The sequence below is a fragment of the Paenibacillus typhae genome, from assembly GCF_900099765.1.
Lineage (GTDB): Bacteria > Bacillota > Bacilli > Paenibacillales > Paenibacillaceae > Paenibacillus_AQ > Paenibacillus_AQ typhae.
Window position 1 is genome coordinate 1 of record NZ_FNDX01000006.1, and the last position, 57,671, is coordinate 57,671.

Consider the following 57,671-nt stretch of genomic DNA (forward strand, 5'->3'; position numbering starts at 1 on the left):
CCCGTAAAGAGACGTTCTATAAGTCCAGAAGACGAAGTGAATCGTCTGTGGGAAGGGAGTCCGAGGGGCTCATAGTACCAAGGAACCTAAGGACAACATAACCTTAGGGAGGGAAGGAGCCCTGCTTTGTTCATGTTTCACCAAGAGGTACGAGTCCGTGAATGCCCAAAGCGGCTAACGACACGCAAGAAAACACTCAAGAACTCGACAGGGGAAACTAGGTCATGGGCCAAGGCCAGAATGCTGCATGCCCATGAATGACGAACATCGGAAAGCCGTATGAGGGAAAACCTCACGTACGGTTTGATGAGGAGGGGCTGAATTTATTCAGCCCTTTACTCTAGCGGGTAGTAAGGGGGCTAAGGGAGTCCTGGATTATTTTATAAGCAGAAAGATGGATGACCCCGGAAGTCCTCTTGTGATAAGCTGGCAAATAGAGAAGGGCCTTAAGAATAGATATGGCGGTGGAAAATTGATGAGCAGTATAGATATGCTGAGTTTTGAAAAAGCGGGCTGGGAACAGTCATACCGCAGGATTGCCGGAGTGGACGAAGTGGGCAGAGGCTGTCTGTTTGGGGATGTGGTGGCAGCGGCGGTGATTTTGCCGGAGGGCCTGATTATAGACGGGGTTGACGATTCGAAGAAGCTGACAGCGAAGAAACGGGAAGCGCTGTATGAGATCATAATGGAGCAGGCGCTGGCTGTCTGTGTCGGTCATGTAGAGTCTGCAGTAATTGACGAGATTAATATTAAGCAAGCCTCACGTCTGGCGATGAAAAAAGCGGTTGAGGGACTTGGTGAAGCTGCCGATTATCTGCTGGTAGATGCGGAAAAGGTGGATTTGCCGCTGCCGCAGCAGGCGATCATTAAAGGGGATGCCAACAGCCAGTCCATTGCTGCAGCCTCGATCGTAGCCAAAGTGACCCGGGACCGGCTGTGTGAAGGCCTGTGGGAGGAATTATATCCGGACTACGGCATTAAAATACATAAAGGCTATGCGACTAAGCTGCACCGGGAGCAGATTCTGTCACTGGGGCCCACCCCGATGCACAGACGCAGCTTTATCGGAAAAATTCTGGCTGAGCAGCAGACCTTATTTTGAGTCGTTAATTTTTTATAAAATGGACGGTAAATACCGATAAAAATAAATATCAGAATATGAAGAGAGGAGGAATGCGGCATGAATATCGGGTCATTATTTCGCGGCCTGCTGGGTGACAGCAGACCCGGGGAGGCCAAGTCACTGGAGCTGAAGGAAGGTCAGGTTGTCCGGGGTGTAGTGCTGAGTGTTTCGGAATCCGGCAAGGAAGCGGTAGTGCAGATTCAGGGAACCCCTGTCCGTGCTGAGCTGGAAACACCGCTTGCACCGGGGCAGTCGATGACTCTTCAGGTCGAACCTCCGGGGGAAGGCGGGCTGCCGGTGCTGAAGCCGCTGACGCCGGGTGAAGCTGCGCTGGTATCTCCGCAAAGCATGGGGGAAGCGCTGGAATCACTGGGACTTAAAGACGCGAAGGCCGGTAAAGAGATTGTAATAGCAATGCAGTCCGGAGGACTGCCGCTGACCAAAGAAACCGCACTCAAGCTGGATGCGATTATGAACGCCAAGCCTCAGGGAGTACCGGCTTCAGAATGGCTGGAGGCGGCTGTGCTCTCGGTGAAGCGCGGACTGCCGGTAACCGCTGAGAGTGTGAAGGGTCTTCAGCAGGCGGTCTTTGGACCGAAGCTGCATGAGCTGTTGTCCAAGCTTGAGACGGAGCTTGGTGTATGGGCACAGCAGGCAGGAGAAGCGGAGAGCGGAAAAGCTGGCGGTACGGCTATGACTAAGGGGGCGGGTGTTCCGCCAGCGGATCATACTGCCGCAACTGTGGCGGCTGGCAACGCGGCTGCAGAGCCGGAAGAAGCTGCCGGCACTGCCAAGACCACAGCCTCGCCTGCCGGTGCTGAAAGCGGCTCCCGCACGGTACTAGCGGGCACGCAGGCGACGGCCGCCGGAGCAGCAGATCACGCTGTGCGTGCAGCGGCGGGTACGGCCGGGCAAATGGCAGCGGAGAACAATGCAGGAGAAATGGCAGCAGAGAACAATGCCGGGGGAACGACAGTGGAGAACGAAGCCGGAGTGCCGGCTGCTGCTAAAGGAGCGGCCGGCAAGGAAATGCCGGTTTCGGGAACTACAGCGGCTGGGACTTCAGCTGCAGGAGCACAGGGGAATCCGGCAGTCCGGGCCGGAGCAGATGCTGCTGGCGCAGCCGTTAATCCGCAGTCTGCGGATGCCGGAGAAGCCGCCGGGGCAACTGGCGTGCCTGTCAAATCCGGGGCGGGGGATACCGCAGGAGTGCCGGGCTCAGCTGCCAAAGCCGGGAACACAGCGGCTGGCGGTACTGCCGGGAATGCAGGCATAGCGCAGCCGCAGCCGGCCGCCGGTGAGGAACCGGCGGATGCTGCTGGTAAGGGAGGCACTGCTATGAAGAGTGCCGACGGCCAGCCGGCACCCTCCGGTGCGGCTGTAACCGGAGGCGCCCTGCTCGCGAAGCTGCAGGGCGTGCTTACCGAGCTGCGCGGCACGCTGCCGCAGCTCACAGACCAGGCTGGCGCTGCCGCCCAGCCTGAGGAGGGCGCCCCGCCTGCTGCGCCGGCGGGGCGAGAGCCAGCCCGCGCGGCCGGCACGCCGCGCGGGGACAGCCCGGCTGCTGCGCAGCAGCCGGGCCAGGCACCCGCCCCTGCCCAAGACACGGAGTCTTGGGTGGGGCGGGTGCTGAAGCTGCTCGGTGCGGAGCACGAGCAGCAGGCTGTGCGCGGCGGCGCAGCGGCCGCGCAGGCGGCGTCCGGCGGCGGGGCGGAGGCCGCCGCCGATACGCTGAAGGGCGTGCTGCTGCAGGTCATGGGCAGCAGCGACGCCCCGCCCGCGGTCAAGGATGCCGCGGGCCAGATCGTGGCGCAGCTGACCGGACAGCAGCTGCTGCTGAACACGGACCGCACGGCGCCGTTCGCGCAGGTCACATTGTTCCTGCCGCTGCGCGGACCTGACGGCGAAGAGACAGCATCGGTGCATATTCAATCGCGGCGCGGCCGCAAGGGTGAACTGGATGCGGCGAACTGCCGCCTCTGGTTTGATCTGGACATGAAGCAGCTGGGCCAGACCCTGGTGGATGTCCAGGTGGTCGACCGGATCGTCAGCCTGAAGCTGCACAATAACGATCCATGGGTGCTTGAGCTGCTGGAGGGCCGCCGGGAGGAAATGGCGGCTGCCGCAGAGTCGATCGGGTACCAGCTGTCGAGCCTGCGGACCGAGCCGCTTCCGGAAATGAAGACGGCGTCCGGATCAGCCGCAGTGGCAGCCAAACTGGCCGAATATACACCGGATTCCTATAAAGGAGTCGATTACCGGATATGAGTGAGCAGGAGAAGCAGGAAGTATCGCAGCGGATGAAAAAGGCGGTAGCCCTGAAGTATACCCCCGGACAGAGCGAGGCTCCGGTAGTAGTGGCCAAAGGTCAGGGGGCGGTTGCCGATATGATTCTGCAGAAGGCCAAAGAGAACGGGGTGGCTGTACAGGAGGATGCTGCCCTGGTTGAGGTTCTCTCCAAACTGGATCTGGATCAGCAGATCCCGCCGGAGCTCTACAATCTGGTGGCGGAAATTCTTAGCTTTGTCTATCAGAGCGACAGATTAGCTGGAAAGCGGAAGATGCAATGAGGGAACTTCATGCTGGCGGCGCCTATAACCGGAAGGCCAAGGGGGCAGCAGCAGAAGCGGCAGCAGCACTATATCTGGCTTCGAGGGGTTACACTGTAGTGGAAGCCAACTGGCGCTGCCGCAGCGGGGAATTGGATCTGGTTGCGGAATATCAGGGCGCTCTGGTAATCATCGAGGTGCGCAGCCGCAGCGGAAGCCCATTGCCGGGAACGCCGGAGGAGTCCGTCGATGCCCGCAAAATCCGTCAGGTGCGCAGCACGGCAGAGGTATATCTGCATATGAAGGGCGAACAGGAGCGTACCGTTTCCTTTGATGTCATCAGTGTTCAGCTGAATCCGGATTTAAGCGTCGCCGCACTCCGTCATATCCGTGAAGCTTTTTGAAGAATGGCCCGTTCAGCCTGTCTTTGGTGGTAGTTATAGCCCTCATCCTTGGCAGCTCTGCACGCTTTGGGTCATTTCTCCCGGGAAATGGGTAAACATTATTGTGACTTTTAATGCTACCATGAGGAGGCGGTTCCCGTGAATAACCAACCGGTTAATATACAGGTAAGCTTTGCTTGCCAATATTGTGATCACAAGATTGAAGTGGATATGGGAGCCCGGCCTTCAGCCGTAATCTGCTGCAGCAATTGCAGTAAAAGCTTCACGATTATGCGCCCGGCCATCGCTGAGGAAATATTAATAGACTGGGAGAATGAGGCGCTGATTCAAAAGATCAGGGCTGAGAAAAGTCAGAGCAGCCACAGCAGCCTGATGAATCTGGTCATCCGGGTCATTGAGCTGCTAACCTGGCGCGACAGGGGCAATGGTCAGGTCGAAGCCATCAAGGAAATGCGCAAATGGCTGGTAGAGCATGAAGAAATCCCATCATTGGCAGAACTGATTCATCTGGATGCCACTCAGCGCTCGGGTAAACGGGAATGGCCGAAATGACGGCTGCTCAAGCCAAGGTTAATGCCGATTGAACTTAAGGATTAACGGGAGCCTGGCGGTACCTTTGCAGAAGGGTTGCCGCACAGCCGGCCGGATTCTTAAGTTTTATTTTTATATTACATAACGGGGGGAAATCCACATGCCGGATGTCTTTTTTACATCGGATCATCATTTTGGGCATAAGCTGATTATTGATTTTGAGTCCCGGCCTTTCGCAAATGTGCAGGAGATGGATGAGGCCTTGATTGCAAACTGGAATGCCGCGGTCGGACCTGAGGATACCGTTTTTCATCTGGGTGACTTTTCCTTTCTTGGCCTTGAGGCGACCAGTGCCATTATCAGCCGTCTGAACGGGTACAAAATACTCATTCTCGGCAACCATGACCGCGGGCGCGGGCGGAGCTGGTGGCTGGAAGCGGGTTTTGATGAGGTCAGTGAATACCCGCTGGTGTATAAGGACTTTTTCTTTCTTTCCCATGAGCCCATGTATATGAACAAGCATATGCCTTACGTAAATGTGCATGGTCATATTCACGGCCAGAAATATGAAGGGAACAATCATTTCAATATTTGCGTTGAGCATTCCGGCTATAAGCCTTTATCGTTCGCTGCAATCAGGGATGCGGTTGTGGTCAGTGAGGAAGGATAATGGATTGCAAAAAGCTTGATAATAGCGCGGCTGTCTTTGTATACTAGGGATAGTCAGACTACGGAAAATGAGGAAGCACCTTTTTTCTTTAATGGATGACGCCCGGTGGGGGCGTATTTCAGGAGAAGAGGTGTTTTTTATTATGTACGGAAAAATGCATAGTGCCTGCCTGTACGGGATTGAAGGCGTGATGATCGGAGTGGAAATAGATCTGGCCAACGGCTTGCCCCAGACCAGCATTATCGGGCTGCCGGATTCAGCGATCCGTGAAGCGGTGGAAAGAGTGCGCGCAGCGGTCAAAAATTGCGGCTACCGCTATCCCCAGCAGCGGGTTACAGTCAATCTGGCTCCGGCAGATCTGCGTAAGGAAGGCTCAGCCTTCGATCTGGCCATTGCGCTGGGTATTCTGACGACCAGCGGCCAGCTGATGATGCCGGCGGCCGAAGAGATGCTGCTGATCGGCGAGCTGGCCCTCGACGGGAGCCTCAGGCCAGTGACCGGTGTGCTGCCGATGGTGGAGGCAGCCCGGCGGTCGGGCTTCAGCAAGGTGCTGGTGCCGCGCGGGAATGAGGCAGAGGCAGCGCTGATCAGCGGCATGGCTGTCTATGCAGCCGGTCATCTGCGTGAGCTGCCGCATCCTGCCGATGCCGGAACGGGAGCTGCTGACCAACCAGATGTGGTGTCAGATAAGCAGCGGCACATTCCGCAAGCTTCTGCAGATCATCCAGACAATGAACCGCCGCTCCCGTTTCCGGTTACTGTAATGGACAGCCAGGGCGATTCCGGCCGTATTCACCAGCCTGTCATGGCGCTTAATCTTGAACATTTGCGGTATCACCCGCAGCATAGTGTCAGCAGCTTATCAGGTACGGCTGATGAGATGCTGAGGGAGGACTTTGGAGATGTGCTCGGGCAGAGCCATGTGAAGCGGGCATTGACGATAGCTGCTGCCGGGATGCACAATATTATCCTGGCGGGGCCACCCGGTACGGGCAAGACTATGATGATCAAGCGGCTGCCTGGCATTCTGCCGGAGCTGAATGACAGCGAATCGCTGGAGGTCACCAAAATATTCAGTGCAGCCGGCAAGCTGACGGATACCCGCAGCGGGCTTTTGCGCAGCAGGCCCTTCCGTGCCCCGCATCATACCATTTCAGCGGCAGGGCTGATTGGCGGGGGAAGCATACCGAAGCCGGGGGAGGTGAGCCTGGCCCACCGGGGAGTGCTTTTTCTGGATGAGCTGCCTGAGTTCTCGCGGAATGTACTGGAGGTGCTGCGGCAGCCGCTGGAGGATAGCGTGGTTACGATAAGCCGCGCCCGTGCTGCCTTTACCTTTCCGGCCCGTTTTTTACTCGCCTGTTCCATGAATCCGTGCAGCTGCGGATACTTGGGGAACACGGGCACGCAGCAGCGGTGTACCTGCAGTCCGGCCAAGATTGCCCAGTACCGGGCTAAAATCTCCGGACCGCTGCTCGACCGGATTGACATGCAGGTGGATGTTCCCCGCCCGTCAGACTGGAAGGGGCAGGGCCCGGCCTTATCCTCAGCAGAAATGCGCAGGGATGTGCTGAGAGCCCAGCAGATTCAGGCAGAGCGTTACAGCAAACTGCCGATTTCCTGGAACAGCGAGCTGTCCGGGGCAGCGCTGCGCCGCTATGCGGCTCTGAATAAAGAGAGCAGTCTGCTGCTGCACGGGATTCTGGAAAGTCTCGGCCTCAGCATGCGGGCGCATGACCGGATTATTAAGCTCGCGAGAACCATCGCCGATCTGGAAGGGGCAGCCGCGATAAGCTCTGCCCATCTGGCGGAAGCTGTACAGTACCGCAATCTGGACAGGCAGGTAGTGGCTGAGGAGTAAGGGGGGGCAGCCTTTTTCCGAATCTTTTCCTTCATTATATATATCCCTATTTAACCTTGTTAACAGTTATGAAAAATCATTGCAAAGAACAAATAAGCCGTCCGGGTATACCCGGCGGCTTATTTGTTGCAACGCTGGCTCAGCTGCAAGAATGAAGATTACAGTACATTTAGCTCGACTGCAATGTTGCCGCGTGTAGCGCGGGAATAAGGGCAGGCGCCATGGGCGGCTTCTACCAGCTTCTCGGCTGTTTCGCGATCAACACCCTTTACCAGCACATCCAGCTTAACGGCAATCCCGAAGCCGCCGTCTTCGACTTTACCGAAGCTCACGGTGGCGGTAACTTCACTGCCCTCAATCTTCACTTTGCCAAGCCGCGCCACCATGTTCAGTGCGCTATCAAAGCAGGCGGAATATCCTGCTGCGAACAGCTGTTCAGGGTTGGTGCCTTCGCCGCCTGCTCCGCCCATTTCGCGGGGAGTGCTGATGGTCAGGTTCAGCTTTGGACTTTCCGATTCAATATACCCGTTTCTTCCGCCGACTGCTTTTACAGTAGTTTCATACATTTTTTGTTGGATAGTCATCATTACAAATCGCTCCCGTTCATTTTGTTTTATATATTGTACACAATTTAATTTAACACAATAAAAATAATAGTCAATATATTTTTTGCTATTAACATGATATTGCAGATGAATTGTGATAAAATAACGACATAAAGGCAGGTGAAGAAGAAATGCAAGAACCAACAACTACCCCTGAACTGATGCTTGATAATCAGCTGTGCTTTACGATCTACGCATGTTCGCGTGAATTTACGAAGCTGTACCAGCCTCATCTGGACAAAATCGGACTAACATATTCGCAGTACCTGGTTATGATTGTGCTGTGGGAGAAGCAGCAGTGCACAGTCAAGGAGCTTGGCGAAGCCCTGTTCCTGGATTCCGGTACGCTGACTCCGCTGCTGAAGAGGCTGCAGGCCGCGGGCCTGATTCTTCGCGAACGCTCCCTGCAGGATGAACGCAAGGTGCTCATCTCGCTGACCGAGAAGGGCTGGGATCTGAAAAACGAAGCCGTCTGCATACCCGCGAAGATGGCGGAAGGCACAATGCTCTCGGCAGAGGAATTTGTCCATCTGCTGGGCCAGTTCAAGGACCTGCTCGGCCGGATTCACGAAGCCAATAATAATGCAACTAAATAGAAGTACAAGCCTGTGTCAATGCAATCGTTCGCATTCCGGCATGAAATCAAGCGAAAATATATGTATAAATAGTGAAAGTTTTTGAGGAAAGCGGAATTGAATCATGTTACAATATTCTGGGTTTCACTTTATATACTATAGGTAGGTGCAAATCTGTACCCCGCTGATCAAAACGGAATGCGGCATGGCTGCAGGCTGCCTGCAAAAGCCGCCGCAACACTTTAGGAGGCTTCCGGTATGAATATCCACGAGTATCAGGGAAAAGAAGTACTTAAGAAGTACGGCGTTGCCGTACCGAACGGAAAAGTTGCTTATACAGTGGAGGAAGCAGTAGAGGCTGCAGCATCACTCGGTACGCCGGTGGTGGTAGTGAAGGCTCAGATTCATGCAGGCGGAAGAGGGAAAGCCGGAGGGGTCAAGGTCGCCAAGTCTCTCGATGAGGTCCGCACCTATGCGGGAGAAATCCTCGGAAAGACGCTGGTCACCCATCAGACCGGACCGGAAGGCAAGGAAGTGAAACGGCTGCTCATTGAAGAGGGCTGCCAGATTGCCAAAGAATACTATATTGGAATTGTTGTAGACCGCAGTTCCGGCCGGGTGGTCATGATGGCCTCTGAAGAAGGCGGAACGGAAATTGAAGAGGTGGCGGCAACCCATCCGGAGAAGATTTTCAAAGAAATCATTGATCCGGCTGTAGGACTGCAGACCTTCCAGGCACGCAAACTGGCGTACAGCATCGCTATTCCGAATGAACTGGTCAATAAAGCGGTCAAGTTCATGCAAGCGCTCTATTTGGCTTTTGTGGATAAAGATTGCTCGATCGCAGAGATTAATCCGCTGGTCGTGACCGCTGACGGAAATGTAATGGCGCTTGATGCCAAGCTGAACTTTGACTCGAATGCTTTGTTCCGCCATAAGGATATTCAAGAGCTCCGCGACCTCGATGAAGAGGATGAGAAGGAGATTGAGGCCTCCAAATTTGATCTCAGCTACATTGCCCTCGACGGCAATATCGGCTGTATGGTTAATGGTGCGGGACTGGCAATGGCTACAATGGATATTATTAAATATTACGGCGGCGAGCCGGCCAACTTCCTGGATGTAGGGGGCGGCGCGACAACCGAGAAGGTTACCGAAGCGTTCAAAATTATTTTGTCTGACGACAAGGTAAACGGCATCTTTGTCAATATTTTCGGCGGTATTATGCGCTGTGATGTCATTGCTGAAGGCGTGGTGGAAGCCGCGCGGCAGCTTGGACTGACCAAACCGCTTGTCGTCCGGCTGGAAGGAACCAATGTGGCACTGGGCAAGCAGATTCTCGCCGGTTCAGGACTCAATATCGTGGCAGCAGATTCCATGGCGGACGGTGCCCGTAAAATTGTTTCTCTTGTGTAACCCAAGTCTCGTATTCGACAAACTAAGTAGGGATGTGACCAAACGATGAGCATTCTTGTAGATAAAAATACGAAAGTCATCACACAGGGAATTACGGGCTCGACCGGATTGTTCCATACCAAAGGCGCACTGGATTACGGGACCCAGATGGTAGGCGGCGTAACTCCGGGCAAAGGGGGGACCTCCGTCAACATTACGCTCGAAAATGGAAGTGAGGTCAGCCTGCCGGTATTTGATACGGTCGTTCAGGCTAAAGCGGCCACCGGTGCAACGGCCAGTGTCATTTACGTTCCGCCTGCCTTTGCCGCTGACTCCATCATGGAAGCTGTGGATGCGGAGCTTGACCTCGTCATCTGTATCACAGAAGGCATTCCCGTGCTGGATATGGTCAAAGTATCGCGCTATATGGAAGGGAAGTCCACTGTCCTTATCGGCCCTAACTGTCCTGGCGTTATTACGCCTGGAGAGTGTAAGATCGGCATCATGCCGGGCTACATTCATACCCCCGGATATGTGGGTGTGGTCTCCCGCAGCGGAACCCTTACCTATGAAGCGGTGCATCAGCTGACCGAACGCGGAATCGGGCAGTCATCGGCTGTCGGGATCGGCGGAGATCCGGTAAAAGGCTCAGAGTTTATTGATATTTTGAAGCTTTTTAATGAAGATCCGGGAACAAAAGCAGTCATTATGATCGGCGAGATCGGAGGGACAGCGGAGGAAGAGGCTGCACTTTGGATCAAAGAGAACATGACGAAGCCTGTAGTCGGATTTATCGGCGGTGTTACGGCACCTCCGGGTAAACGGATGGGCCATGCCGGGGCAATCATTTCCGGAGGTAAAGGCACTGCCAGCGAAAAAATCGCCGTGCTGGAATCCTGTGGAATCAAAGTAGCGCCAACACCGGCTGAAATGGGCTCTACCCTTGTAAGTGTTCTTGAGGAGCGCGGTATTCTGAATGCTTTTACCACCCATTAATTTGGAGGCAGTCAGGTTCGCTCAAAAAATCATTGTGCTCTAATCTGTCAAGTAGTATGATTTGTTAAAGGTAAGCAACCTTTTATTCCTGCGTGCAGGGTAAAGGGTTGCTTTTTTTTTGTGTTTATGTCCTCTGATTTCAGCTCTTCGCAGCGGCAGCTTGCTTTTTTTACAGCATTATCACAAAATAGGGAAGGTTGACCCTTCCATCCAAAGGGAGTGTTCACATGGATACACGTGATTTGTTATTCGGACTGAATGAAGTGGAGGGGATTGGCTGGAAAAGCATCGACAAAATCCGCAGAGCGGGACTTTTGTCGGATCAGGCCTTTCATTGCCGGGCTGAGGATTGGCAGGAGGTCGGATTATCCGCGAAAATGTCACAGCGGCTGGCGGAGACGTTCGATGCCGGATGGGTGCAAAGGCGCCGCCTTTTAATGGAAGAAAGCGGTGCAGCGATGATCACTATTCTGGATGAGGAATATCCTGCAATGCTCAAAGAAACGGCCGAGCCACCCTGGGTGCTCTATTACCGCGGTGCCCTGAAGCTTGCTTCGCAGCCTGCAATCGCCATGGTGGGGACTCGGGTACCAACTGCCTACGGTCGGAGGATTGGAGAAATACTGGCTGGGCAGCTCAGCCGGTCCGGTCTTGCTGTAGTGAGCGGTCTGGCCCGCGGAATCGACAGCATCTGCCATGAAGCTGCACTGGCTTGCGGCGGAAATACCGTAGCAGTAGTTGCTACAGGACTCGACAATGTTTACCCGCCCGAGAACAGGGAGCTGGAAAGGGAAATTTCACGTAAAGGGCTTGTGCTCAGCGAATATCCGCTGGGAACCAAAAGCCATCCGGGACTTTTTCCGCAGCGCAACCGGATTATCGCCGGCCTGACGCTGGGAACGGTGGTTGTGGAAGCGGACAGCCGCAGCGGATCACTGATAACCGCTGATGCCGCCCTGGAAGCAGGAAGGGATGTGTTCGCCGTTCCCGGACCTGTAACCTCTCCCAAAAGCAGGGGGGCGCTTGAGCTGATTAAGCAGGGGGCTAAACTAGTAACCGGCGCCGAAGATATTTTGGAAGAATACATATCAATTTTGCCTGTAAAAGCAGGAGAATCGGGCGGAAATCCGTCTTTTGACCCCGGGCGCGGAGACGGGCTCACCGAAAAGAAATTGACAAGTGAGGAGTCTCACCTATACCATATACTGCATCAAGGCCCGTTTACACTGGATGAGCTGCTTTCCAGAACAAGCTGGGATTTTGGACATTTGCATTCAGTTCTGTTATCTTTAATCATAAAAAAAGCGGTAACACAATTGCCGGGTGCAATTTATAAGGTAATTTAATATAGAAGGAACAGAGTTGAGCATATTCCCTCCATCCCTTTTACCGGAATGAGGTCCAGGCTCACATCACTTTTAGGAGGATTAACCTATGGCGGATACACTGGTCATTGTCGAATCGCCGGCCAAAGCGAAGACAATCGGCAAATATTTAGGCAGTAAATATATAGTAAAGGCATCTATGGGACATATCAGAGATTTGCCTAAGAGTCAGATTGGCGTCGAGGTAGAGAATGATTTCAGTCCCAAGTACATCACCATCCGCGGCAAGGGCTCTATTCTGAAGGAACTTAAGGATGCCAGCAAAAAAGTGAAAAAAGTCTATCTGGCGGCTGACCCGGACCGTGAAGGGGAAGCCATTGCCTGGCATCTGGCGCATGCGCTGGATCTGGATAATACCGAGGAGTGCCGGGTTGTTTTTAACGAGATTACGAAGCAGGCGGTCAAGGATGCCTTCAAGACACCGCGCAAAATCAATATGGACCTGGTGAATGCCCAGCAGGCCCGTAGAATTCTTGACCGGCTTGTAGGCTACAAGATCAGCCCACTATTATGGAAGAAAGTCAAAAAAGGCCTGTCGGCCGGCCGGGTGCAATCGGTAGCGGTTAAGATTATCATGGACCGTGAGAATGAAATTTCGGCATTTGTACCGACGGAATACTGGAGTATCACTGCAAAGCTGGGCATCAAGGGTACTGACTTTGAAGCAAAGTTTCATAAGCTGAACGGTGAGAAAAAAGAGCTCGGCAAGGAAAGCGACGTCCAGGAGGTCCTGGAAGCGATTAAGAACGCTGATTTCCGGGTAGCCGAAGTTAAGGAAAAGGAAAGACAGCGCCATCCTTCGGCGCCGTTTACAACAAGCTCTCTGCAGCAGGAGGCTGCCCGCAAGCTTGGGTTCCGCGCAGCCAAAACGATGTCTGTGGCTCAGCAGCTGTATGAAGGAGTGGAGCTCGGCAAGGAAGGCACAGTCGGTCTGATTACCTATATGCGTACCGACTCCACGCGTATCTCCACAACAGCCCAGGATGAGGCCAAGGAGCTGATTCTGGCCAAATACGGTGAGAAATTTGTTCCTGAAGCTCCGCGCCAGTATTCCAAAAAAGCTGCGGGGGCCCAGGATGCGCACGAAGCGATCCGTCCAACCTCGGCACTGCGTGAGCCGGAACTCGTCAAGGAGTTCATGAGCCGCGATCAATTCCGCCTGTATAAGCTGATCTGGGAGAGATTCCTGTCCAGCCAGATGTCCTCGGCGCTTCTTGATACCCTCTCGGTGGATATTTCTGCAGGAACAGCGGTTTTCCGGGCTGTAGGCTCCAAGGTGTCCTTCCCCGGATTTATGAAGGTCTATGTAGAAGGCAATGACGACGGAACGACTGACGAAGAGAAATTCCTGCCGCCGCTTAAGGCGGGCGACGAGCTCGACAAGCAGGGAATTGAGCCCAAGCAGCACTTTACCCAGCCGCCGCCGCGTTACACGGAAGCACGTCTGGTCAAAACGCTGGAAGAGCTGGGCATAGGCCGCCCGAGTACGTATGCCCCTACGCTGGAGACTATTCAGAAGCGCGGCTACGTTGCAATTGAAGAGAAAAAGTTTATGCCAACCGAGCTTGGCGAGCTGATCATAGAGCAGATGGAACAGTTCTTCCCGGAAATTCTCGATGTAGAATTTACAGCCCACATGGAAGGTGATCTTGACCATGTGGAGGAAGGTGCGGAGGATTGGGTCAAAGTACTGGCTGGATTTTACGAATCCTTCGAGAAGCGCCTGGAATTTGCTGAAGAAGAAATGAAAGAGATTGAGATTGAGGATGAGGTTTCGGATGAGCTCTGCGAGAAATGCGGCAAACCGATGGTTTATAAGCTCGGCCGGTTCGGTAAATTTCTGGCTTGCTCCGGGTTTCCGGACTGCCGGAATACAAAGCCAATTGTGAAGGATATCGGGGTCACCTGTCCTAAATGTAACGAAGGCAAGGTTGTAGAGCGCCGCAGCAAGAAGGGACGTGTGTTCTACGGCTGTGACCAGTATCCGGGCTGTGACTTTGTATCCTGGGACCGCCCGTCGCTTAAACCATGTCCCGCTTGCGGCTCCTGGATGATAGAAAAGCGCAATAAACAAGGCACCAAGCTTCAATGCACCTCCTGTGATCATACAGAAGCTGTGATTGAGGGCGAAGAATTAGCAGAATAATAGATTTTTAGCAGGAGGAAATGAATTTGAAAGACACAGCAAAAGTAACAGTAATTGGCGCGGGGCTTGCCGGCAGTGAAGCTGCCTGGCAGATTGCTTCAAGCGGGGTTCCCGTTAAACTATATGAAATGAGACCGGCGGTTAAAACGCCGGCCCACCATACCGACCAATTTGCCGAGCTGGTGTGCAGCAATTCCCTGCGGGCAAACGGACTGGGCAATGCAGTAGGAGTGCTGAAGGAGGAAATGCGCCGCCTGAACTCGCTTGTGCTTGGAGCCGCCGACCGTCATGCAGTGCCTGCCGGCGGTGCACTGGCGGTAGACCGTGACGGATTCTCGGGAGAGATCACCCGCACCCTGCACGATCATCCGCTCGTAGAAGTTGTTAATGAAGAGTTGACCCGGATTCCTGAGGAAGGTATTGTCGTTATTGCGACCGGCCCGCTAACCTCCCCGGCATTGTCCGCCGAGATCAAGGCACTGCTTGGTGAAGAATATTTCTACTTCTACGATGCGGCAGCCCCGATTGTCGAGAAGGACAGCATCGATATGAGCAAGGTCTATCTGGCATCCCGGTATGACAAGGGTGAAGCGGCCTATCTGAACTGTCCGATGAATGAGGAAGAATTCGACCGTTTCTATGATGCTCTGATTACTGCCGAGACTGCAGCGCTCAAGGAATTTGAGAAGGAAATCTATTTTGAAGGCTGTATGCCGATTGAAATTATGATGAAGCGCGGCAAGCAGACAGCGCTATTCGGACCAATGAAGCCGGTAGGACTATTGAATCCCCACACCGGGAAGCTGCCTTACGCAGTTGTTCAGCTGCGCCAGGACAATGCTGCCGGTACGCTCTACAATCTGGTGGGCTTCCAGACACATTTGAAATGGGGCGAGCAAAAGCGTGTATTCTCCATGATTCCAGGCCTGGAGAATGCCGAATATGTCCGTTACGGGGTAATGCACCGTAATACGTTTATCAATTCGCCTAAGCTGCTTCACCCGACTTATCAGATGAAGGGACATGAAAGACTGTTTTTTGCCGGCCAGATGACAGGCGTTGAGGGTTATGTCGAGTCTGCCGCATCCGGTATGATTGCCGGAATCAACGCAGCCAGAGCGGCGCAAGGCGAGGAAGGGCTGATATTCCCCGGAGACAGCGTGCTTGGCAGTATGCCGGCCTACATTACTTCCGCTGATCCGGAGCATTTCCAGCCAATGAACGCCAACTTTGGGCTGCTGCCGAAGCTGGAAAAGAAGATCCGCAACAAAAAAGAAAAGAATGAGCTGCTTGCCCACCGTGCGCTGGATAGCTTGGCTGTATTTGCCAGCCGGACAGGCCTTACCTATAAAGAACCGGAGACTGTGGAGCCTGGGCAGTCATAATTTGAAGTTTGCAATGCATAAGCTTATGATTTATAGAGGATGAACTTAGGAATGCTATGACCTTCATTCTTAAGTTCATTTATTTTAAAATATCAGAAAATATAAACCTGCGGTCTTATACAGATCTGATATTTCTCGCAGAAACGGTTACTGCCTTCCCTGAAGGACAGCTATGTCGTTTCTACTTGGGAGTAAGTTTATTCTAGGAGGTTGCCAAATTATGTTACCTAGCTTTCATGCAACTACTATTTGCGCCGTAAGACATAACGGTCATGCTGCAATCGCAGGCGACGGACAGGTTACCTTTGGCGAGAGCGTCATTATGAAGACTACTGCCAAAAAAGTGCGCCGGCTGTACAGAGGACAAGTCATCGCCGGCTTTGCGGGTTCGGTAGCCGATGCAATCACCCTGTTTGAAAAGTTTGAAGGCAAGCTTGAAGAGCATCACGGCAACTTGCAGCGTTCAGCGGTCGAGCTGGCCAAGGATTGGCGTCAGGACCGCATTCTGCGCAAGCTGGAGGCGCTGATGATCGTGATGGATAAGGAAGGCATGCTGCTTATTTCCGGCAATGGGGAAATCATTGAGCCTGATGACGATGTGCTTGCCATCGGCTCCGGCGGCAACTTTGCGTTAGCCTCGGGCAGGGCACTGAAACGTCATGCGTCGAATTTGAGTGCGGCCGAGATTGCCAGGGAGGCACTGCGGATTGCATCCGAGATTTGCGTGTATACCAATTCCAATATTATCGTTGAACAATTGTAGGCACGGTGCCACAGAAAGAGGGAGGAAGTCGTAATGGTGAATCAATCGCTCACACCCCGCCAGATCGTCGCTGAACTTGATAAATATATCGTCGGCCAGAAGCAGGCAAAAAAGTCGGTGGCAGTTGCCCTCCGCAACCGTTACCGCCGCAGCCAGCTAAGCGAAGAGCTGCGTGATGAGATTGTACCCAAGAATATACTGATGATCGGTCCTACCGGCGTCGGAAAAACCGAAATTGCCCGACGGCTTGCCAAGCTGGTCAATGCCCCCTTTATTAAAGTTGAAGCTACAAAGTTCACTGAAGTAGGTTATGTGGGCCGTGACGTTGAATCGATGGTCCGGGATCTTGTGGAGACCTCTATCCGCATGGTTAAGCTGGAGCGGACGGATAAGGTGAAGGACCGGGCAGAGGAGCTTGCCAATGAACGGATCGTCGCGATTCTCGCACCGTCCTCCTCCAAGAATAAATCCCAGCGTAACCCGTTTGAGATGATTTTCGGCGGGAACAGCGGCAATGCCGAAGACAGCAAGGAAGAGCCTGAGGACGGCAGTCTGAGTGAACGCCGCCGCGGAATCAAGTTCAAGCTGCTGGCAGGACAGCTCGAAGAAGACATCATCGAAATTGACGTGGAAGATACGGCTCCGACGATGCTGGATATGTTCGCCGGCCAGGGCAATGATCAAATGGGAATGAATATGCAGGAGATGTTCGGAAGCCTGCTGCCCAAGCGAACCAAAAAACGCAAGCTGCCTATCAAGGAAGCGCGTAAGGTGCTGATTCAGGACGAGGCTGCCAAGCTGATTGACATGGACGATGTCATCCAGGAATCGGTGGCCCGTGCGGAGCAATCCGGCATTATTTTTGTAGATGAGATTGACAAGGTGGCCAGCCAGGGGAAAGGCTCCGGGCCTGATGTTTCAAGGGAAGGCGTACAGCGCGATATTCTACCTATTGTCGAGGGCTCTACGGTTATGACCAAATACGGCCCTGTGAAGACCGACTACGTGCTGTTTATCGCAGCCGGGGCGTTTCATATCGCCAAGCCTTCAGATCTGATTCCCGAGCTTCAGGGACGCTTCCCGATCCGGGTAGAGCTGAGCAGCCTGACGCTGGAGGATTTTGTGTCCATTCTGACCGAGCCCCAGAATGCGCTGACCAAGCAATATGTAAATCTGCTCAAAACAGAGAACATCGAGATCCAGTTCAAGGATGAGGCTATTCAGGAGATCGCCAGAATTGCTGCTTCTGTCAACCAGAACATGGAGAATATCGGAGCCCGGCGCCTGCACACTATTCTGGAGAAGCTGCTCGAAGACCTTTCTTTTGAAGCGCCTGAGCTGACGCTTGAGACTATGGTCATTACGCCGGAGTATGTTCGCGAAAAACTGTCAGGAATCGCTCAAGACCGCGATTTAAGTCAATACATCCTGTAAAACAGGGAAGAATTGGAATTCCTTAAAATTTAGGTATATGGAATTAGTGGTTTGCATAAAAGCCCGGAAAAACGGTCAAATCGTGCAATATAATGCCAAATAAAAGAATATTATGGTGGAAAAATGTCAAAAAATTGAAAAAACATGCTTTAAGCCCCCTCTTTTCTGAAAAGATAGGGCTTATTTCTTATTGTAATAATATACAAATTCTACGAGAATCAATGTATGTGAGATTGCTAATAGAATCATCCATCGACACCTTTCGACTGCTTGTTTAAAAAATGGTAAAAAAATAGCTTTTTTTGTCGAAACAAGCAGGAATCCGTAAGAAGTTGTGGAATTCTTTTCATTATGATAGCTTTGGAAGGGGGATTTCCATGGGTTTGCTGAACAGTGTCAGTTTTCAGAGACTGCAGGGCGGTCTTGAGGCTGCCACGACACGACAAAGTGTCCTGGCTAATAACATAGCCAATGCTGATACGCCGGGATTTAAACGCTCTGATGTTTCTTTTGAAAGTGTACTAGCCGCACAGGAAAACGGAGCGAAACCGACGCTGGGTGCGAAGGTAACGGATTCCCGCCACTTCCAATTCGGTTATGTTTCCGGTATGCCATCTGCTGTCGTTAGCAAAGATGTATCTACTTCGATGAACAATAACGACAATAATGTGGATATGGACCGGGAGATGGCGCTCAGTGCAGAGAATCAGCTCAGATATAATTCGTATATCGAGCAGCTGAACAGCCAGATTACTATGATGCGTACAGTTGTGCAGGGAGGGTAATATATAGTGAACTTTGGTAGCAGTTTTGGAATCAGCGCTTCAGCCTTGACCGCCCAGCGGCTCAGAATGGATGTCATTTCCTCCAATATTGCCAATGCCGAGACAACCAGGGCCTCCGTAGTAGACGGTAAGGCTGTACCCTACAAGCGTAAGCTTGTCGTTCTTGGAACAGAGCAAAATAATAGCTTTTCGAATATTCTAAATTCAAAAATGAATAGCAGTAACGGGACTGAGGGCGTAAAGGTACAGTCAATCATAGAGGATTCCTCACCTTTGAAGCCGGTCTACAATCCGTCCCATCCGGATGCGGACGCCGAGGGCTATGTGTACATGCCTAACGTCGATTTGACCAAAGAGATGGTGGATATGCTATCTGCTTCCCGTTCTTATGAAGCCAACGTAACGATGCTGAATGCATCCAAGGCAATGGTGAGCAAGGCGCTTGAAATCGGAAAATAAGCTTAACTGACATTTTAGGAGGGTAATCATTGATACAGAACTTTATGATTGGAACACAAGCCGTTCAGCCGCTTGCCATGAAGTCCGCAGCTGCACAGGCGGGAACAGTGACCGGTTCCGGTCAGAGCTTTGGCTCTTATCTGGAGGATGCATTGAATCAGGTGGCTGCCCAGGAGCAGCAGGCCAAGGATATGAGCAACAAATTCGTTTTGGGGGAAGTCAATATCGATGAGGCGATGATTTCTTCACAACAGGCATTGCTGAGTTTGCAGCTGACTACACAAGTCCGGAACAAAGTGATTGAAGCCTATCAGGAAATTATGAGAACTCAGATCTAAATAATCCTAGCTTAGTTTCGGATGGGGTGACACTGTGAATGAAAGATTTGCCCAATACAGGGAGAAGGCAGTCCAGTATTGGAACAGATTCAGCGGTAAACAAAAAATACTATTTTTCTCTACTCTTTTTATCATCATCATCATAGCCGTAGTTTTGACGATGCAGCTATCGAAAACGGAATACGAAGTGGCTTTTCAGGATTTGGACAATACGGACTCTGCAGGAGTCATGACCTACCTGGATTCCGCAGGAATTCCTTACCGGCTGAGTCCGGATGGCAGAAGTATTTCAGTGCCAAGCACCCAGGCAAACCGCATTAAGGTGGATATTGGTTCTCAGGGAATTGTGCAGGAGGGCTCGATCGGATACAAAATCTTTGATGAGTCTTCATCCATGATCGGAACGACAGACTCCGAGTTTAATGTTAAATACAACAATGCGCTGAACGGGGAAGTTGAGCAGCTGATGAGGCGTATGCAGGGGATCAAGGATGTTAAAGTGCTGGTTACCCTTCCCAAAGAGACTGTTTTCGCCGCACAGGAGGGCCAGGAGCAGGCTTATGCATCTATCGTGCTTACATTTGATCCGGGATTCAGGCCGTCACAGGATAATATCGACGGATATTTTAATCTTGTGAAGACTGCTGTTCCGAATTTGCCGGTGGACAATATCACGATTACCAGTAATGAGACTGAGCTAATGCCGACTGCCAAGGGCGGCCAAGCTGGTGTATCCAGTCAGGTTGAAGAAAACTTTGCCCTTCAGAAAAAATTTGAAGAGGAAGTCAAAAAGAATGTCAAGCAATTTCTCAGTACATTAACGGGTCCCGACAAAGTGGATGTTCTGGTCTTTTCCAAGTTGAATTTTGATAAGGAGAGCCGGAAGGAAGACCTCGTTACACCTGTGGATACGGAGAATATGCGAGGGATTGAGATAAGCTCACAGATCATCAGCAATACCTATTCGGGTCAGGGTAACACTACCGGGGGAGTTGCAGGTACAGGATCTGAAGATGTCTCGGGTTATCCTTCGGGGACGGACACAGGCACCTCTACTTCTGAAGAATCTTCGGAGACCAGAAACTATGAGGTCAACCGGATTACAAAGGATATCATCGCAAGCCCATATACTGTTAAAGATTTAACCATTAACGTCGCAGTTGAACCACCTGCCGGACAAACAACTTTGGATGAGGCGACTTCAGGTGCAATCCAGAACATTCTGGTCAACATTGTGCGCGCTTCACTGGCAGATTCAGGAGTCACTTATACAGACGCTGATTTGACCAAAAAAGTTTCGGTGTACTCGCAACAGTTCGGTGGCACCACGACTGAAACTGCGACTGGCGGGCTGGCGACGTGGATGATCTGGGCAATTGCAGCAGCTGCGCTGCTTGTTGGTGCAGGAGGCGGGTTCCTGATTTACCGGAGCCGCAAGAACAAGCAAGAGGAAGAAGTGGAAGAAGACATTCCGCTGCAGGTTCCTACCGAATTCCCGTCCATTAACTTGGAGAGCGTGACTAACGAAAGTCAGGTTCGCAAGCAACTGGAAAGCCTCGCCAAGAAGAAGCCGGATGAATTCGTAAACCTGCTGCGTACATGGCTTGCAGACGAACAGAGGTGAACTAATGGCAAAAGCTAGCCAGCAGGGTCTCAGCGGCCGTCAAAAGGCTGCAATCCTGCTTATCACACTAGGGCCCGAGGTATCGGCGCAAATATTCAAACATCTACGAGACGAAGAAATTGAACAGCTCACTCTGGAGATAGCCAATGTCCGCAAGGTGGACAGTGTGGAAAAAGAGTCGATCATGTCCGAGTTTCATCAGATCTGTCTCGCACAGGAATATATTTCACAAGGCGGTATCAACTACGCCAAAGAAATTCTGGAGAAAGCACTGGGCTCAACCAAGGCGCTTGAAGTCATTAACCGTTTGACGGCAACGCTGCAGGTCAGACCTTTCGATTTTGCCCGCAAGGCTGACCCTAACCAGATTCTGAATTTCATTCAGAATGAGAATGTCCAGACAATCGCCCTGGTTCTGTCCTATCTGCAGTTTGAACAGGCTGCCAGCATTCTATCCTCCCTCCCGCAGGAGAAGCAGGCAGAGGTAGCGAGAAGAATTGCGATCATGGACAGCACTTCGCCTGAGGTTGTTACACAGATTGAACGGGTGCTGGAACAGAAGCTTTCGGCTACTGTGACTCAGGATTATACAAATGCCGGCGGCATCGAGTCTATCGTTCAGATTCTGAACGGGGTTGACCGCGGAACGGAACGTACCATTCTGGATTCGCTTGAAATCCAGGATCCGGAGCTGGCTGAAGAAATCAAAAAGCGTATGTTTGTGTTCGAAGATATTGTCAATGTGGACAATCGTTCCATCCAGCGCATCATCAAGGATATCGAAAATGCCGACCTTCAGCTGGCGCTCAAGGTTGCAAGCGAAGAGGTGCGGGACGTTATTTTCCGCAATATGTCCAAACGGATGGCCGAAACCTTCCGCGAGGAAATGGAATACATGGGACCTGTGCGGCTGCGTGATGTCGAGGAAGCTCAGACCCGTATTGTAGGAACGATCCGCAGACTTGAAGAATCTGGTGAAATTATCATCGCCCGTGGCGGAGGAGATGACATAATTGTCTAAGCTGATTAAACACTCCCAATATGTTCCGGTAGATGTGCTAAAGCGGCTGGAACAAGCGAGACAGAATGCCGGAATTGCCGAGGAATCCTCTTCGGAGGAACCGGCAGGTGAGGTGCATTATCATGACCCGGCCCGTGAAGAGGCAGAGCAGAGCCGCAGGCAGATGCTGAAGGATGCTCAGCAATTTGCTGAAGAACAGGTGCGCAGTGCATCTCTGGAAGCTGAAAATATTGTGGAATCGGCACGGACGGAAGCAGAAGAATGGTGGCGGCAGCGCCGGGAACAGGACGAGCATCTTATAGAGGCTGTCAAATCCGAAGCTTTTCAGCAAGGATATCAGGAAGGCCTCACACAGGCCGGGCATGAAATGGCTAAACGTATGGCTGAAATGATGGAAGAGGCACAAGCGGTATTGCAGGAAGCCTACAGGTCCCGTGACGTGATTATTCAGGAAGCCGAGCCCTTCCTGGTAGAGCTGAGCTGCTCCATCGCCGAGAAAATTGTAGACAAGCAGCTGACCGTTGAACCGCAGTTTGCCATGGATCTGATCCGCAAAAATCTGGCGCGCAAACGTGAGCAGGGGCTCATCTCCCTATGTGTCTCCCCTTCGCAGTTTGCCTTTGTCAATGCTGCTCGGGAAGAACTGGCACTTGCTGTTGATTCTCAGGCCGAGCTTCAGATTTTGCCGGATTCGACTGTGAAGGATATGGGGTGCGTCATCCGGTCCTCCTTCGGCAGCATTGATGCCCGGATTGATACGCAGCTCGCCGAAATCAAAAAATCGCTGGTAAGAATCGCGCTGGACTCCGACGAGCAGAGAAATGGGGAAGCCGATGCTTGACACTGGACGATATAAAGAATATTTAAGGAATTTTGATCCGGTAAGAATTAACGGAAAAGTTACCCAGGTTATCGGGCTGATGGTAGAGTCTGAGGGGCCGGATGCCAGCATCGGGGATGTATGCTATATATACCCGGCGAAAGGCAGCAAACCCCTGCAGGCTGAGGTAGTGGGATTCAGGGACAACAAGGTGCTGCTGATGCCGCTCGGTGAACTGCAGGCTATTGGTCCAGGCTGTGACGTGGTTGGCACCGGCAAACCGCTGAGCGTGCAGGTAGGATCGGAGCTGCTGGGCAAAGTGCTTGACGGGCTTGGACAGCCGCTTGACGGCTCACTGATTCCGGCACGGATGCCGCACAGCTCGACCTTCAATATTCCTTCCAATCCGTTAACCCGGCCAAGGGTGCATGAGCCGATCAGCATAGGAGTCAGAGCCATTGACGGCCTGCTTACGATTGGTAAAGGACAGCGCGTCGGCATCTTTGCCGGTTCAGGGGTCGGCAAAAGTACACTTATGGGGATGATTGCCCGTAATACCTCGGCTGATGTCAACGTGATCGCACTGATCGGTGAACGGGGAAGAGAAGTGCTGGACTTTATTGAACGGGATTTGGGGCCTGAGGGCCTGCAGCGTTCAGTTGTCATTGTAGCCACATCGGACCAGCCGGCGCTGATCCGGATCAAGGGGGCGCTGATCGCCACTACCATTGCCGAGTATTTCCGTGACCGCGGGCTTAACGTTATGCTGATGATGGACTCGGTTACACGCTACGCAATGGCCCAGCGCGAGGTAGGGCTTGCCGTTGGTGAGCCGCCGGCAATGAGAGGCTATACGCCTTCTGTCTTTGCCAGTCTTCCCAAGCTGCTCGAACGGGCAGGGACAGGTCCTACGGGGTCTATAACTGCTTTCTACACGGTCCTCGTTGACGGTGATGATATGAATGAGCCGATTGCCGATGCAGTACGCGGAATTCTCGACGGCCATATTGTCCTTAACAGAAACATTGCAAATAAAGGCCATTTTCCGGCTATCGATGTGCTGGCCAGCATCAGCCGTGTTATGAAGGACATTGCTCCCGAGGAGCAGATTGCAGCAGCCGAGAATGTGAAGCGGCTAATGGCAGTATATAAGGATTCCGAAGACCTGATCAATATCGGAGCTTACCAGCGCGGTTCTAACGCGCAGATTGACGAGTCGATGCACTACATTGATAGTATATGGGAATTCACCAGACAAAAAGTGAACGAGAAGGTTACTCTGTCAGAGGTTCAGCAATCTTTAATTTCACAGTTCTCAAGGAGTTGATAGGCAATGAAGTTCCATTATACTTTTCAGAAAGTTGTGGACTTGAAGGGCAACGAGAAAACACAGGCGGAGTGGATGCTCTCGACTGCACTTGGGGAACTGCAGGCGCAGGAAAAAAGCCTCGATGAACTGCTGATTCAGCGCAGTTCGCTGCTGCTATCGCTTCAGAGCGCAGCCGAGCAAAAAACACCTATGGCCAAAATTATTGAAATGCAGAATTACGTGCAGTATCTGGACACCTGTATTGCCCGCAAGCATACGGACATTAACAGGGCGCATCAGGAGGTTCAGCATAAGCAGGACCACCTTAGCACGAAAGTGCTGGATGAGAAGGTCTGGCTGAAAGCCAGAGACAAGGCGAAGACGATTTTTCAGCAGAATATGATTTTACGGGAACAAAACGAACTGGATGAGATGGCTACCGTCCGCTTCGCGATGAAATCCCTCTAACCCGGGAGGTTTCCGCTAGTGGCAAATAATGATTTGGAGCTTGAAAACGAAGAGTCAGCAAGCAAATTTGAGCGGTTTTTATTTTTGATGATCCCTATTATTTTTACCCTCGTGCTGCTTGGTGTGCTGTTGACTCTTTTTAATATGGATATCCGTAACAAAGCGCTGGAAGTGGCCAACAAGATTCCCGTAGTGAATCAGTGGATTCCTGATCCGGCAGTCCAGCCCGGAAGTGAAGCGGCAGAGGAAGAAGCGGCTTCGCCGAATCAGGAACAGGCAAAAAGCTCGGAATCGACGATCAAGGAGCTGAAGGCCCAGCTTGCCGAAAAGGATGCGCAGCTGAAGCAAATTAACGAAGAAAAGACGGCGCAGACTACCCAGGTTGAAGCATTGCAAAAGCAGATTGATACCATGACGGCAGAGGCCGCCGCCGCAGAGGCAGCCACGGAGGAAGAGGATCCTTACCAGGATAAAGTAACTGAACTGGCCAAGCTGTATTCGGGGATGAAGGCTTCCAAGGCAGCGCCGATTATGGAGAATTTGACCCCTGAGGAGCAGGTTCAGATTCTGAGCGCAATGAACACGGCAAGCAAAACGGCCATTCTGGAAAAAATGGATCCGCAAAAAGCCGCAGAAGTTTCAATTAAGCTAAAAGAAACAACAAATTCAACCGATATGGCTATTGCAGCCCTTCAATCAAGACTCAAACAGGACCAGGCAGCAACGGCTGCAACGCCTGCGGCTAGCGCTAATCTGGATCAGGAAAAGCTTAGCCAGACGTTCACCTCAATGCCTGCTGCGGAAGCAGCAACGCTGCTGAGCTCGATGTACAGTGTCAGTCCCGACAAGGTTATCACGGTGCTGAATACTGTGGGCGACTCTGTACGATCCTCGATCCTGGGTGAGATGACCAAAAAGGACAGCGCACTTACAGCAAAAATTCTGAACCGACTAATGGGCGGTAAATAATATTCCTGAGAGGAGGTGAAAAACAAAGATGAGTTTAGTTATACCATCATTTTCAGGCGGCAATATGCTGCCGGCTAACGGAACTGCCGGAGCAGGCGGAACAGCCGTGACTAACGGAACAACAGCTTCTGCCGGGGGCGCTTCAACCGCTCAGCCGTTTGCACAGACCCTCATTCAGACTATGACCGGGGCAACCGGCAAAGCTGAAACGGCTGCTCAGGCCGGAGCCATGGCTTCGCTGCTTCAAGGTCTGCTGGCTGCAGTGCAGTCCGGTGATGAAGAGACAAGCGGTAAGATTGAAGTCAAGCATATAGAATTGTTGAAGAGACTTACGGAGGATATGGACAAGCTTGATGAGAGTCTGAGCGCTGATCCCGCGCTGCTGGCGGCTCTCCAGGGCTGGCTGACGCAGGTTGCCCAGTTGTTGTCTGGAACTGCTCCACAAGGCAAAGGAGAAGCCGGTGAAGATACAGCGACGGCTGCATTGCCGGCGCTTGACCCAATGCTTACGGTTTCTGGCACATCAGAACAGGGAGAAAAAGCCGCTGAAGGCACTGTGACGCCTGCATTATCGCCGCTGGCCCGGAACGCAGAGACTATCCGTTTTGTTGTGCAGGATGAGCTTAACAGCCTGGTCACTATGCTGCAGCAGGCGGCGGTGAATGGAGACGAAGCATTGGCTACCCAAGGCGCCGAGCTTCTCAAGCAGTTTTCGGCAATCCTGGATGAAGCGATTATTCCTGACAATAAAACCAAAGGCAAAGGCGTGAATAATGCTGAGGCTGCTGTACAAGGCAAGCATACAGAGATTGGGGCTAAGACGCAGGGGGCTGATAAAGCGGTCCCGGTACTGGTTGATCCTTCCGTAACCGCCAAGATAGTTAAAGAGACACCTGACTCACCGGTGACCAAAGCCGCCATAGCCGGTAGCAGCCAGCAATCTGCTACAGCAGAGGAAACCCTGACTGAGGCGGGGACGGCCGAAGACAACAATGACGTATTAACTGCCGGACAATTGTCAATCAGAGAAGGCCTTACAGCACCGCTTAAGGCTGAAACGGCCCGCGTACCGGTCACTCAATTTGCTCAGCAGATGGATACATTCATTAGCGGCAAGCTGGAAATCGTCCGCAAGGGCGGAGTTGCTGAGGCCGTTATAACCTTGTTCCCCGAAAATCTGGGACAGGTCGATGTTAAGCTCACTATGCAGAACGGCAATCTGATTGCCCAGTTCGCGACTACACATTCCGGCGCAAAGGAAATGCTGGAGCAGCAAATGAGCCAGCTGCGGGCAGCTCTCCAGTCGCAGGGAATCCAAGTGGAAAAGCTTGAGGTGACACAGAATAATACGCCGCTTTTCTCACAATTCAATGGACAGCAGGGACGCCAGCCGAATTCAGGAGGGCAACAAAACGGTCACTCCAGAGATCGCCGTGAGGATATAGCTGATGCAGTGCTTGCAGCTGAGCTGAACGGTGAATTTAAGGAATGGGCCGCTAACAGCGGACAGGACATCCGGAACCCGGATGGAAGATTCTCGGCTGAAGCATAGTTTAATGAATAGCGAGGTGAAGAAAGATGGCATCAACCAATCCGGTCTCAAACAATGACCAGTGGAATTATGTGGCGAATACTTCCGGAACCGCCAAAACAACCGGTAGCTCTACGCTCGGTAAAGACCAGTTCCTGAAGATTCTGATCACCCAGCTGCAGAACCAGGACCCGATGCAGCCGATGGAGGACAAGGAGTTCATAGCCCAGATGGCGCAGTTCTCATCTGTAGAACAGCTCATGAATATTTCAACCCAGATTACAGCAATGAATCAGTCGCTGGGGTCGGTCTCCGGGCTGATCGGCAAGGATATTACCTGGAATGATGCTTCTACAGAACTGCCCAAGTCAGGCAACGTTGAGTCAATCGTAGTCAGCAGCGGAATACAATATGCGGTTGTCGGCAGTGAGCGCATTGCTCTGACCGACATTATCCAAATTCAGAACGCAGCCCCAAAAGCTGATCTTGTTAACAGCACAGAGTCATCAGGAAGCAGTGAGGAGAGCGGGGCGAGCGTATGAGTGAACGGCTGACTATAGGCCAGCTGTATCCTGGTTCAGTCCACCCCCAGGTGCTTCAGAGATCACAAACGGTTAAAAACGCCGCAGGCACGGAAGCCAGCTTTGAGAGCGTATTGCAAAAGAATATGCTTAAGTTCAGCAATCATGCCGCCAAACGGCTTGAGCAGCGGGGAATTGAGCTTGGCAGCCGCCAGCTGGATCAAATATCGAATGCAGTAGAGAAGGCAGCCGCCAAAGGCAGTAAGGAATCTTTGATCCTGATGAAGGACATGGCACTGATTGTCAGTGTTCCGAACCGTACAGTGGTTACAGCGATGGATGGCAGTTCTATGAAAGACAATGTCTTTACGCAAATTGACAGTGCAGTGATTATATCCTGACCGGCCGGTCCTAACCGGAGAGCCGGAATGGCCGCCGACCGACTGACGCGGCCATAACTGAATGAATCCGTTTCATTACTAAACGAAGAGTCAGCTGACTCTTAATCCAGGAGGACAATAACAATGTTAAGATCTATGTATTCAGGCGTTTCGGGTATGCGCGGTTTCCAGACAAAGCTGGATGTTATCGGTAACAACATTGCCAACGTCAATACAATCGGCTTCAAATCGAGCCGCGTAATGTTCAAGGATATTATGAGCCAGACGACCTCCGGCGCTTCTGCACCAGTAGACGGCGGACAAGGCGGGGTGAATGCCAAGCAAATCGGTCTTGGTGTGAGCATTGGTTCAGTGGATACCCTTCATCTGGCAGGGAGTGCGATGACTACCAATAACCCAACCGATCTGCGGATTGACGGTGACGGATTCTTCCTGGTAAGGCTGTCTGACGATCAGGAAACCCCTTTTCTGACACGTGCCGGAGATTTCCATGTGGATGCTAACCGCAATCTGATCACATCGGACGGGCTGCATGTCCTGGATTCAGATGGTGAAGCCATTCAGCTGGGCGAGGATGTAACAGCATTCTCCATTTCCAGTGACGGTACTATTGTGCAGACCATGGCTGACGGAACTACTGAGGCAGGTGTGCAAATTGGCGTAGCGAAGGTAAGCAACCCGCAGGGTCTGGAAAAGATCGGCGGCAACCTGTTCCGGATGACGCTGAATGCCAATGCTGAAGGTGAGCTTGCTCCGACGACAGCGAACAACGCCGAGGTGGGCACAGGCTCAATCGTAGCCGGCCAGCTGGAGATGTCCAATGTCGATCTGACCGGCGAGTTTACGGAAATGATCGTAACACAGCGCGGATTCCAGGCGAATTCCCGGATCATCACCACCTCCGATGAAGTTCTTCAGGAAGTAGTAAACCTGAAACGCTAATATTTAGACCAGCATTTTAAACTTGCTGTATAACAATAACGTTTCGTCTAGCGGCGTTACCGTTATTGCACAGTCTGTGGGGGAGAACTCCTCCCCCTATTTTTTGTTAGGAGGCCTGTTATGATTTCGGTAACAAGATTGAACGGGGCGCCTATGTGGCTTAACGCGCTGCTCGTAGAAATGGTAGAAGAAAGTCCGGATACGTATATCACCCTTGTAACAGGCAAAAGATTAATCGTGCTTGAGAAGGCCGAAGAGGTAATAACAAAGATTAGGGATTATAACAGGGACATAGGCACATATGCTGCCACCATTAAAGTCCAGTCAATGGAGGAGCTTTCATGAAAAAAATGCTGCCGTGGCTCATAACGATTTTACTGGCGATTACGCTTATTGTGGTTGCCGCCTTTTTACTGATGGATAAAATTTTTCCGAGTGATGCAAGTGATGTAAATGCGGCTGTCCAGAATGTGGAGGCCAAAAAACTGAGCGCAGATGAAATCGTTGAGCTGAGTTCAGAAATCACGGACATCAAAACTAATCTTGCCGACCCCGATTATATCGTTTTAATAAATTTTGCATTCCAGCTGGATAGTGTCAGTGCCAAGGAAGATTTCGAAAAGATCAAAGACCTCAAGATCAAGCCGCTGCTGATCAAGACGCTTGCCGATACGAAGCCCGAAGAGCTTAACGGGGCGAACGGCAAGGATCAGCTGAGCAGCAAGCTGGTAAATCTGATAAACAAGACCTTAACTGAAGGCAAGCTGACCCAGGTTGAAGTAACGAACTTCATCATGACTTCAATTTAGCTGCTGACAGGATAATTCCTTGATGGGGGGGTGAATAAATTGGTTGATGTACTATCACAAAATGAAATTGATGCTCTGCTTGCCGCACTCTCTTCCGGAGAAATGGATGCCGATGAGCTGAAAAAAGAAGAAACCCAGAAAAGAATCCGCTCCTATGATTTCAAACGGGCTGTGCGCTTTTCTAAGGATCATATCCGAAGCCTGACGCGCATCCATGATAACTTTGCCCGCTACCTTACAACGTACTTTTCGGCCCAATTACGCACCTTCGTACAGATCAATGTCGTTCAAGTAGAGCAGCTCCCTTATGATGAGTTTATCCGCTCCATTCCCAAAATGACGATTTTGAATATTTTTGAGGCAGAACCGCTTGAAGGACGCATGGTCATGGAGGTACATCCGAATATAGCTTTTGCGATGCTGGACAGGATGCTCGGAGGATTTGGTACTGCCCCTACTAAGATCACTGCATTGACCGAAATCGAAACAACCATTATGGAAAGGATCTTCAGCAGATGCTTTGAGAGTCTGCAGGAGGCCTGGAAAACCGTGCTTGATATCAGTCCGCGGATGGAGGGGCTGGAGACGAATCCGCAGTTTATGCAGATTGTGTCGCCGAACGAAACGATCGCCCTGATCTCCTTGAGCACCAAAATCGGCGATACCACAGGAATGATCAATCTTTGTATCCCTCACGTTGTTCTGGAGCCGATCATGTCAAGGCTCTCCGTCCATCAATGGTTTGTATCAGAGAAGAAGGTCAGGGATGAGGTTGAGTTAGAAGCGATAAGATCCAGAGTTAACAGGGCGCAGCTGCCTATAGTGGCAGAGCTAGGCGAATCGAGGTTATCCATTGCTGAATTTCTCGGGCTTAGTGTCGGCGACGTTATCTCTCTCAATAAGACCGTGGATGCAGGCTTGTCTATCAAAGTAGGGGATAAGCTCAAATTCATCGGAAGTCCCGGGATGATAAAGGATCGTGTGGCGGTACAAATAGACGAGATTGTCAGTGAAGGAGTTGAAGAGTTTGACGAGTAAAGATTATTTATCCCAGGAAGAAATCGATGCTCTTCTCAGACAATCTGCGGAAGGCTCTCTGGCGCCCCAGACCAAATCGGTAGATGATTTCCTAACGCCGTTTGAGCAGGATGCGCTGGGCGAAATCGGAAATATTACATTCGGCAGTGCAGCGACAGCACTTTCCACCTTGCTGGGTAAAAAGGTTGACATTACTACCCCCAAGGTATCCATTATTACACGAAGTGAATTTGAAGAAGCATTTCCAAAACCGCATGTTGCTGTACATGTTCAGTATGTGGACGGCTTCCAGGGAATCAATTCGCTGGTCATCAAGATCAGGGATGCCCAGGTTATCGCCGACCTTATGCTCGGCGGTGAAGGTGAGCCCAAGGACGAAGAGCTGAATGAAATCCATATCAGCGCTGTACAGGAAGCGATGAACCAGATGATGGGCTCCTCTGCGACATCCATGTCTACGATCTTCAACAGGTTTGTTAACATTTCTCCTCCGGGGATCGATATTCTTAATATGTCGAGCGGTGAAGGTGTCGGCAGTCTGCCGGATGATGAAACGCTGATTCAAATCTCGTTCCGCCTGAAAATCGGGGATTTAATCGATTCGACGATTATGCAGCTCCTGCCGGTACAGTTTGCGAAGGATATGGTGACTATGCTGCTGGGTGATGTGAGCCAGCCTGAGCAGGAAACAGCTGCTGCACGCACAGAGGCGCCGCCAGCTCCTGCAGCATCTGCTCCGCCGGCTAATGAGCCTGCACCGTCAGTGCCGCCAATGCAGCAAATTCCGCCTCAGCAGGGAGGCGTTCCTCCGCAGTATCCGCCGCAGGGGATGCCGCCTATGCCCCCATATCCGGGAATGGAGGGTGGCTACTATTATCCTCCAGCTGGAATGCCGGCCTACGGAATGCCGGGAATGCCGCCTTACGGTATGCCTCAATACGGAATGCCGCCGCAGGGCATGCAGTATGACCAGGCTCCGCCGCAGACACCGCCGCCTAACCGCAATGTAAATGTGCAGCCGGTACAGTTTGCTAACCTGAGCGCAGGAGCATTTGGGAATGTCGATGAAAATAATTTAAATTTATTGATGGACATACCACTGAAAGTAACCGTAGAATTAGGAAGGACCCAAAAGCAGATCAAAGATATTCTAGATATGTCACAGGGCTCGATTATCGAGCTGGACAAGCTGGCTGGTGAGCCGGTTGACATTCTGGTTAACAACAAGCTTATCGCCAAAGGGGAAGTCGTGGTCATTGACGAAAACTTTGGAGTTCGCGTTACGGATATCGTCAGCCAGTGGGACCGCATTCAAAAACTACAATAAACATACTTAGGGAGGATTTTTTTAAAATGGCTAACCGAATTCTAATCGTGGACGATGCAGCATTTATGAGAATGATGATCCGTGACATTTTGTCGAAAAACGGATTTGAGGTAGTGGGGGAAGCCCAGGACGGTGCACAGGCAATTGAAAAGTTTAAGGAGCTGCGCCCGGATCTGATTACAATGGATATCACGATGCCTGAAATGGACGGTATTGCCGCCCTGAAAGAAATCAAAAAAGTGGACGCCAACGCCAAGGTCATCATGTGCTCAGCCATGGGTCAGCAGGCTATGGTTATTGATGCTATCCAGGCAGGTGCTAAAGATTTCATCGTGAAGCCGTTTCAGGCAGACCGTGTTATCGAAGCTATCAACAAGACGCTGGGCGTATAGGAAGCATAAGGCATGTTAGCCACTTCCGAAACGTTCGGAGACAGCAATCCCCTGCTGAGTTTACTGAAAGTAATATTTGTTCTTGTCATTATTGTAGTTCTTATAGTGCTGCTGATCCGATTTCTCGGTCGCCGCAATCAGACTTTTATGAGCGGACAGTCCATCCGGACGCTTGGAGCGGTCGGTATGGGTCCTAACAAGTCGGTGCAGATTCTGGAAATCGGCGGCAGCCTCTACCTGATCGGGGTCGGTGAGAATATCTCCATTTTGGACAAAATCACTGATCCCGCTGAGGTAGCGCTTATCATCTCCAGATTTGAGGATCAGGCGGCAGGGCAAAGTAATTTGCTGGAGCCGCTTTTATCCAAGATCAAAACCAGGGTGCGCGGAGAGGTGCCTTCCCAGGAAATTGAACTTAATGAAACATCCTCTTTTTATGAGACCTTGCAATCCAAGCTTGCGCAGTCGCCTGAGCGTAAAGAGAAACTGGAAGAGCTTCTCCGGGATAACAGTCTTAAGGATGAGTCGAGGAAATTATGAACAAAAAGCTGATTCTTTCTATTCTTTTGCTCGGTATGTTCAGTGTGTTGCTTGTACATCCGATTCACGCAGATCCTATTCCGAATATTAATATTCAGGTCGGAGACAGTGACGGCACAGCCGGCGGGGGAACCAGCTCCATCTCAATTCTGCTCCTTGTGACAGTTTTGAGTGTGGCCCCGGCTTTTTTAGTCCTTATGACCAGCTTTACGCGGATCGTTATCGTGCTGGGTTTCGTCAGAACCTCTCTGGGCACGCAGCAAATGCCTCCTAACCAGGTTCTGGTGGGACTTGCCTTGTTTCTGACGCTATTTATAATGTCACCCACGCTTTCACAGGTGAATGAACAGGCACTGCAGCCTTACATGAAGGGGACGCTTACCCAGTCCGAGGCGCTCGCCAAAGCAGCCGACCCGATGAAGGAATTTATGTTCAAGCAGACCAACACCAAAGACCTGCTGCTGTTTATGAATTACACCGGCGGTAATGCTACGGTCAAGCCTGCCACCTACAGCGATATTCCGCTTACTGTAATGGTGCCTGCTTTTGCCATAGGTGAGATGAAAAAGGCCTTTATGATGGGGTTTATGATATTTATCCCTTTTTTGATCATCGATATTGTTGTGTCCAGTACACTGATGGCCATGGGGATGATGATGCTGCCCCCGGTTATGATTTCATTACCATTCAAAATAATGCTTTTTGTACTGGTGGATGGCTGGTACCTGGTCGTACAATCACTGCTGTTAAGTTTTAACACCTGACATTAAGAGGAGGCGTATGGGGTGAATGCGGAATTTATCATCGGTCTAGCCGGCCAAGCCGTATATTTGGTGCTGCAAACCAGTGCCCCCATGCTGGTTCTTGGTCTGGTGGTGGGACTGATTGTCAGTATCTTTCAAGCTACAACACAAATTCAGGAGCAGACCCTAGCCTTTGTTCCGAAAATTGTCGCTGTGTTGCTCGCTTTGCTGCTGTTCGGACCATGGATTATTACGAAATTAGTGGACTTTACCAGCCAAATTTTGGGCAATCTCTATATGTATATCGGTTAAGCTTATGAACATAGAGACATTGCTGCAAAGTTTTCCTGTATTTCTGCTGATTTTTTGTCGAATTACCTCCTTTTTTGTTGTTGTTCCTGTCTTTTCTTCGCAAAGCGTGCCTTTGCAGATTAAGATCGGACTGTCTTTTTTTGTTGCAATGATTGTTTTTAGTGCAGAGGGAACGGGATTATCCGTTGCGATGGATGTCAGCTATGTATTAATGGTTCTTAGAGAAGTGCTGATTGGCCTTATGCTGGGCTTTATCGCTTACCTGATGTTCATGACTATTCAGACAGCCGGTTCCTTTATCGACATCCAGATCGGTTTTGGGATTGCGAATGTAATTGATCCGATGACCGGAGCATCTGCACCTATTATCGGCAATTTTAAATATATGATCGCCCTGCTGCTGCTTTTGATTATGAATGGACATCACTATCTGCTTAATGCAATCGTATACAGCTATAATTGGGTACCGCTGGACAATGAGATTTTTGTCAAAATGCTGGATGGCAGTCTCTCGGATTTTCTGATCCGTACGTTTGCGCAGTCGTTTGTCATTGCTTTTCAGATGTCGGCACCTCTGGTGGTTGCCTTATTCCTGACAGATGTGGGCCTGGCTTTCCTGGCACGAACTGCTCCACAGTATAATGTGTTTGTCATCGGGGTACCGCTCAAAATTATTATCGGTCTTGCTTTACTTGCCCTGCTGATGCCCGGTATGGCCATATTGTTTCAGAATCTGTTTGAAATTATGTTTGAATCCATGCAAAATCTTCTAAAACTTCTGGGCAAGAGTCCTTAGCTGATTATTGGGAGTGAAAGGCATATGCCAAGCACCAAGCGCTATAAACTGGATCTTCAGCTTTTTGGGGGAGACAAGACTGAAAAAGCAACCCCCAAAAAACGGCAGGACGCCCGCAAAAAGGGCCAGATCGCTAAAAGTCCTGAAGTATCCGGTGCGGTTGTGCTCTTATCGGCACTGCTCAGCCTGAGTATATTCGGCGGTTTCATGAAAGAACGCTTTGTGACTCTGTTCCTGGATGTTTTTCAGAACCGCATGGAGATGGATGTATCAGCCGAAAATGTTATCAGGATGTTCAGCGAGTACGGACTGCAGATTCTGATTCTGCTTGCTCCGCTGCTCGGCGTCACGTTTGTGCTGGCTCTGATTGCGAATTATGCCCAGGTAGGCTTTATGACATCTGGAGAAGGACTGACTCCCAAGTTCAGCAAAATCAACCCAATCAAAGGCTTCAAAAATATTTTCTCTATGCGTTCTTTTGTAGAGTTCCTTAAATCGGTTTTCAAATTGCTGGTTATCGCCTACCTAGTTTATAGCACTCTATGGGGCGAAAAAGAGAGCTTTGCTTCACTGGCACACGTCAATGCGGAAGGAACTTTTAATTTTGCCGCAAAGCTGACTATGAATCTGGGGATAAAAATCGGAGCTGTCCTCTTCATTATGGCTATCTTTGATTATATGTACCAGAGGTATGAACACGAGAAAAGTTTGAGGATGTCCAAGCAGGACATTAAGGATGAATATAAAAAAATGGAAGGCGACCCCATTATCAAAGGTAAGATACGGGAACGCCAGCGCCGGATGGCTATGCAGCGGATGATGCAGGAGGTTCCGAAGGCGGATGTGATCATTACAAATCCAACTCATTTTGCAGTTGCATTGAAATATGACGGTTCCAAAATGGAGGCGCCAGAGATTGTTGCGAAGGGCCAGGATTATGTTGCGCTCCGGATCAGGGAGCTGGCCAAGGAGCACGGCGTTATGACTATTGAGAATAAGCCGCTGGCACGGGCATTATTTCAAAGAGCAGAGATCGGGGATGTGGTTCCCCATGATCTGTTCCAGGCGGTTGCCGAAGTGCTGGCCTATGTATATAAGCTTAAAGGCAAGAGGAGATAAGCCGGGGGAGGAAAAGGGCAGTGAAAGGTAAAGATCTAACAGTTCTTCTGGGCGTTATCGGCATAGTACTTATGATGATTCTGCCCATCCCGGAATGGCTTTTGGATGTATTGCTTATTGTCAATATATCGATAGCACTAACTATTATCCTAGTAGCAATGAACACAAGGGATCCGCTGCAATTTTCCATTTTCCCTTCATTGCTCTTGATAACCACCCTGTTCCGGCTCGCGTTGAATATCTCGACCACCAAGCTGATTCTTTCCGAAGGCCATGCGGGTGAGGTTGTAGCGACATTTGGCAGTTGGATAGCCAGAGGCCAGATAGCGATCGGGTTTATCGTGTTCCTGATCCTGGTTGTAGTCCAGTTCATCGTTATTACCAAAGGGTCCGAACGCGTTGCTGAGGTAGGCGCCCGGTTTACTCTCGATGCAATGCCAGGGAAACAGATGAGTATCGATGCCGATTTAAATGCCGGGATGATTAATGAGCAGCAAGCCCGGGAACGCCGCCGCAACGTTGAGCGGGAAGCCGATTTCTTCGGGGCAATGGATGGTGCAAGTAAGTTTGTCAAAGGTGATGCGATTGCTAGTATTATCATCCTGTTTATCAATCTAATCGGAGGCTTCATTATCGGGATGACGGTTCATGGGGATTCGTTTCAGGATGCTCTCTCAACCTATTCTGTAATGACAATCGGGGACGGTCTGGTGAGCCAGATTCCGGCCTTGCTCATCTCTACTGCTTCCGGTCTGATTGTTACCCGGGCTGCATCGGAAGGTAACCTTGCAGAAGATCTGACAGGCCAACTCCTGTCCTATCCGAAGCTTCTGTATATCGTAGCTGTAACAATTGCGTTTCTCGGTTTTTTCACACCTATCACCGTAATGTCCACATTACCGTTAGCAGGGCTTATGGCATATGCAGCTTACAGTATGGGACAAAAGGCTAACAAGCAGCAGATAGCCGAAGAACAGCTAGTGGAAGAGAAACAGATTGAAGAAGTACGCAGTCCGGAAAGTGTGATTAATCTGCTGACAGTTGACCCTATAGAATTTGAGTTTGGCTATGGACTGATTCCGCTGGCCGATACTTCACAGGGCGGGGATTTGCTTGACCGGATTATTATGATCAGGCGGCAGTGTGCCCTGGAAATGGGGCTTATTGTTCCAGTTGTACGGATCCGCGACAATATTCAACTAAAACCGAATGAATATGTCATAAAAATTAAAGGAAATACTGTCGGCGGCGGTGAATTATTACTTAATCACTATCTTGCCATGAGTCCCGGGTATGATGATGAGTCGATTAACGGTATAGAAACTGTCGAACCTTCATTTGGTCTTCCGGCCTTGTGGATTGACGAAACGGTCAAGGATCGGGCAGAGCTGTCCGGATATACCGTCGTTGATCCGCCTTCAGTTGTGGCTACACATCTGACCGAGCTGATTAAACGCCACGGGCATGAACTGCTTGGACGTCAGGAGACAAAGCAGCTGGTGGACAACCTGCGGGAGAATTACCCCGTGCTGGTTGATGAACTCATGCCTTCGGTACTTGCGATTGGTGACATTCAGAAGGTGCTGGGCAAGCTTCTCCGCGAAAAAATCTCTATACGGGATTTGGTCACAATTTTCGAGACACTGGCTGACTACGGCACTTACACCAAGGACCCGGATATTCTGACGGAATATGTGCGCCAGTCGCTTTCAAGACAGATCACCCAGCAGTTCTCCCAGACGGGAGAAACTCTGCGGGTCATTACAGTCGGACCTAATCTGGAAAAGAAAATTTCAGAAAGCGTACAGCAGACCGAGCAGGGCAGCTATCTTGCTCTTGATCCGGTGTCCACACAAACGGTCTATCAAAGGCTTACTGAACAGATTAACCGTCTTCTTCAATCCGGCCAGCAGCCGATTGTGCTGACATCCCCGACCATCCGGATGTATCTGCGCCAGGTGATTGAGCGGACGATGCAGGACATTCCAGTGTTATCCTACAGCGAACTGGAGCCTAATATTGAAATTCAAAGCGTTGGGGTGGTGAACTTATGAGAGTAAAGCGTTATGTGGTCGACACGATGCCTGACGCGATGCATTCCATCCGCAGCGAACTGGGAAGCGATGCTGTAATCCTCAGTACCAAAGAGATTAAAATTGGCGGATTTTTGGGAATGTTCCAGAAAAAGAAAATAGAAGTAGTAGCCGCGGTTGAAGAGGCCCGCAAGCCAGCAGCCTCCGCCAGCAGCGCCCCGGCAGCACCTCCAAGCATTCCGCGAAGCGCTGTGCCGCAGGCTTACCAGAAGGCAGCTAGCGCCTCACAGGCGCCTGTCAAGGAAAGGCCTGCTGTCAATTCTTACGCCGAGGTTGCGGCTGCACTGTCCGAGGCCCAGGAGGCAAGAGGAGCGGTGGCCGTGATGCCGCCGGTTGAAGAGGAGCAGAACGTCATTAAGCCTGACGAGTCTAAGCCGTCTGTACCTTCCAAGGAATCCAAAGGTTCACTGTCAAAATTGTACGAAAGTCTTGATGCAGGACTCGATCCGGCTGTTTCCTCTGCTCTGGAAAGCGATGTACTGCGCGAGATCAGAGACATGAAACAATGGATGGAGCGGATTGCCCGTTATTCTTCAAGCGGAGTCGAGCTGCCTCAGATGCTGGAAGAGCTTAAGCGTAAGCTGATCGACCAGGATACCGATGCCGTGCTCATAGAGGAGTGGATCGGCAATATTTATGACCGCTGGAATGAAGATGGGCGGACCTGGACCGCTGACCAGTTTGGGAAGAAGCTGCGCGAGCAGATAAATGAGTTCCTGGCTGGAAGAATTGCCGGCGGGATTGCTCCCGATACCAGAATCGTCTATATAGCCGGACCGACCGGCGTAGGCAAAACGACCTCGATTGCCAAGCTGGCAGCCGAGCAGCTGTTCAAGCATGGCCGTAAAGTAGGTCTTATTACCTCAGATACCTACCGGATATCTGCAGTGGAGCAGCTTCGCACATACGCTGCCATCCTGAACATTCCGCTGGAGGTAGTACAGTCGCCCGGAGATCTGCAAAGAGCCATGTTCCGTCTGGAAAGCTGTGACCTGGTACTAATGGATACGGCTGGACGCAATTACCGCAATGAAATGTTTGTAGCCGAGCTCCAGAGCCTGCTTGCCAAGGAATTAAAGAGTGAAACCTTCCTGGTGCTCAGTATGACTTCCAAAAGCCGGGATATGAAACTGATAGCCGAGCATTTCGGCCGCTACCAGCTGGATAAAGTCATTTTCACCAAGCTGGATGAGACAGGAAGCTACGGACCGATGTTTAATGTATTAAATGACTTTCCGCTTAAATTATCATACCTGACCAACGGTCAAAATGTTCCGGATGATCTGCTGATGGCCTCCAAAGAACAGCTCAGTGAAATGCTGCTGGGAACAGGGGGCTCCTGATGGATCAGGCACAATCCTTGCGGCAGCTGGTATCCAGCCGGGATTCCAAGCCCGAGCCCGGAGACGGTCCTTCAGCCCGGATCATTACCGTATGCAGTGGAAAGGGCGGGGTTGGTAAATCAAATTTTACGCTGAATTTCGCTTTGGCGCTTAAAGCGATGGGTAGACGGGTGCTTTTGTTCGATGCGGATATCGGGATGGCCAACATCGATGTGCTGATGGGAGTTACGGCTAAATATAATCTGTACCACCTGTTAAAAAGAGAAGCGGATATTGCTCAGATTATCCAGAACGGGCCCGGAGATCTGCCGTTTATTGCAGGAGGCTCAGGCATGGATGAGCTGTTCTCCCTTTCCGAGTCTGACCTTAATTATTTTACATCACAGATCGCCCGGATTGCCGATACCATGGACTTCATCCTGTTTGATACCGGTGCCGGGCTTTCCAAGGAAACGCTGAAATTTATAACCTCCGCCGATGATTGTCTGGTGGTTACAACACCGGAGCCAACCGCAATCACGGATGCTTATGCACTGATGAAGGTTGTACACAATTCTCATCCTGACGTATCCTTCAAGCTGATTGTGAACCAGGCAGGGGATGAAAAGGAAGCCAGAGGCACCGGCGACAAAATACGTATGGCGGCAAGCCGCTTTCTGCAGCTGGATATCCCTTTTCTCGGTTATATCAGCAGTGATGTGCATGTGGTTCAGGCAGTCAAGAAACAAGTTCCATTCTCAGTGGCTTTTCCGAACAGTGCAGCAGCCAAAGACGTGCAACGGCTTGCCCTCAATTACCTGTCCGCCGAACCGGTGGAAGCAGTCAAGGTACAGGGCATCAGGGGATTTATCAACAAGTGGTTGAAGCGAAAACAATAATTGTTCAGAATTAGATGAACAGAGGTGGAAGTGCTATGAGGCCTTATAAAGTTTTGGTTGTGGATGATTCCGCATTTATGCGTAAGATCATATCCGATCTAATCGAAAATGATCCTGACTTCAAGGTCACCGCTACAGCAGCGAACGGCCGTGAAGCAGTAGACAAGGTGAACGAGCTCCAGCCTGATCTGGTAACGATGGATGTGGAAATGCCGGAGATGAACGGCCTTGAAGCGCTGAAGGTCATTATGGCCAATCATCCGCTGCCGGTCATTATGCTGTCAGGGATAAACGAAGAGGGAATGCGGGAAACGATCATGGCGCTCGAATCCGGAGCCTTCGATTTTATCCGCAAACCGTCGATTACGAATTCCCAGGATATTATAGCAGTTGGTTTATCGCTAATAGAGCAGATGAAGGGAGCTATGCTGGCCCGTGAGCAGCGTCAGGCGAGAAATGCTTCCCTGAGGGAACCTGACATGATCTTGCCTGATCCGGCCCGGCCGGTGAGTACAGGCAGGCCCGTTGTCCCGGAGCTTCCGGTACGCAAGCCCGGGCTTCCCAAGATAACGGCGGAAGCCACGGTTAAGCCTGCAGTGGACAAGTCTAAGCAGCCTGTTCAGGATGCCGGCACAAAGCTGCCGGATACAAGTAAATCCGGGATAAGCACTCCGCGGAATCTGCCCAAGACTCCGCCAGCCCCTTCTCTTAAACCTCCTGCATCCGAGCGGCTGAAGAACCGGAAACAGCCTGATACGGTACAGCCTTTGCCGGAGATCAAGGCAGTGCCGGAGCTGCCTTCCGTTTCGCGTCCTGAGCCGCCAGCTTCCGGGGGGGGACGCAAAGCCGGAACGAAGGGGCTGCGCAAGCTGGTTGCGGTCGGCTGCTCAACGGGCGGTCCGCGGGCACTCAAAACGTTCCTTGAGAATATCCCGGCTGATTTCCCGGCGCCGATTGTGATTGTGCAGCACATGCCGCCTAACTTCACAAAATCATTGGCCCAGCGACTGAATACGTTTAGTCCGCTGGAAGTGACGGAAGCCGAGCATGGTATGATTCTGCGCCAGGGAGCAGCATACATTGCTCCGGGAGGCTATCATCTCAAGGTTGTCCCTGCAGCCGGCGGGCAATATGCGATTGAGCTTACAACGGAGGAAGCCCGCAACGGACACCGGCCTTCTGTGGATACCTTGTATGAATCCCTGCTTCCGCTTACGGACCTGGAGCGTCATGCGGTCATAATGACCGGGATGGGCAGCGATGGTGCGAGAATGATGAAGGCCCTACACGACTCAGGTGTAACCTCGACGTTTGCCGAGAATGAAGAAACCTGCGTCGTTTATGGAATGCCGCGTTCTGCGGTGGAATTGCAATGTGTGAAATACGTGCTGCCGCTGCAGGAAATTGCACCGCGGCTGGTACAGGCAGTTAAATAAGGAAAAGCGAACTCGAAGGGGAGGTGCTCGTTAGTGGACATGAATCAATATTTATCCATGTTTATTGATGAGTCAAATGATCATCTGCAGTCATTGAATGAGAGCATGATGGGGCTGGAAGCAAATCCTGAAGATATTAGTATTGTACAGGTGATTTTCCGCTCTGCGCACACCCTGAAGGGTATGGCGGCCACAATGGGATTTGAGGATTTGGCTTCCCTTACCCACCAGATGGAAAATGTGCTTGACCTGGTGCGCAACAATAAACTGCGGATGCAGGATTTTATTTTTGACACTTTGTTCAAAAGCCTGGACGCCCTTGAATCCATGGTGCAGGATATTACGGCAGGCGGAGAAGGCAAGGCCGATGTCACAGCTATTGTCACTGCTCTACAGGCTATCGTCCGCGGTGAAATTCCGGCAGCTGGCGGTGCTGCATCCGCTCCGGCGGCTGCACAAAGCTCGGCCGAACTCCAGATCACACTTGATGAATTCCAGTATTCGGTTCTGGAACAGTCGCTGCAGGAGGGGCATCAGGTACTGTATATTGACGTGGCAATCCGTAAGGACTGTCAGCTCAAAGCAGTACGGGCATATATGGTTTTTGATCTCCTGGAGCGTTCAGGAGAAGTGGTCAAATCCTTCCCTTCGGTTCAGGATATAGAGCAGGAGAAATTCGATCACAGCTTCTCCCTCTATTACATAACCCAAAAGGGTGCCGACGAGATGAAGTCGATGATTATGAATGTATCTGAAATCGACACGGTAACAGCGGTAGCCCTTGATCAGGAATCGCTTGCCCAGATGGCTCTGGAGGCTGCAGCAACAGCTGAGGCCCCTGCTCCTGAGCAAGAAGCTCAGGCTGCGCCTGCCGCTTCCGTTCCGGCTGCACCTGCTGGCAGGGAAGAGAATGCAGCCAAAGCCGCGCCTTCCCGTACAGGCGGTGCACCATCACGCACGATCCGCGTTGATATAGAACGACTGGATGTATTGATGAACCTGTTCAGCGAGCTGCTGATTGACCGGGTGCGCCTGGAGCAGCTTGCTTCAGAGGTGCAGAACAGCGATCTTACCGAAACGGTTGAGCATATGGGCCGGGTAAGCGGCGATCTGCAGAACATTGTCATGAAGCTGCGGATGGTTCCGGTAGATACCGTATTTAACCGATTCCCGCGGATGGTACGGGATCTGGCAAAATCACTGGACAAAAAAATCGACTTGATTATTACCGGCGCTGAAACAGAGCTTGACCGCACAGTAATCGATGAAATCGGCGATCCACTGGTGCATCTGCTGCGCAATGCGGTGGACCATGGTGTTGAATCGGTTCAGGACCGGACTGCTTCAGGCAAGCCTGAGACAGGGACAGTTAATCTGCGGGCGTTCCACAGCGGAAATCATGTCTTTATCGAAATCGAGGATGACGGTGCGGGCATCAAACCGCAGAAAATCCTGCAGTCTGCTATCAAGAAAGGCATTATCACGCAGGAGCAGGCTGCCGGCTATTCCGATGATGAGGCGATCCAGCTGCTGTTCGCACCAGGCTTCAGTACGGCAGAGGTTATCTCCGATGTTTCGGGCCGCGGAGTTGGTCTGGATGTTGTAAAATCGAAGATCACTTCTTTAGGCGGCAACGTGGTTGTCTATTCGACGCCAGGCAAAGGAACGAACTTCTCGGTACAGCTTCCGCTGACCCTGTCCATCATTGCAGCGATGCTTGTGAAGATCGGATCGGAGAAATATGCTATTCCGCTTTCGTCGATTGTCGAGACGGGTATTGTGAAAAAGACCCAGATCCGCACGATTCACGGAACCCGGATGATAGAGTTCCGCAACAGCCATATTCCGCTGCTCTCGCTAAGCAAGTTCTATTCCATACCGGATTTTGATGAAAGCACGGAAGAGGAGACAGAAATTGTGGTTGTCCGCAAGGGCGAACGAATGGCTGCTCTGGCTGTTCAGGACTTTATCGGACAAAATGAAATTGTTATCAAGAATCTCGGCAAATATCTGCCGGAGGTTCAAGGCATCTCGGGCGCGACCATACTCGGTGACGGACAAGTTGCCCTTATTATTGATCCGAACGCATTTATAAAATAATCAGGATAGAACAGGGAGGTTCATTCCATGGCTGAAGATATTAAAGTAATTGTGTTTAAGCTTGGATCTGAAGAATACGGCATTGAAGTGGATAAGGTCCAGACGATCGAACGTATGATGCCAATTACCCGGGTGCCCAAAACGTACGCTTTCATTAAAGGGGTAATTAATCTGCGCGGTGTGGTTATTCCGGTAATCGACCTGCGCGGACGTTTTGGAATCCAGGAGGCGGAGCACACGGATCAGACCCGTGTAATCATCGTCAATGTTAATGAGATGGAAGTCGGATTTATCGTAGATTCCGCTAATGATGTCATTGATTTAAATCGTGAGTCCATCGACACTCCTCCTGAGGTTGTGGGCGGAATCAAAGCGAAATATCTGGACGGGGTGGCCAAAATCGGAGAAGACCGTCTCCTGATTATGCTTAACTTGTCTGAGGTACTGAATAAGAATGAAATCGTGCAACTGGAAAGCCTAGAGGGATAGTCAATGGAGCTGTTTAAGAACTTCAAGGATTTCAAGATGGATGTACTGAAAGAAGTCGGTAATATTGGAGCCGGCAACGCAGCCACCGCGTTATCCCAGCTCCTGAACAAACCGATTGATATGGCAGTACCCAAGGTTCAGCTATTGAACTTTGAGGAAATCACAGATAAAGTGGGCGGAGCCGAAGAGCTGGTCTATGCGGTGTTTCTGCGAGTTGAAGGGGAAGCACCGGGCAATCTCTTTTTCATTCTGGCTCCGGATGCGGCGATCAGTCTCCTCAACCGGATTGCAGGAATTGAGATTCATCCGGATCAGGAGCTTGGGGAGATGGAATTCTCCGCACTGAGCGAGATCGGCAACATACTCGCAGGCTCCTATCTCTCTTCGCTTGCTGATTTCACTTCACTGTCGATGTATCCGACTGTCCCTGCGCTGGCGATGGATATGGCGGGGGCCATTCTCGGTTACGGGCTGCTGCAGTTCGGCCAGATGGGTGATGATGCGCTGCTCATTGATACAACCTTCCTGGAAGGGCAAAATGAAATCGAAGGCCAATTTTTCCTAATCCCGGATCCCGAATCATTCCCGAAAATTTTCAAAGCATTAGGAGTACCGTTTGATAATGATTGAGGAACAAAGCATTATTAAAGTAGGAATGGCAGATCTTAATGTAGGCAGCCAGGACAGTCTGATCCGTACGACCGGTCTTGGCTCCTGTGTGGGTCTTACGTTGTTCGATCCCGGCAAAAAACTGGCGGGGATGGCGCACGTAATGCTTCCTTCGTCAGAGATTGCCCGGGAGGGACAGCTTAACATAGCCAAATTTGCAGATACTGCCGTTCCTGAACTGCTGTCCCGCCTGCTGGCACTGGGCGCGGTCCGCAGCCGGATCGTAGCCAAGATGGCCGGCGGCTCACAGATGTTTGCGTTTGCCGGAGGGAATGACACCATGAGGATCGGGCCTCGTAACGTGGAATCCTGCAAGCTGGCTCTGGAGGCGCTCCATATTCCTCTTGTCGCTGAGGATACGGGCGGGAATTTCGGCCGTACGATTGAAATTGCCTGCAGCACCGGGGTGCTTCATATCCGGAGTGTCCAAAAAGGCACCAAGGAAATATAGCGATGGGAAAAATACTAATTAGCCTTTTGTCCGGACTGATTGGTTTTGTATTTACCTTTCTAACAAATTACGGGCACAATTTGCTTGGGACGAGTCTGATTCGCGGGATTTACGGATTTATTCTTTGGTTTGTGCTTGCTTTCTTCCTGAGATGGGTATTGGGTTTTATTGTTAAACAATCTGCACCGGGTGGTAACAGCGGCGAGCAGGGCGGCGGTAATGAAGCACTGGGTACCAAGTTCGATCTGAGCACACCTGATGAAGATGAGGAATTAATAGATCTGCTGAAACAGAAGCCGCCGGAGGAGAGCGGAAGCAGTGAAGGTTTTACCCCGCTGCAACCGCCAAAACTGGTCTCCATGAAGGATCCTGAAGAATTGGCCAAGGCCGTTCGTCACCTGAAAGAAGAATAAGCGAGCGCCTGCGGCGAAACGGTTTTCTTGCCCGCAGGGTGTCCGCTGACTAAACTTTGGGAAGGGTGAAAGCCATTGAACGAGCAAAAAGCTTCTCAATCAGTAACAGACGGGCTGTGGGAGCAGTGGAAAGAGCACGGTGATCCTGAAGCCAAAAAAAAGCTGATTGAGAATTACCTCCATATTGTAGATTATGTATCCAGCCGTCTGGCTGTCGGACTGCCCAAAAATGTTTCCAAAGATGATTTGGCCAGCAATGGCGTAATGGGTCTTATAGACGCTATTGAGAAATTCGATTACAAACGCGGCTTGCAGTTCCAGACGTATGCATCCTGGCGGGTCCGCGGGGCCATTCTTGACTCGCTGCGCCAAAGTGACTGGGTTCCAAGATCCGTTCGTGAAAAAGCTAAAAAAATCGAGGATGCTTATCAGCAGCTGGAGCAGAAATACTTAAGATCAGTCAGTGATGAGGAAATGAGCCAGCATCTGAACATATCGGAGACGGAGTTTCAAAATATGCTGCAGGATGTGGCAGTCATGTCACTCTGCTCTCTGGAAGACCCGATCCGCGAAGAAGAGTCGGAAACACGGATGTCCATACTGGTGGACGATAAAGCCAAAAATCCGGACCGAAAAGTAAATGAATTCTATTTGCGCGAAACACTCACCAAAGGCATCGAAAAACTAACGGTGAAAGAACGGACCGTAGTGTCCCTTTTATATTATGAAGATCTTTCTTTGAGCGAAATTGCCGAGGTGATGTCATTATCGCCTTCACGGATATCGCAGCTTCATTCAAAAGCCATTTTGCGTCTGCGGGGGACGCTTGAGAAAAACCGCGACCTGCTCATGCAAAATGATTAACCGGACGACGGTGACAAGGGGGAGCAATAATTGATAGGTCATTATGCTTTGAATCAATACGTAAGTATTTCGTTTTCGGAGGATAAAGGGATCGCCTACTTGGAGTTCTCTAAGAAAGACGAGAATTTCTCCTGCTCCGCCGAAGATCTCGAAGGCTTTCTTCACAGTCATGAGATTCGTTACGGTATTCAGCACGACATTGTAGGGCGGATCAGCAGCAACCCGGAAGAATATTTTTTCAGCAGAGTGCCAATCGCTATCGGGGAAGAACCGGTTCACGGCATCGACGGGCTGGTCGTTATGGCCATTGATCTTGACGAAGACCGCAAGCCGCTGGAAATGGAAGACGGCAAGGTGGATTACAAGGATCTGGTGCGGCTGAACAATGTTTTGAAGGGCCAGCTTATTTGTAAATCGATACCCCCTGTACCCGGCCAGAAGGGCCGAACCGTTACTGGAGAAGAGATTCCCTTTAAACCCGGCAAGGAAGCCCGGCTCAAAGTCGGTAAAAATGTGCTGCTTGACCAGAGTGAAACGGCATTGTATGCAGCTATAGATGGGCTGGTTACACTTACCGATAAGGGAAAGATCAATGTATTTCCGGTATATGAGGTTAACGGCGATGTGGATTACAGCACCGGCAATATTGATTTTGTAGGTACAGTGGTTATCCGCGGCAATGTGCTGACAGGTTTCACCGTGAAATCGGCGGGCGATATCCGGGTTGTCGGCGGAGTTGAGGGTGCGGAGCTGACTGCAGGCGGATCCATAGAAATAACAGGCGGTATTATCGGGTACAACAAGGGTCTTGTCAGCGCCGGCAAAAATGTCAAAGTATCTTTTATTCAGGACGGCAACGTTGTTGCAGCTGAAGATGTCATTGTATCCCAGAGTATTATGCATTCCAATATCCGTGCCGGCCGGGATGTATTATGCAATGGCACCAAGGGTCTGATTGTTGGCGGAATTGTACAGGCCGGGGAAAAGGTGGTAGCGCGGACAATCGGGAATACGATGTCAACCGCTACAGCGGTTGAGGTCGGAGTCGTTCCGGAGCTGCGCAACGAGATCAATGAACTCCGCCAGGAGCTGCGGCAGCTGCTGGATAATGAAGACAAGACGGAAAAGGCGCTCTACCTGCTGAATCAGCTGGCTAACAACGGGCAGCTTTCTTCGGACAAGGTGGCGCTCCGCGTGAAGCTGAACGCTACCAAGCAGGCTCATATGCGTGATGAGAGACGGATCAAAGAACGTGTGCTGGAAATTGAAAAAATGCTCGAGGATACAACCAAAGCCAAGGTAGTGGTTGTAAAAACCGTTTATGGCGGTTCCAAAATCGTAATCGGCAGATATACGAGATTTGTGAAGGATCCGACGGAGCGGGTTGTTTTCTACTATAGTGAAGGCGATATTACCTTGGCGCCGTATAACTAAACAGGCGGGCAGCTGAGGCAGCCGGCCATTGCTTTATGCTGAAATTGAACATTTCGTTTGTGAAAAGGGGATTGCCATGAGCCTGAAACCGGTTGAATTGCAAATTGCCCTGCCCCGGACAACGGATGCAGGGAAAGTGCAGAATGAGCTGCTTCACCGCCCTGTGCTCGATCAGCAGATGCTGGCCGGACAGAATGTGAAGCATGCAGCAGAGCAGGCGCAGCGTACGAGCGGTGTTGATGAATCTTCAGAAACGAAGCTGCGTGGCGACGGGGAACGGGAACACGATCAGAGCAATCGTTCATCGGGTCAGGGCCAGAAGAACAAGGATACCCCGCATGATGCAGAGCATCCGTATAAAGGGCGTCGAATTGATCTCAGTCTCTGAGCTGTTCAAAGATAATCGCAAAGGAGAACAAGCATTTGCAACCATGGGTATACATTGTGCTGGTAGGCGCTGTAGCTATTGTCTATGGCATGATCCTGCCGGTACGCCGGAAAGAAGAAGGTGCAGAAAAGCAGAGCCTGAAAGATACCGAGGCCGCTCTTGAGCTCTATATGGCAGACTTGGAACGCGAAAATGAAGAAATGCTGCAGCTCGTCAGCAGCATCAAGCAACAGTCCCAGAATACCAAAACTGCATTGCAGGAGGAGATAGCCGTACTCCGTGAACAGGTTGCAGGGCTGGAGAAGACCACAATGCTGCTGGATGCACGTCTGACAGCAGAGGAAAAGGGGCTGCTTCAGCTGACTGCCTTCACTAAAGACAATGCAGCCAGACAGCCGGCAGACGATGCTTCCGGTGGTGCGGAGCCTGTTCCGGTACCTAAGCCGAAGCCGGTCAGCTCAATTAAACTGCGCTATCCGCGGTTGTTTGAGCTGCATGAGCAGGGCAAATCCATCGACTCCATCGCCAAAACGGCAGGTCTGCAGCGTGGAGAAGTCCAGCTTATTCTTCAGCTGGCCAAGCAGGAGGAATCGGTATGATCAAGAACCGTTCGTTCATGCTCGGTCTCGGAACCGGTCTGATCGCAGGCGCGCTGCTTCTGCAGCTGATGCTCTCGGGAGGCGCGGCGCCGCTGACCCGGGAAGAGCTTGTCAGACAGGCTGCGCTGCTGAATCTGACCGTTACGGATCCGGCTGCCGAGCCGCAGGCCACTGTAGAGCCGGACGTGACAGAGCCTGCGGCTGAGAGGCAGACCGACGCCGCAGCGACGCCAGGCGCTGCTACACCAGCGCCTACATCTACTCCAGCAGCTACACCGGCCGCTGCGGTCCAGCCTAGTGCGGCTGCCGAGCCCAGCACGCCGGCCGCACCGTCCCAGCCGGCCCCGAGCAGCGGGACGGCTAAAGCACCGGCGGCTCCGGCGAGCCCGCAGGCTGCCGCAGCAGGCGTTATTGCCGTGCGGATTCCTGCCGGCAGCACGCTTACACAAACCGCACAACTGCTCGCTAACGCGGGAGTTATTAGTGATCAGGCCGGATTTCTGGAGACAGCTATCGGCCGGAAGATTAATACCAAAATTCAATCCGGCAGCTACAATTTCATTAAAGGTGAGAGTGTAAACTCCATTATTGAAAAGCTGATAACCGTGAAATAACCCGGGATGTGCCAGTAAATCATAAAACTTTCTGCTAATCGTTGCATCCCGTATCTTAATATGGTATAGTAATTGACGGTGTTAAAACACACGCCGGTTGATTTCGACAAGGGGTGCTTTCTTCTGAAGAAAGTCTTGTAGGAAAATGACGCATGGCGGAGGAGACACACAATAAACCAAATCTAGGAGGTGTGTGAAGATGGCAGTAATCTCCATGAAACAGCTTCTCGAAGCTGGGGTACACTTCGGTCACCAGACTCGTCGCTGGAACCCTAAGATGGATCGTTATATCTTCACTGAAAGAAACGGAATTTACATTATTGACCTGCAAAAAACGGTTAAAAAAGTAGAGGAAGCTTACAACTTTGTTAAAAGTGTAGCTGCCGACAACGGCACAATCCTCTTCGTAGGAACTAAGAAACAAGCTCAGGATTCCGTTAAGGAAGAAGCTGAGCGTTCCGGTATGTTCTTCATCAACCAGCGTTGGCTGGGTGGTACACTGACTAACTTCCAGACTATCCAGAAGCGTATTGACCGCCTGAAGAAGCTGGAAGCTTGGGAAGAAGACGGTACCTTCCAAGTTCTGCCTAAGAAAGAAGTTATCCTTCTCCGCAAAGAGAAAGATCGTCTTGAAAAATTCCTGGGCGGTATCAAGAACATGAAGGGCCTGCCAAGCGCACTGTTCATTATCGATCCTCGTAAAGAGCGTATCGCTGTTGCAGAAGCCCGCAAGCTGGGTATCCCTATCGTAGCTATCGTTGATACTAACTGCGATCCGGACGAAATCGACTATGTAATCCCAGGTAACGATGACGCTATCCGCGCCGTTAAATTGTTGACTGGTAAAATGGCAGACGCTGTTGTTGAAGCTCACCAGGGCGAAGACACAACAACTGCTTAATAGTCAGCCGGGACATAAACAAGAACTTAAATGAAAAGGGTGGTTGGCAGGTGGATAACCTCTCACTGCCCTTTTTTTAGGATAATGGCCTTGAATGGAATAAAACGACAATTACCTGGAGGGAATAACAATGGCAGTAGATGCAAAATCCGTAAAAGAACTTCGTGAAAGAACAGGCGCAGGTATGCTTGATTGCAAAAAGGCGCTTGAAGAAGCAAACGGCGACATCACCAAAGCCGCTGAACTGCTCCGCGAAAAAGGTCTTTCCGCAGCAGCTAACAAAGCTGGACGTATCGCTACTGAAGGTACTGTAGAATCCTACATCCACGCTGGCGGACGTATCGGCGTACTGGTAGAAATCAACTGTGAAACTGACTTCGTTGGTAAAACAGATTCCTTCAAAGAATTCGCACGCGACATTGCAATGCAGATTGCTGCAGCCAGCCCGCAATACGTACGCCGTGAAGAAGTTCCGGCTGAAGCTGTTGAGAAGGAAAAGGAAATCCTGAAAGCTCAGGCTTTGAACGAAGGCAAACCAGAAAAAATCGTTGAAAAAATGGTTGAAGGCCGCATCAGCAAGTTCTACGAAGAATACTGCCTGCTTGAGCAGCCGTTCGTTAAAGACCCGGACAAAACAATCGCTCAGCTGCTGAATGAAAAAATCAGCACAATTGGCGAAAACATCTCCATCCGCCGTTTCGTTCGTTACGAGCTGGGTGAAGGTCTTGAGAAGAAAGTCGACAACTTTGTTGACGAAGTAATGGCACAGGTTAAACAATAAATAAGCTGCAATACAGCATCTTTGAATTGAATAAAGGCAAGCATCAAAAGAACGGAACACGTACACCTAGTGTTCCGTCTTTTGTAAGAAAGTGAGGGTATACAATTGGGACAGCCGGTATTTAAGAGAGTCGTTCTTAAGGTTAGTGGAGAGTCATTGGCAGGACAAAACGGATATGGCATTGATGCAGAGACAATTAATTCCATTGCTGAGCAGGTTAAGGAAGTGGTTGAGCTTGGTGTTCAAGTAGCCATTGTCTGCGGAGGCGGCAACATCTGGCGCGGCATCGCCGGCAGTGCAAGCGGCATCGACCGTGCAACAGCCGATTATATGGGAATGCTCGCTACAGTTATGAATTCGCTTGCCCTGCAGGATGCATTGGAGCAGATCGACGTTCCGACACGGGTGCAGACCTCCATTTCCATGCAGCAGATTGCCGAGCCGTACATCCGCCGCCGGGCCATCCGCCATCTGGAGAAGGGCCGTGTGGTTATTTTTGCAGCCGGAACGGGTAACCCGTTCTTCTCGACCGATACAACCGCGGCGCTTAGAGCAGCTGAGATTGAAGCAGAAGTTATTCTGATGGCGAAGAACAAAGTAGACGGTGTCTACTCTGCGGATCCGTTCAAAGATCCGACAGCCGAGAAATTTGAGCAGCTTACCTATATGGATGTGCTGAACAAAAACCTTGGTGTTATGGATTCCACCGCCTCCTCTCTGTGCATGGATAATAATATACCGCTCATTGTGTTTGCTATTACAGAGCAAGGCAATATCAAACGTGTCGTTCTTGGTGAAAGAATCGGAACGATTGTTAAAGGGAGTGTAGATTAATGCCACAGACGGTTAAAAAGAATGCCGAAGAACGTATGGAAAAAGCGATTGCTTCCCTGAAGCGTGACCTGGCAACCCTGCGTGCGGGACGCGCATCTACAGCGCTCCTGGACCGGATCCAGGTTGAATATTACGGTGCACCTACACCGGTTAACCAGCTGGCCAACATCAGCACGCCGGATTCCCGGACTTTGCTGATCCAGCCATGGGACAGATCATCGGTAGCGGATATTGAACGGGCGATTATGAAGTCGGATCTGGGCCTTACGCCTGCAAATGACGGTACTATCATCCGTCTCAGCATTCCGCCCCTTACCGAAGAGCGCCGTACAGAGCTGGTGAAGTTCACCAAGAAGTTTGGCGAAGAAGCAAAAGTGGCGATCCGCAACATCCGCCGCGATGCCAACGATGACATCAAAAAGATGGAGAAAAACGGCATTTCGGAAGATGAGTCACGCGGGCATCAGGAAGATATTCAGAAATCAACGGATAAGTTCATAGCTGAAGTCGATAAGGTGCTCTTGTCCAAAGAAAAAGAGATTATGGAAGTATAATGATAATCAAGAGACCTCAAGGCCCCTCCGCATATGGTGGGGTTTGTCTCTTTCTGATAAGAGCTTGGAGGAAACGGAAATGATCAAACGGATTCAAGCATGGCTTAGCCGTAATGACCGGCAGGAAGAACAGCCTGCTGAGATCTCACCTGACAATATCCCCCGGCATATAGCGATTATTATGGACGGCAACGGACGCTGGGCGAAACGGCGCGGCCTGCCGCGCATTGTCGGTCATCAAAACGGGATGAAGGCCGTAAAACGTGCTACCATCGCTGCTAATGATCTGGGAGTAGAGTTCCTGACGATGTACGCTTTTTCTACAGAGAACTGGAAGCGGCCCAAGGATGAGGTCGATTTTCTGATGAAGCTGCCTGTGGAATTCCTTGCCATTGAACTGGATGAACTGATTGAAAAAAACGTACAGGTACGTGTGATGGGGGACAGTGAAGCCCTGCCTTCCCATACCCGCAAAGCGATGGAAGAGGCTGTTGAGCGGACAAAGCACAATACCGGACTTGTCTTGAATTTCGCGCTGAATTACGGCGGACGCAAAGAGCTGGAAGACTGTATGCGGGACCTCGGCAATGATATCAAGGCCGGACGGCTGTCACCCGAGGAGATCACTTCCGAGCTGATTGACAGCAGACTGCTGTCCGGCGGCTTACCTGATCCGGATCTGCTGATCCGAACAAGCGGAGAGATGCGGCTCAGCAATTTTATGCTCTGGCAAGTTGCGTACAGTGAGTTTTGGTTTACGGATGCCTACTGGCCTGAGTTTGACAAGACGCATTTGACGCAGGCTGTAGCCGAATATCAGCGCCGTACACGCCGTTATGGCGGATTGAAGTAGGCCTGTGATGGGAGATGGGAACCTTTGAAGCAACGACTCATTACCGCAATTGTGGCCGGAGCGCTTTTTCTGGGGCTCTGTGCTATCGGGGGCTGGTCCTATCAGCTCCTGCTGACTGCCATGGCACTCGTCGGATTATATGAATTTGTCAAAATGACAGGGCTCTCTCCGTTAAGCGGCACTGCCCTGCTTGGCTACGCTTCGATTGTCTGCTTCATGATCCCCTGGGGATTGCTGGATGCCTCCGTCTGGCTGACATGGGAACAGGGAGTATGGCTATTATTACTGGTTTTCCTGCTGGTTACGGTATTCAGCAAAAATAAACATGACATTCGGCTCACCGCACTTTTGTTTACCGGAATTGTATACATAGGGATGGGCTTTTCCTATATGGGCACCACCCGTGCTGCCGGCGACGGCCATGGCCTGTTCTGGACGCTGCTGCTGCTGTGCTGCATTTGGGGCAGTGACGCCGGGGCATACTTTGTCGGCAGAAGCTTCGGTCGTAACAAGCTCTGGCCCGCCATCAGCCCTAACAAAACGGTTGAAGGTGCGCTCGGCGGTGTAGCTATTTCGGTAATCATTTCGGCATTATTCGCATTATTTGCTCCTGATCTGCTGACTGTCGGACGGGCCCTTCTGATCGGTCTGTCTGCCGCTGTTCTCGGTCAGCTTGGAGATTTGGTACAGTCTGCCTATAAACGGGTGTACGGTATTAAGGATTCAGGCTCGCTGCTGCCTGGTCATGGAGGGATTCTTGACCGCTGCGACAGCTGGATTATCGTATTTCCTTTCGTACATATCGTAATGCTTATGCCTTACTAACAAACGACGGGAGAAGATCCAACAGTGAAAAGAATAAGTATACTCGGCTCTACCGGTTCAATCGGCACACAGACGCTGGATGTGGTTGCTATGCATCCCGATCAGTTTATTGTGGACGGCTTGGCTGCTGGCAGCAATACGGATCTTCTGCTCGAGCAGGTCCGCCGCTTTAATCCGCGTCGTGTATCGGTGTCTTCGAAGCAGCATGCGGAGGAGATCCGCTCCAGCCTGCCTGCCGGTGTTGAACTTTTTTACGGCAATGAGGGTCTGGTGGAAATAGCTGCAGGCGGTGAAGCAGAGACGGTCGTAACTGCTCTGGTCGGCAGTGTAGGCCTTCAGTCTACACTTGCAGCTATTGAAGCCGGCCGCCATATCGGACTGGCTAACAAGGAAACGCTCGTCACAGCCGGCCATCTGGTGACAGAGCTCGCTGACCGCAAGGGAGTGAAGATCCTGCCGGTCGACAGTGAGCATTCTGCCATTTTTCAGTGCCTCAACGGGGAAAACCGTGCGGATATTGCCAGTATCACTGTCACAGCTTCCGGAGGTTCATTCCGGGATTACACGCGTGATCAGCTCGTAAATGTTACTGTAGAAGATGCGCTTCGTCATCCGAACTGGAGCATGGGAGCTAAAATTACCATTGACTCGGCTACGATGGTCAACAAGGGCCTTGAGGTTATTGAAGCACACTGGCTGTTCAACCTGCCTTATGAAAAAATTAATGTACTGCTGCATCCGGAGAGTATTATTCACTCCTATGTAGAGTTTTGTGACAGCAGCATTATTGCACAGCTGGGCAGCCCGGATATGCGCGTCCCGATCCAGTATGCCCTGACTTATCCAAACCGCTGGCCTTCACCGGCCTCCAGGCTGTCGCTGGCTGCAATCGGACGCCTGACCTTCCGGGAGATGGATTATGTCCGGTACCCACTGCTGAAGCTGGCAATTGAATGCGGCAAAGCAGGAGGAACTGCGACGACTGCCTATAACGCAGCCAATGAGGTTGCAGTTGCCCGCTTCCTGCGCCGTGAGATTCCATTTTTACGCATAGAGGAAATTATTGAAGAAGTGCTCCTGCGGCATGAAAATGCCGGCAATCCGAACCTGCAGCAGATAGAGCAATGTGATGCTGTAACCCGGGAAATTGCCGCTAAGCTATAACCGCGTTGAAACGGTTTAAAGGCTGATGCGGGCGGGGAATTTACGTTACCCTGTAAAAATAGGCTGAGACTGTTGATTCTCTTGTGCCGGGCCTTGGAATAATGATAAATTAAGAGGACATACTTCGGTCTTACACCTAAAGGGGGAATGTTACGGATGGAAATGGTAAGGGTCGTTTTTTTAACGGTGCTTATGTTTTTTGTTCTGGTGACTGTCCATGAATGGGGACATTATTTTTTCGCCAAGCGCGCCGGTATTCTTGTACGCGAATTTGCTATCGGTTTCGGCCCGAAACTGTTTTCTTATAGACGCGGTGAAACCCAGTTCACGCTCCGTCTGCTGCCTTTCGGCGGCTACGCGCGCATGGCCGGCGAGGATCCCGAAATTGTAGAGATCGGCCAGGGGCAGATGATTGCGGTCAGGCTCGGTCAGGACAACAAGGTTAAGAACATCTATCTAGACTCGCTGGACACCCGTAGAAACGTTATCCGCGGGGAGGCGCAGTTTACTGACCTGGAGGATGAACTGAAAATCCGGCTTGATGTGGACGGCGAGGTTACTACCTATGACGTGCATCCGCAGGCCATGATGATCAAAGGCGGCCAGCAGACTCAGATCGCGCCTAAAGACCGCCAATTCGGCAGCAAAACAGTCGGACAGCGCGCTTTGGCTATCGTAGCCGGACCAGTAATGAACTTTATTCTGGCCTTCGTCCTGTTTGCTCTGCATCTGCAACTTGCAGGCATACCGATCGAGAATCCTACCGTGGTCAGGATTGGCGATATCAGCGCAGGGATGCCTGCGGAGGAAGCCGGGTTAAAGGTAGGGGATATCGTAGTCTCAGTCAACGGCGAGCAAATCGGCGGAGATTATATGAAGATGATCGAGCTGACCTCGGCATCCAAAGGCAAGGAGATGGATTGGGTCTTGCAGCGCGGCAGTGAAACCTATGAGGTAACGATGATTCCCCGGACTATGGAAGGGGAAGAAGGCGGCAAAGTAGGGATAACCCGGGATGTGGAGACACGCAAGGCCGGATTCGGGGAGACGATCAGCAAATCGGGTACAGCGATGGTAAGCACAACCGAACTGATATTCACCGGATTTAAGCGGCTGATCAACAACTTCAATATGGATGAGGTCTCAGGGCCGGTAGGCACCTTCCAGATGACCGGACAGATCGCCATGCAGGGCATTGATTATCTCACCTACTGGGCGGCGATTCTCAGCCTGTACCTCGGGATCTTTAACCTGCTGCCGATTCCGGCACTTGACGGAAGCCGTCTGGTGTTCCTCGGGGTTGAAGCGCTTCGCGGCAAGCCGGTTGATCCGAACCGTGAGGGTATGGTCCATTTTGTAGGATTTGCTCTGCTGTTCCTGGTCATGATTGCTGTAACCTATAATGATATTTTGCGCCTGATTACAGGCTGATTTTCGATCTAACCCAAGCTGATTTATGGCGGACCCGCAAATGGCGGCCGGATGGCTCCGCAGCCAAGCTTTATTTTGCCGGGCAATTTAGGAGGATTTCAAGAGATGGCTAAAGATAAGCAGTTCGTTACGGAAATAACACCGCAGAGCGAGGATTTCTCGCGCTGGTATATCGATGTAATCAAAAAAGCGGATCTGATGGATTATTCGCCGGTCCGCGGCTGTATCGTGTTCAAACCGGAGGGCTATGAAATCTGGGAGCATATCCAGGAGGAAATGAACCGCCGCCTGAAGGCTACCGGTCACCGTAACGCCTATTTCCCGGTGTTCATTCCGGAGAGCTTTTTCCAGAAGGAAAAGGATCATATCGAGGGCTTCAATCCCGAGCTGCCTTGGGTAACGGAGGCCGGGGGGGATGTGCTGGAGGAACGTCTGGCGGTCCGCCCGACCTCAGAAACCATGTTCGGACACATG

Annotated in this window: 62 protein-coding genes (1 of these 62 running past the window's edge); 61 read left to right on the top strand and 1 reads right to left on the bottom strand. The window is 51.2% G+C overall.

The genetic code is table 11. The features are described from left to right. The first annotated feature begins 475 nt into the window (after positions 1–475). The 7 genes from BLR64_RS07040 to BLR64_RS07070 all read left to right on the top strand — a co-directional run bounded on the left by BLR64_RS07040 (position 476) and on the right by BLR64_RS07070 (position 7,135). Positions 476–1,102, top strand: coding sequence for a ribonuclease HII (locus BLR64_RS07040; protein ID WP_090713458.1), 627 nt, complete (start codon positions 476–478; stop codon positions 1,100–1,102). 78 nt (positions 1,103–1,180) lie between these two features. After that, positions 1,181–3,391: a hypothetical protein gene (locus BLR64_RS07045; RefSeq protein WP_090713459.1), complete on the top strand. Its 2,211-nt coding sequence runs from the start codon at positions 1,181–1,183 to the stop codon at positions 3,389–3,391. Then, entirely contained in the window at positions 3,388–3,693 is a 306-nt protein-coding gene (locus tag BLR64_RS07050; protein WP_068724052.1) for an EscU/YscU/HrcU family type III secretion system export apparatus switch protein, read from the top strand. Before BLR64_RS07045 ends, BLR64_RS07050 begins: the two co-directional genes overlap by 4 nt. Further along, on the top strand, positions 3,690–4,076 hold the full coding sequence (locus BLR64_RS07055; protein ID WP_090713460.1) for a YraN family protein: 387 nt from the start codon (positions 3,690–3,692) through the stop codon (positions 4,074–4,076). Before BLR64_RS07050 ends, BLR64_RS07055 begins: the two co-directional genes overlap by 4 nt. Positions 4,077–4,214: 138 nt before the next feature. Continuing rightward, positions 4,215–4,628, top strand: coding sequence for a hypothetical protein (locus BLR64_RS07060; RefSeq protein ID WP_090713461.1), 414 nt, complete (start codon positions 4,215–4,217; stop codon positions 4,626–4,628). Between the two features lie 139 nt (positions 4,629–4,767). Beyond that, positions 4,768–5,277, top strand: a complete 510-nt coding sequence (locus BLR64_RS07065; RefSeq protein WP_090713462.1) for a metallophosphoesterase — start codon at positions 4,768–4,770, stop codon at positions 5,275–5,277. 142 nt (positions 5,278–5,419) lie between these two features. Next, positions 5,420–7,135 (top strand): YifB family Mg chelatase-like AAA ATPase, encoded by a 1,716-nt coding sequence (locus BLR64_RS07070; protein WP_090713664.1) that lies wholly within the window; start codon positions 5,420–5,422, stop codon positions 7,133–7,135. Between the two features lie 158 nt (positions 7,136–7,293). Here BLR64_RS07070 and BLR64_RS07075 read toward each other — a convergent pair whose 3' ends face one another. Next, the gene (locus BLR64_RS07075; RefSeq protein WP_090713463.1) at positions 7,294–7,722 is read right to left on the bottom strand and encodes an organic hydroperoxide resistance protein; all 429 of its coding nucleotides are present in this window, start codon (positions 7,720–7,722) and stop codon (positions 7,294–7,296) included. Positions 7,723–7,871: 149 nt separating this feature from the next. Between BLR64_RS07075 and BLR64_RS07080 the strand changes: the two genes are divergently transcribed. From BLR64_RS07080 to proS, 54 genes are all read left to right on the top strand, one after another. Then, a complete protein-coding gene (locus BLR64_RS07080) occupies positions 7,872–8,336 on the top strand; it encodes a MarR family winged helix-turn-helix transcriptional regulator (protein WP_090713464.1) in 465 nt (154 codons plus the stop codon). 237 nt (positions 8,337–8,573) lie between these two features. Beyond that, positions 8,574–9,731, top strand: coding sequence for an ADP-forming succinate--CoA ligase subunit beta (gene sucC, locus BLR64_RS07085; RefSeq protein ID WP_068724042.1), 1,158 nt, complete (start codon positions 8,574–8,576; stop codon positions 9,729–9,731). A 45-nt stretch (positions 9,732–9,776) separates the two neighbouring features. Further along, a complete protein-coding gene (gene sucD, locus BLR64_RS07090) occupies positions 9,777–10,706 on the top strand; it encodes a succinate--CoA ligase subunit alpha (protein ID WP_068724040.1) in 930 nt (309 codons plus the stop codon). A 227-nt stretch (positions 10,707–10,933) separates the two neighbouring features. Beyond that, on the top strand, positions 10,934–12,052 hold the full coding sequence (gene dprA / locus BLR64_RS07095) for a DNA-processing protein DprA (protein WP_090713465.1): 1,119 nt from the start codon (positions 10,934–10,936) through the stop codon (positions 12,050–12,052). Between the two features lie 88 nt (positions 12,053–12,140). Beyond that, positions 12,141–14,237 carry a type I DNA topoisomerase gene (gene topA / locus BLR64_RS07100; RefSeq protein ID WP_068724036.1) on the top strand — a complete coding sequence of 699 codons (2,097 nt, stop codon included), beginning with the start codon at positions 12,141–12,143 and terminating at the stop codon, positions 14,235–14,237. Positions 14,238–14,257: 20 nt separating this feature from the next. Then, on the top strand, positions 14,258–15,622 hold the full coding sequence (gene trmFO / locus BLR64_RS07105; protein ID WP_415840990.1) for an FADH(2)-oxidizing methylenetetrahydrofolate--tRNA-(uracil(54)-C(5))-methyltransferase TrmFO: 1,365 nt from the start codon (positions 14,258–14,260) through the stop codon (positions 15,620–15,622). Positions 15,623–15,842: 220 nt separating this feature from the next. Then, entirely contained in the window at positions 15,843–16,385 is a 543-nt protein-coding gene (gene hslV / locus BLR64_RS07110; RefSeq protein ID WP_090713467.1) for an ATP-dependent protease subunit HslV, read from the top strand. 33 nt (positions 16,386–16,418) lie between these two features. Then, positions 16,419–17,819 carry an ATP-dependent protease ATPase subunit HslU gene (hslU, locus tag BLR64_RS07115; protein WP_090713468.1) on the top strand — a complete coding sequence of 467 codons (1,401 nt, stop codon included), beginning with the start codon at positions 16,419–16,421 and terminating at the stop codon, positions 17,817–17,819. A gap of 377 nt (positions 17,820–18,196) precedes the next feature. Beyond that, positions 18,197–18,604, top strand: coding sequence for a flagellar basal body rod protein FlgB (gene flgB, locus BLR64_RS07120; RefSeq protein ID WP_090713469.1), 408 nt, complete (start codon positions 18,197–18,199; stop codon positions 18,602–18,604). A gap of 6 nt (positions 18,605–18,610) precedes the next feature. Then, a complete protein-coding gene (gene flgC / locus BLR64_RS07125) occupies positions 18,611–19,063 on the top strand; it encodes a flagellar basal body rod protein FlgC (RefSeq protein WP_090713470.1) in 453 nt (150 codons plus the stop codon). 29 nt (positions 19,064–19,092) lie between these two features. Then, positions 19,093–19,401, top strand: a complete 309-nt coding sequence (gene fliE / locus BLR64_RS07130; protein WP_090713471.1) for a flagellar hook-basal body complex protein FliE — start codon at positions 19,093–19,095, stop codon at positions 19,399–19,401. Between the two features lie 34 nt (positions 19,402–19,435). Beyond that, positions 19,436–21,025 carry a flagellar basal-body MS-ring/collar protein FliF gene (gene fliF / locus BLR64_RS07135; RefSeq protein WP_090713472.1) on the top strand — a complete coding sequence of 530 codons (1,590 nt, stop codon included), beginning with the start codon at positions 19,436–19,438 and terminating at the stop codon, positions 21,023–21,025. 4 nt (positions 21,026–21,029) lie between these two features. Beyond that, positions 21,030–22,046: a flagellar motor switch protein FliG gene (fliG, locus tag BLR64_RS07140; protein ID WP_068724022.1), complete on the top strand. Its 1,017-nt coding sequence runs from the start codon at positions 21,030–21,032 to the stop codon at positions 22,044–22,046. Beyond that, complete coding sequence (locus BLR64_RS07145) at positions 22,039–22,887, top strand: FliH/SctL family protein (protein WP_090713473.1); 849 nt, start codon at positions 22,039–22,041, stop codon at positions 22,885–22,887. The genes fliG and BLR64_RS07145 overlap by 8 nt, the downstream gene beginning before the upstream one ends. Beyond that, a complete protein-coding gene (gene fliI, locus BLR64_RS07150) occupies positions 22,880–24,193 on the top strand; it encodes a flagellar protein export ATPase FliI (protein ID WP_090713474.1) in 1,314 nt (437 codons plus the stop codon). Before BLR64_RS07145 ends, fliI begins: the two co-directional genes overlap by 8 nt. A gap of 6 nt (positions 24,194–24,199) precedes the next feature. Further along, entirely contained in the window at positions 24,200–24,643 is a 444-nt protein-coding gene (gene fliJ / locus BLR64_RS07155; RefSeq protein WP_090713475.1) for a flagellar export protein FliJ, read from the top strand. An 18-nt stretch (positions 24,644–24,661) separates the two neighbouring features. Next, positions 24,662–25,612, top strand: a complete 951-nt coding sequence (locus BLR64_RS07160) for a MotE family protein (RefSeq protein ID WP_090713476.1) — start codon at positions 24,662–24,664, stop codon at positions 25,610–25,612. 28 nt (positions 25,613–25,640) lie between these two features. Then, positions 25,641–27,164: a flagellar hook-length control protein FliK gene (locus tag BLR64_RS07165; protein WP_090713477.1), complete on the top strand. Its 1,524-nt coding sequence runs from the start codon at positions 25,641–25,643 to the stop codon at positions 27,162–27,164. A 26-nt stretch (positions 27,165–27,190) separates the two neighbouring features. Next, positions 27,191–27,685, top strand: a complete 495-nt coding sequence (gene flgD / locus BLR64_RS07170; RefSeq protein WP_090713478.1) for a flagellar hook assembly protein FlgD — start codon at positions 27,191–27,193, stop codon at positions 27,683–27,685. After that, on the top strand, positions 27,682–28,065 hold the full coding sequence (locus tag BLR64_RS07175) for a TIGR02530 family flagellar biosynthesis protein (protein WP_090713479.1): 384 nt from the start codon (positions 27,682–27,684) through the stop codon (positions 28,063–28,065). The genes flgD and BLR64_RS07175 overlap by 4 nt, the downstream gene beginning before the upstream one ends. A gap of 123 nt (positions 28,066–28,188) precedes the next feature. Continuing rightward, positions 28,189–29,007, top strand: coding sequence for a flagellar basal body rod protein FlgG (flgG, locus tag BLR64_RS07180; RefSeq protein ID WP_090713480.1), 819 nt, complete (start codon positions 28,189–28,191; stop codon positions 29,005–29,007). Between the two features lie 120 nt (positions 29,008–29,127). Beyond that, positions 29,128–29,352, top strand: coding sequence for a flagellar FlbD family protein (locus tag BLR64_RS07185; RefSeq protein WP_039874275.1), 225 nt, complete (start codon positions 29,128–29,130; stop codon positions 29,350–29,352). Further along, on the top strand, positions 29,349–29,816 hold the full coding sequence (locus BLR64_RS07190) for a flagellar basal body-associated FliL family protein (RefSeq protein WP_068724009.1): 468 nt from the start codon (positions 29,349–29,351) through the stop codon (positions 29,814–29,816). Before BLR64_RS07185 ends, BLR64_RS07190 begins: the two co-directional genes overlap by 4 nt. Before the next feature lie 39 nt (positions 29,817–29,855). After that, positions 29,856–30,854: a flagellar motor switch protein FliM gene (gene fliM / locus BLR64_RS07195; RefSeq protein WP_090713481.1), complete on the top strand. Its 999-nt coding sequence runs from the start codon at positions 29,856–29,858 to the stop codon at positions 30,852–30,854. Further along, on the top strand, positions 30,844–32,181 hold the full coding sequence (fliY, locus tag BLR64_RS07200) for a flagellar motor switch phosphatase FliY (RefSeq protein WP_090713482.1): 1,338 nt from the start codon (positions 30,844–30,846) through the stop codon (positions 32,179–32,181). Before fliM ends, fliY begins: the two co-directional genes overlap by 11 nt. A 26-nt stretch (positions 32,182–32,207) precedes the next feature. Then, entirely contained in the window at positions 32,208–32,573 is a 366-nt protein-coding gene (locus BLR64_RS07205; RefSeq protein ID WP_090713483.1) for a response regulator, read from the top strand. Positions 32,574–32,585: 12 nt separating this feature from the next. After that, positions 32,586–33,113 (top strand): flagellar biosynthetic protein FliO, encoded by a 528-nt coding sequence (locus BLR64_RS07210; RefSeq protein ID WP_090713484.1) that lies wholly within the window; start codon positions 32,586–32,588, stop codon positions 33,111–33,113. Beyond that, complete coding sequence (fliP, locus tag BLR64_RS07215) at positions 33,110–33,877, top strand: flagellar type III secretion system pore protein FliP (protein ID WP_090713485.1); 768 nt, start codon at positions 33,110–33,112, stop codon at positions 33,875–33,877. Before BLR64_RS07210 ends, fliP begins: the two co-directional genes overlap by 4 nt. Before the next feature lie 21 nt (positions 33,878–33,898). Continuing rightward, on the top strand, positions 33,899–34,168 hold the full coding sequence (fliQ, locus tag BLR64_RS07220; RefSeq protein WP_090713486.1) for a flagellar biosynthesis protein FliQ: 270 nt from the start codon (positions 33,899–33,901) through the stop codon (positions 34,166–34,168). 4 nt (positions 34,169–34,172) lie between these two features. Continuing rightward, positions 34,173–34,964, top strand: coding sequence for a flagellar biosynthetic protein FliR (gene fliR / locus BLR64_RS07225; RefSeq protein WP_090713487.1), 792 nt, complete (start codon positions 34,173–34,175; stop codon positions 34,962–34,964). 24 nt (positions 34,965–34,988) lie between these two features. Next, the gene (gene flhB, locus BLR64_RS07230) at positions 34,989–36,083 is read left to right on the top strand and encodes a flagellar biosynthesis protein FlhB (RefSeq protein WP_090713488.1); all 1,095 of its coding nucleotides are present in this window, start codon (positions 34,989–34,991) and stop codon (positions 36,081–36,083) included. A gap of 20 nt (positions 36,084–36,103) precedes the next feature. After that, complete coding sequence (gene flhA / locus BLR64_RS07235; protein WP_090713489.1) at positions 36,104–38,137, top strand: flagellar biosynthesis protein FlhA; 2,034 nt, start codon at positions 36,104–36,106, stop codon at positions 38,135–38,137. Next, the gene (gene flhF / locus BLR64_RS07240; RefSeq protein ID WP_090713490.1) at positions 38,134–39,519 is read left to right on the top strand and encodes a flagellar biosynthesis GTPase FlhF; all 1,386 of its coding nucleotides are present in this window, start codon (positions 38,134–38,136) and stop codon (positions 39,517–39,519) included. The genes flhA and flhF overlap by 4 nt, the downstream gene beginning before the upstream one ends. Beyond that, positions 39,516–40,397, top strand: a complete 882-nt coding sequence (locus BLR64_RS07245) for a MinD/ParA family protein (protein WP_090713491.1) — start codon at positions 39,516–39,518, stop codon at positions 40,395–40,397. Before flhF ends, BLR64_RS07245 begins: the two co-directional genes overlap by 4 nt. Positions 40,398–40,432: 35 nt before the next feature. Beyond that, entirely contained in the window at positions 40,433–41,833 is a 1,401-nt protein-coding gene (locus tag BLR64_RS07250) for a protein-glutamate methylesterase/protein-glutamine glutaminase (protein ID WP_090713492.1), read from the top strand. Between the two features lie 33 nt (positions 41,834–41,866). After that, positions 41,867–43,933 (top strand): chemotaxis protein CheA, encoded by a 2,067-nt coding sequence (locus BLR64_RS07255; protein ID WP_090713493.1) that lies wholly within the window; start codon positions 41,867–41,869, stop codon positions 43,931–43,933. Positions 43,934–43,960: 27 nt separating this feature from the next. Beyond that, on the top strand, positions 43,961–44,422 hold the full coding sequence (locus BLR64_RS07260) for a chemotaxis protein CheW (RefSeq protein WP_068723987.1): 462 nt from the start codon (positions 43,961–43,963) through the stop codon (positions 44,420–44,422). 3 nt (positions 44,423–44,425) lie between these two features. After that, a complete protein-coding gene (locus tag BLR64_RS07265; RefSeq protein WP_090713494.1) occupies positions 44,426–45,052 on the top strand; it encodes a chemotaxis protein CheC in 627 nt (208 codons plus the stop codon). Continuing rightward, positions 45,045–45,542, top strand: a complete 498-nt coding sequence (locus tag BLR64_RS07270; protein ID WP_090713495.1) for a chemotaxis protein CheD — start codon at positions 45,045–45,047, stop codon at positions 45,540–45,542. The genes BLR64_RS07265 and BLR64_RS07270 overlap by 8 nt, the downstream gene beginning before the upstream one ends. A 2-nt stretch (positions 45,543–45,544) precedes the next feature. Continuing rightward, positions 45,545–45,955 carry a hypothetical protein gene (locus BLR64_RS07275; protein WP_090713496.1) on the top strand — a complete coding sequence of 137 codons (411 nt, stop codon included), beginning with the start codon at positions 45,545–45,547 and terminating at the stop codon, positions 45,953–45,955. 75 nt (positions 45,956–46,030) lie between these two features. Next, positions 46,031–46,819, top strand: coding sequence for a FliA/WhiG family RNA polymerase sigma factor (locus BLR64_RS07280; RefSeq protein WP_090713497.1), 789 nt, complete (start codon positions 46,031–46,033; stop codon positions 46,817–46,819). 30 nt (positions 46,820–46,849) lie between these two features. Then, a complete protein-coding gene (locus BLR64_RS07285) occupies positions 46,850–48,253 on the top strand; it encodes a DUF342 domain-containing protein (RefSeq protein ID WP_090713498.1) in 1,404 nt (467 codons plus the stop codon). A 76-nt stretch (positions 48,254–48,329) separates the two neighbouring features. Further along, positions 48,330–48,641, top strand: coding sequence for a hypothetical protein (locus BLR64_RS07290; protein WP_090713499.1), 312 nt, complete (start codon positions 48,330–48,332; stop codon positions 48,639–48,641). 35 nt (positions 48,642–48,676) lie between these two features. Beyond that, the gene (locus BLR64_RS07295) at positions 48,677–49,240 is read left to right on the top strand and encodes a hypothetical protein (RefSeq protein WP_090713500.1); all 564 of its coding nucleotides are present in this window, start codon (positions 48,677–48,679) and stop codon (positions 49,238–49,240) included. Continuing rightward, positions 49,237–49,854 carry a hypothetical protein gene (locus BLR64_RS07300; RefSeq protein ID WP_090713501.1) on the top strand — a complete coding sequence of 206 codons (618 nt, stop codon included), beginning with the start codon at positions 49,237–49,239 and terminating at the stop codon, positions 49,852–49,854. Before BLR64_RS07295 ends, BLR64_RS07300 begins: the two co-directional genes overlap by 4 nt. Positions 49,855–50,053: 199 nt before the next feature. Continuing rightward, entirely contained in the window at positions 50,054–50,755 is a 702-nt protein-coding gene (gene rpsB / locus BLR64_RS07305) for a 30S ribosomal protein S2 (RefSeq protein ID WP_039874217.1), read from the top strand. 130 nt (positions 50,756–50,885) lie between these two features. Beyond that, positions 50,886–51,536, top strand: coding sequence for a translation elongation factor Ts (gene tsf / locus BLR64_RS07310; RefSeq protein WP_068723975.1), 651 nt, complete (start codon positions 50,886–50,888; stop codon positions 51,534–51,536). A gap of 105 nt (positions 51,537–51,641) precedes the next feature. Next, complete coding sequence (gene pyrH, locus BLR64_RS07315) at positions 51,642–52,370, top strand: UMP kinase (RefSeq protein WP_090713502.1); 729 nt, start codon at positions 51,642–51,644, stop codon at positions 52,368–52,370. Next, a complete protein-coding gene (gene frr, locus BLR64_RS07320; RefSeq protein ID WP_039874210.1) occupies positions 52,370–52,924 on the top strand; it encodes a ribosome recycling factor in 555 nt (184 codons plus the stop codon). Before pyrH ends, frr begins: the two co-directional genes overlap by 1 nt. Positions 52,925–53,003: 79 nt before the next feature. Then, positions 53,004–53,777, top strand: coding sequence for an isoprenyl transferase (locus tag BLR64_RS07325; protein WP_090713503.1), 774 nt, complete (start codon positions 53,004–53,006; stop codon positions 53,775–53,777). Positions 53,778–53,801: 24 nt separating this feature from the next. Beyond that, complete coding sequence (locus tag BLR64_RS07330; protein ID WP_090713504.1) at positions 53,802–54,602, top strand: phosphatidate cytidylyltransferase; 801 nt, start codon at positions 53,802–53,804, stop codon at positions 54,600–54,602. A gap of 24 nt (positions 54,603–54,626) precedes the next feature. Further along, positions 54,627–55,766 (top strand): 1-deoxy-D-xylulose-5-phosphate reductoisomerase, encoded by a 1,140-nt coding sequence (locus BLR64_RS07335; protein WP_090713505.1) that lies wholly within the window; start codon positions 54,627–54,629, stop codon positions 55,764–55,766. A gap of 156 nt (positions 55,767–55,922) precedes the next feature. Further along, positions 55,923–57,197, top strand: a complete 1,275-nt coding sequence (rseP, locus tag BLR64_RS07340) for an RIP metalloprotease RseP (protein WP_090713506.1) — start codon at positions 55,923–55,925, stop codon at positions 57,195–57,197. A 105-nt stretch (positions 57,198–57,302) separates the two neighbouring features. Next, a protein-coding gene (gene proS / locus BLR64_RS07345) for a proline--tRNA ligase (protein WP_090713507.1) crosses the window boundary here: on the top strand, positions 57,303–57,671 show its 5' end (the start). The gene runs 1,080 nt beyond the window's last position; only the first 369 of its 1,449 coding nucleotides appear in the window; its start codon is at positions 57,303–57,305; the stop codon falls past the right edge of the window.

What these genes read in the sequence shown, in the direction of transcription:
- BLR64_RS07210 (WP_090713484.1), top strand. Translation starts at nt 32,586, where the DNA reads ATGTTAGCCACTTCCGAAACGTTCGGAGACAGCAATCCCCTGCTGAGT.
- hslU (WP_090713468.1), top strand. Translation starts at nt 16,419, where the DNA reads ATGGTGAATCAATCGCTCACACCCCGCCAGATCGTCGCTGAACTTGAT.
- rpsB (WP_039874217.1), top strand. Translation starts at nt 50,054, where the DNA reads ATGGCAGTAATCTCCATGAAACAGCTTCTCGAAGCTGGGGTACACTTC.
- BLR64_RS07050 (WP_068724052.1), top strand. Translation starts at nt 3,388, where the DNA reads ATGAGTGAGCAGGAGAAGCAGGAAGTATCGCAGCGGATGAAAAAGGCG.
- rseP (WP_090713506.1), top strand. Translation starts at nt 55,923, where the DNA reads ATGGAAATGGTAAGGGTCGTTTTTTTAACGGTGCTTATGTTTTTTGTT.
- flgB (WP_090713469.1), top strand. Translation starts at nt 18,197, where the DNA reads ATGGGTTTGCTGAACAGTGTCAGTTTTCAGAGACTGCAGGGCGGTCTT.
- BLR64_RS07260 (WP_068723987.1), top strand. Translation starts at nt 43,961, where the DNA reads ATGGCTGAAGATATTAAAGTAATTGTGTTTAAGCTTGGATCTGAAGAA.
- fliP (WP_090713485.1), top strand. Translation starts at nt 33,110, where the DNA reads ATGAACAAAAAGCTGATTCTTTCTATTCTTTTGCTCGGTATGTTCAGT.
- BLR64_RS07325 (WP_090713503.1), top strand. Translation starts at nt 53,004, where the DNA reads ATGATCAAACGGATTCAAGCATGGCTTAGCCGTAATGACCGGCAGGAA.
- fliJ (WP_090713475.1), top strand. Translation starts at nt 24,200, where the DNA reads ATGAAGTTCCATTATACTTTTCAGAAAGTTGTGGACTTGAAGGGCAAC.
- BLR64_RS07045 (WP_090713459.1), top strand. Translation starts at nt 1,181, where the DNA reads ATGAATATCGGGTCATTATTTCGCGGCCTGCTGGGTGACAGCAGACCC.
- flhB (WP_090713488.1), top strand. Translation starts at nt 34,989, where the DNA reads ATGCCAAGCACCAAGCGCTATAAACTGGATCTTCAGCTTTTTGGGGGA.
- BLR64_RS07250 (WP_090713492.1), top strand. Translation starts at nt 40,433, where the DNA reads ATGAGGCCTTATAAAGTTTTGGTTGTGGATGATTCCGCATTTATGCGT.
- fliI (WP_090713474.1), top strand. Translation starts at nt 22,880, where the DNA reads ATGCTTGACACTGGACGATATAAAGAATATTTAAGGAATTTTGATCCG.
- BLR64_RS07270 (WP_090713495.1), top strand. Translation starts at nt 45,045, where the DNA reads ATGATTGAGGAACAAAGCATTATTAAAGTAGGAATGGCAGATCTTAAT.
- BLR64_RS07205 (WP_090713483.1), top strand. Translation starts at nt 32,208, where the DNA reads ATGGCTAACCGAATTCTAATCGTGGACGATGCAGCATTTATGAGAATG.
- topA (WP_068724036.1), top strand. Translation starts at nt 12,141, where the DNA reads ATGGCGGATACACTGGTCATTGTCGAATCGCCGGCCAAAGCGAAGACA.
- BLR64_RS07175 (WP_090713479.1), top strand. Translation starts at nt 27,682, where the DNA reads ATGAGTGAACGGCTGACTATAGGCCAGCTGTATCCTGGTTCAGTCCAC.
- sucC (WP_068724042.1), top strand. Translation starts at nt 8,574, where the DNA reads ATGAATATCCACGAGTATCAGGGAAAAGAAGTACTTAAGAAGTACGGC.
- BLR64_RS07070 (WP_090713664.1), top strand. Translation starts at nt 5,420, where the DNA reads ATGTACGGAAAAATGCATAGTGCCTGCCTGTACGGGATTGAAGGCGTG.
- BLR64_RS07275 (WP_090713496.1), top strand. Translation starts at nt 45,545, where the DNA reads ATGGGAAAAATACTAATTAGCCTTTTGTCCGGACTGATTGGTTTTGTA.
- BLR64_RS07165 (WP_090713477.1), top strand. Translation starts at nt 25,641, where the DNA reads ATGAGTTTAGTTATACCATCATTTTCAGGCGGCAATATGCTGCCGGCT.
- BLR64_RS07265 (WP_090713494.1), top strand. Translation starts at nt 44,426, where the DNA reads ATGGAGCTGTTTAAGAACTTCAAGGATTTCAAGATGGATGTACTGAAA.
- flgD (WP_090713478.1), top strand. Translation starts at nt 27,191, where the DNA reads ATGGCATCAACCAATCCGGTCTCAAACAATGACCAGTGGAATTATGTG.
- BLR64_RS07080 (WP_090713464.1), top strand. Translation starts at nt 7,872, where the DNA reads ATGCAAGAACCAACAACTACCCCTGAACTGATGCTTGATAATCAGCTG.
- dprA (WP_090713465.1), top strand. Translation starts at nt 10,934, where the DNA reads ATGGATACACGTGATTTGTTATTCGGACTGAATGAAGTGGAGGGGATT.
- BLR64_RS07065 (WP_090713462.1), top strand. Translation starts at nt 4,768, where the DNA reads ATGCCGGATGTCTTTTTTACATCGGATCATCATTTTGGGCATAAGCTG.
- BLR64_RS07075 (WP_090713463.1), bottom strand. Translation starts at nt 7,722, where the DNA reads ATGATGACTATCCAACAAAAAATGTATGAAACTACTGTAAAAGCAGTC.
- sucD (WP_068724040.1), top strand. Translation starts at nt 9,777, where the DNA reads ATGAGCATTCTTGTAGATAAAAATACGAAAGTCATCACACAGGGAATT.
- hslV (WP_090713467.1), top strand. Translation starts at nt 15,843, where the DNA reads ATGTTACCTAGCTTTCATGCAACTACTATTTGCGCCGTAAGACATAAC.
- fliR (WP_090713487.1), top strand. Translation starts at nt 34,173, where the DNA reads ATGAACATAGAGACATTGCTGCAAAGTTTTCCTGTATTTCTGCTGATT.
- BLR64_RS07190 (WP_068724009.1), top strand. Translation starts at nt 29,349, where the DNA reads ATGAAAAAAATGCTGCCGTGGCTCATAACGATTTTACTGGCGATTACG.
- BLR64_RS07290 (WP_090713499.1), top strand. Translation starts at nt 48,330, where the DNA reads ATGAGCCTGAAACCGGTTGAATTGCAAATTGCCCTGCCCCGGACAACG.
- BLR64_RS07185 (WP_039874275.1), top strand. Translation starts at nt 29,128, where the DNA reads ATGATTTCGGTAACAAGATTGAACGGGGCGCCTATGTGGCTTAACGCG.
- flgG (WP_090713480.1), top strand. Translation starts at nt 28,189, where the DNA reads ATGTTAAGATCTATGTATTCAGGCGTTTCGGGTATGCGCGGTTTCCAG.
- flhF (WP_090713490.1), top strand. Translation starts at nt 38,134, where the DNA reads ATGAGAGTAAAGCGTTATGTGGTCGACACGATGCCTGACGCGATGCAT.
- BLR64_RS07040 (WP_090713458.1), top strand. Translation starts at nt 476, where the DNA reads ATGAGCAGTATAGATATGCTGAGTTTTGAAAAAGCGGGCTGGGAACAG.
- fliG (WP_068724022.1), top strand. Translation starts at nt 21,030, where the DNA reads ATGGCAAAAGCTAGCCAGCAGGGTCTCAGCGGCCGTCAAAAGGCTGCA.
- tsf (WP_068723975.1), top strand. Translation starts at nt 50,886, where the DNA reads ATGGCAGTAGATGCAAAATCCGTAAAAGAACTTCGTGAAAGAACAGGC.
- trmFO (WP_415840990.1), top strand. Translation starts at nt 14,258, where the DNA reads ATGAATTTGAAAGACACAGCAAAAGTAACAGTAATTGGCGCGGGGCTT.
- BLR64_RS07300 (WP_090713501.1), top strand. Translation starts at nt 49,237, where the DNA reads ATGATCAAGAACCGTTCGTTCATGCTCGGTCTCGGAACCGGTCTGATC.
- BLR64_RS07055 (WP_090713460.1), top strand. Translation starts at nt 3,690, where the DNA reads ATGAGGGAACTTCATGCTGGCGGCGCCTATAACCGGAAGGCCAAGGGG.
- frr (WP_039874210.1), top strand. Translation starts at nt 52,370, where the DNA reads ATGCCACAGACGGTTAAAAAGAATGCCGAAGAACGTATGGAAAAAGCG.